At 67.5% G+C, this 56,137-nt stretch carries 52 protein-coding genes and 1 tRNA gene (1 of these 53 running past the window's edge); 26 read left to right on the plus strand and 27 right to left on the minus strand.

The annotated features are described in order from the left end of the window. The 4 genes from ACFQEY_RS12180 to ACFQEY_RS12195 form a co-directional block, all read right to left on the minus strand. A protein-coding gene (locus ACFQEY_RS12180; RefSeq protein ID WP_379768876.1) for an amidohydrolase crosses the window boundary here: on the minus strand, positions 1 to 8 show its beginning. 1,270 nt of this gene lie to the left of the window's left edge; 8 of the gene's 1,278 nt are visible here — the first part of the coding sequence; the start codon lies at positions 6 to 8; its stop codon lies beyond the left edge, outside the window. 112 nt (positions 9 to 120) lie between these two features. Continuing rightward, a complete protein-coding gene (locus ACFQEY_RS12185; protein WP_379768878.1) occupies positions 121 to 543 on the minus strand; it encodes a universal stress protein in 423 nt (140 codons plus the stop codon). 43 nt (positions 544 to 586) lie between these two features. Next, a complete protein-coding gene (locus ACFQEY_RS12190) occupies positions 587 to 733 on the minus strand; it encodes a hypothetical protein (protein ID WP_379768880.1) in 147 nt (48 codons plus the stop codon). After that, positions 726 to 2,489 carry a nitrite/sulfite reductase gene (locus ACFQEY_RS12195; protein ID WP_379768882.1) on the minus strand — a complete coding sequence of 588 codons (1,764 nt, stop codon included), beginning with the start codon at positions 2,487 to 2,489 and terminating at the stop codon, positions 726 to 728. The genes ACFQEY_RS12190 and ACFQEY_RS12195 overlap by 8 nt, the downstream gene beginning before the upstream one ends. A 695-nt stretch (positions 2,490 to 3,184) precedes the next feature. Here ACFQEY_RS12195 and nasA (ACFQEY_RS12200) point away from each other — a divergent pair. From nasA (ACFQEY_RS12200) to ACFQEY_RS12210, 3 genes are all read left to right on the plus strand, one after another. Beyond that, the gene (gene nasA / locus ACFQEY_RS12200; protein ID WP_379768884.1) at positions 3,185 to 5,299 is read left to right on the plus strand and encodes an assimilatory nitrate reductase NasA; all 2,115 of its coding nucleotides are present in this window, start codon (positions 3,185 to 3,187) and stop codon (positions 5,297 to 5,299) included. A 189-nt stretch (positions 5,300 to 5,488) separates the two neighbouring features. After that, positions 5,489 to 7,636 carry an assimilatory nitrate reductase NasA gene (gene nasA / locus ACFQEY_RS12205; RefSeq protein ID WP_379768886.1) on the plus strand — a complete coding sequence of 716 codons (2,148 nt, stop codon included), beginning with the start codon at positions 5,489 to 5,491 and terminating at the stop codon, positions 7,634 to 7,636. A 515-nt stretch (positions 7,637 to 8,151) separates the two neighbouring features. Then, positions 8,152 to 9,501 (plus strand): MFS transporter, encoded by a 1,350-nt coding sequence (locus ACFQEY_RS12210; RefSeq protein ID WP_379768888.1) that lies wholly within the window; start codon positions 8,152 to 8,154, stop codon positions 9,499 to 9,501. A 45-nt stretch (positions 9,502 to 9,546) separates the two neighbouring features. On the opposite strand, the gene ACFQEY_RS12215 is transcribed toward ACFQEY_RS12210, so the two are convergent. After that, the gene (locus tag ACFQEY_RS12215; RefSeq protein WP_379768890.1) at positions 9,547 to 9,879 is read right to left on the minus strand and encodes a 30S ribosomal protein S10; all 333 of its coding nucleotides are present in this window, start codon (positions 9,877 to 9,879) and stop codon (positions 9,547 to 9,549) included. 223 nt (positions 9,880 to 10,102) lie between these two features. On the opposite strand from ACFQEY_RS12215, the gene ACFQEY_RS12220 reads away from it, so the two are divergent. Both ACFQEY_RS12220 and ACFQEY_RS12225 read left to right on the plus strand, forming a co-directional pair. Beyond that, entirely contained in the window at positions 10,103 to 10,549 is a 447-nt protein-coding gene (locus ACFQEY_RS12220) for a bis(5'-nucleosyl)-tetraphosphatase (protein WP_379768892.1), read from the plus strand. A gap of 73 nt (positions 10,550 to 10,622) precedes the next feature. Continuing rightward, on the plus strand, positions 10,623 to 11,714 hold the full coding sequence (locus tag ACFQEY_RS12225; RefSeq protein WP_379768894.1) for a DUF5787 family protein: 1,092 nt from the start codon (positions 10,623 to 10,625) through the stop codon (positions 11,712 to 11,714). 9 nt (positions 11,715 to 11,723) lie between these two features. Here ACFQEY_RS12225 and ACFQEY_RS12230 read toward each other — a convergent pair whose 3' ends face one another. Beyond that, on the minus strand, positions 11,724 to 14,789 hold the full coding sequence (locus ACFQEY_RS12230) for an FAD-binding and (Fe-S)-binding domain-containing protein (RefSeq protein WP_379768896.1): 3,066 nt from the start codon (positions 14,787 to 14,789) through the stop codon (positions 11,724 to 11,726). Between the two features lie 177 nt (positions 14,790 to 14,966). On the opposite strand from ACFQEY_RS12230, the gene ACFQEY_RS12235 reads away from it, so the two are divergent. The 3 genes from ACFQEY_RS12235 (at position 14,967) to ACFQEY_RS12245 (ending at position 18,274) form a co-directional block, all read left to right on the plus strand. Then, positions 14,967 to 15,551 (plus strand): LUD domain-containing protein, encoded by a 585-nt coding sequence (locus ACFQEY_RS12235; RefSeq protein WP_379768898.1) that lies wholly within the window; start codon positions 14,967 to 14,969, stop codon positions 15,549 to 15,551. After that, a complete protein-coding gene (locus tag ACFQEY_RS12240) occupies positions 15,544 to 17,814 on the plus strand; it encodes an LUD domain-containing protein (protein ID WP_379768900.1) in 2,271 nt (756 codons plus the stop codon). Before ACFQEY_RS12235 ends, ACFQEY_RS12240 begins: the two co-directional genes overlap by 8 nt. A gap of 154 nt (positions 17,815 to 17,968) precedes the next feature. Further along, positions 17,969 to 18,274 (plus strand): PRC-barrel domain-containing protein, encoded by a 306-nt coding sequence (locus tag ACFQEY_RS12245; protein ID WP_379768902.1) that lies wholly within the window; start codon positions 17,969 to 17,971, stop codon positions 18,272 to 18,274. 56 nt (positions 18,275 to 18,330) lie between these two features. On the opposite strand, the gene ACFQEY_RS12250 is transcribed toward ACFQEY_RS12245, so the two are convergent. The 6 genes from ACFQEY_RS12250 to ACFQEY_RS12275 form a co-directional block, all read right to left on the minus strand. Beyond that, a complete protein-coding gene (locus ACFQEY_RS12250) occupies positions 18,331 to 18,657 on the minus strand; it encodes a hypothetical protein (protein ID WP_379768904.1) in 327 nt (108 codons plus the stop codon). 81 nt (positions 18,658 to 18,738) lie between these two features. After that, positions 18,739 to 19,155 (minus strand): MPN domain-containing protein, encoded by a 417-nt coding sequence (locus tag ACFQEY_RS12255; RefSeq protein WP_379768906.1) that lies wholly within the window; start codon positions 19,153 to 19,155, stop codon positions 18,739 to 18,741. Between the two features lie 24 nt (positions 19,156 to 19,179). Further along, a complete protein-coding gene (locus ACFQEY_RS12260; protein WP_379768908.1) occupies positions 19,180 to 19,878 on the minus strand; it encodes a hypothetical protein in 699 nt (232 codons plus the stop codon). Between the two features lie 127 nt (positions 19,879 to 20,005). After that, positions 20,006 to 20,554 (minus strand): DUF7109 family protein, encoded by a 549-nt coding sequence (locus ACFQEY_RS12265; RefSeq protein WP_379768910.1) that lies wholly within the window; start codon positions 20,552 to 20,554, stop codon positions 20,006 to 20,008. A 2-nt stretch (positions 20,555 to 20,556) separates the two neighbouring features. Continuing rightward, entirely contained in the window at positions 20,557 to 21,846 is a 1,290-nt protein-coding gene (locus tag ACFQEY_RS12270; protein ID WP_379768912.1) for a glycosyltransferase family protein, read from the minus strand. 143 nt (positions 21,847 to 21,989) lie between these two features. Further along, complete coding sequence (locus tag ACFQEY_RS12275; RefSeq protein ID WP_379768914.1) at positions 21,990 to 23,165, minus strand: MFS transporter; 1,176 nt, start codon at positions 23,163 to 23,165, stop codon at positions 21,990 to 21,992. 341 nt (positions 23,166 to 23,506) lie between these two features. Between ACFQEY_RS12275 and ACFQEY_RS12280 the strand changes: the two genes are divergently transcribed. After that, positions 23,507 to 23,677 (plus strand): HVO_0758 family zinc finger protein, encoded by a 171-nt coding sequence (locus tag ACFQEY_RS12280; protein WP_379768916.1) that lies wholly within the window; start codon positions 23,507 to 23,509, stop codon positions 23,675 to 23,677. A gap of 99 nt (positions 23,678 to 23,776) precedes the next feature. Here the strand turns inward: ACFQEY_RS12280 and ACFQEY_RS12285 are convergent, their stop codons facing one another. Further along, positions 23,777 to 24,889, minus strand: coding sequence for an aldo/keto reductase (locus ACFQEY_RS12285; protein ID WP_379768918.1), 1,113 nt, complete (start codon positions 24,887 to 24,889; stop codon positions 23,777 to 23,779). 178 nt (positions 24,890 to 25,067) lie between these two features. On the opposite strand from ACFQEY_RS12285, the gene dacZ reads away from it, so the two are divergent. From dacZ to ACFQEY_RS12315, 6 genes are all read left to right on the plus strand, one after another. After that, positions 25,068 to 25,877, plus strand: coding sequence for a diadenylate cyclase DacZ (dacZ, locus tag ACFQEY_RS12290; RefSeq protein ID WP_379768921.1), 810 nt, complete (start codon positions 25,068 to 25,070; stop codon positions 25,875 to 25,877). Between the two features lie 5 nt (positions 25,878 to 25,882). Then, positions 25,883 to 26,671: a mechanosensitive ion channel family protein gene (locus tag ACFQEY_RS12295; protein WP_379768923.1), complete on the plus strand. Its 789-nt coding sequence runs from the start codon at positions 25,883 to 25,885 to the stop codon at positions 26,669 to 26,671. A gap of 223 nt (positions 26,672 to 26,894) precedes the next feature. Beyond that, entirely contained in the window at positions 26,895 to 27,950 is a 1,056-nt protein-coding gene (locus ACFQEY_RS12300) for a PAS domain-containing sensor histidine kinase (protein ID WP_379768926.1), read from the plus strand. 94 nt (positions 27,951 to 28,044) lie between these two features. Further along, positions 28,045 to 28,704, plus strand: coding sequence for a GNAT family N-acetyltransferase (locus tag ACFQEY_RS12305; RefSeq protein WP_379768929.1), 660 nt, complete (start codon positions 28,045 to 28,047; stop codon positions 28,702 to 28,704). A 152-nt stretch (positions 28,705 to 28,856) separates the two neighbouring features. Then, positions 28,857 to 31,352 (plus strand): DEAD/DEAH box helicase, encoded by a 2,496-nt coding sequence (locus ACFQEY_RS12310; RefSeq protein ID WP_379768931.1) that lies wholly within the window; start codon positions 28,857 to 28,859, stop codon positions 31,350 to 31,352. Between the two features lie 69 nt (positions 31,353 to 31,421). Beyond that, positions 31,422 to 32,927 carry a cryptochrome/photolyase family protein gene (locus tag ACFQEY_RS12315; protein ID WP_379768934.1) on the plus strand — a complete coding sequence of 502 codons (1,506 nt, stop codon included), beginning with the start codon at positions 31,422 to 31,424 and terminating at the stop codon, positions 32,925 to 32,927. A 255-nt stretch (positions 32,928 to 33,182) separates the two neighbouring features. Here ACFQEY_RS12315 and mvaD read toward each other — a convergent pair whose 3' ends face one another. Beyond that, complete coding sequence (gene mvaD / locus ACFQEY_RS12320) at positions 33,183 to 34,181, minus strand: phosphomevalonate decarboxylase MvaD (RefSeq protein WP_379768938.1); 999 nt, start codon at positions 34,179 to 34,181, stop codon at positions 33,183 to 33,185. A 518-nt stretch (positions 34,182 to 34,699) separates the two neighbouring features. Continuing rightward, positions 34,700 to 34,978, minus strand: coding sequence for a hypothetical protein (locus ACFQEY_RS12325; RefSeq protein ID WP_379768940.1), 279 nt, complete (start codon positions 34,976 to 34,978; stop codon positions 34,700 to 34,702). 213 nt (positions 34,979 to 35,191) lie between these two features. On the opposite strand from ACFQEY_RS12325, the gene ACFQEY_RS12330 reads away from it, so the two are divergent. Next, positions 35,192 to 35,554, plus strand: a complete 363-nt coding sequence (locus ACFQEY_RS12330) for a 2Fe-2S iron-sulfur cluster-binding protein (RefSeq protein WP_379768942.1) — start codon at positions 35,192 to 35,194, stop codon at positions 35,552 to 35,554. A 90-nt stretch (positions 35,555 to 35,644) separates the two neighbouring features. On the opposite strand, the gene ACFQEY_RS12335 is transcribed toward ACFQEY_RS12330, so the two are convergent. Further along, complete coding sequence (locus ACFQEY_RS12335; RefSeq protein ID WP_379768945.1) at positions 35,645 to 36,697, minus strand: enolase-like domain-containing protein; 1,053 nt, start codon at positions 36,695 to 36,697, stop codon at positions 35,645 to 35,647. A gap of 53 nt (positions 36,698 to 36,750) precedes the next feature. After that, positions 36,751 to 37,506 carry a DUF1405 domain-containing protein gene (locus tag ACFQEY_RS12340; RefSeq protein WP_379769267.1) on the minus strand — a complete coding sequence of 252 codons (756 nt, stop codon included), beginning with the start codon at positions 37,504 to 37,506 and terminating at the stop codon, positions 36,751 to 36,753. Between the two features lie 134 nt (positions 37,507 to 37,640). On the opposite strand from ACFQEY_RS12340, the gene ACFQEY_RS12345 reads away from it, so the two are divergent. Next, positions 37,641 to 38,315: an FxsA family protein gene (locus ACFQEY_RS12345; protein ID WP_379768947.1), complete on the plus strand. Its 675-nt coding sequence runs from the start codon at positions 37,641 to 37,643 to the stop codon at positions 38,313 to 38,315. 160 nt (positions 38,316 to 38,475) lie between these two features. Further along, positions 38,476 to 38,549: transfer RNA gene (locus tag ACFQEY_RS12350), tRNA-Ile, on the plus strand. 133 nt (positions 38,550 to 38,682) lie between these two features. Here the strand turns inward: ACFQEY_RS12350 and ACFQEY_RS12355 are convergent. Beyond that, the gene (locus ACFQEY_RS12355) at positions 38,683 to 39,090 is read right to left on the minus strand and encodes a nuclear transport factor 2 family protein (RefSeq protein WP_379768949.1); all 408 of its coding nucleotides are present in this window, start codon (positions 39,088 to 39,090) and stop codon (positions 38,683 to 38,685) included. Between the two features lie 388 nt (positions 39,091 to 39,478). Between ACFQEY_RS12355 and ACFQEY_RS12360 the strand changes: the two genes are divergently transcribed. The 5 genes from ACFQEY_RS12360 (at position 39,479) to dhaM (ending at position 43,771) form a co-directional block, all read left to right on the plus strand. Next, positions 39,479 to 40,888, plus strand: a complete 1,410-nt coding sequence (locus ACFQEY_RS12360) for a hypothetical protein (protein WP_379768952.1) — start codon at positions 39,479 to 39,481, stop codon at positions 40,886 to 40,888. 185 nt (positions 40,889 to 41,073) lie between these two features. Further along, positions 41,074 to 41,496, plus strand: coding sequence for a hypothetical protein (locus tag ACFQEY_RS12365; protein WP_379768954.1), 423 nt, complete (start codon positions 41,074 to 41,076; stop codon positions 41,494 to 41,496). Between the two features lie 93 nt (positions 41,497 to 41,589). Then, positions 41,590 to 42,591, plus strand: a complete 1,002-nt coding sequence (gene dhaK, locus ACFQEY_RS12370) for a dihydroxyacetone kinase subunit DhaK (protein WP_379768956.1) — start codon at positions 41,590 to 41,592, stop codon at positions 42,589 to 42,591. Beyond that, positions 42,588 to 43,391 (plus strand): dihydroxyacetone kinase subunit DhaL, encoded by an 804-nt coding sequence (gene dhaL, locus ACFQEY_RS12375; protein WP_379768958.1) that lies wholly within the window; start codon positions 42,588 to 42,590, stop codon positions 43,389 to 43,391. The genes dhaK and dhaL overlap by 4 nt, the downstream gene beginning before the upstream one ends. Beyond that, positions 43,391 to 43,771: a dihydroxyacetone kinase phosphoryl donor subunit DhaM gene (gene dhaM, locus ACFQEY_RS12380; protein ID WP_379768960.1), complete on the plus strand. Its 381-nt coding sequence runs from the start codon at positions 43,391 to 43,393 to the stop codon at positions 43,769 to 43,771. Before dhaL ends, dhaM begins: the two co-directional genes overlap by 1 nt. An 857-nt stretch (positions 43,772 to 44,628) precedes the next feature. Here the strand turns inward: dhaM and ptsP are convergent. The 5 genes from ptsP to ACFQEY_RS12405 form a co-directional block, all read right to left on the minus strand. Then, positions 44,629 to 46,329: a phosphoenolpyruvate--protein phosphotransferase gene (ptsP, locus tag ACFQEY_RS12385; RefSeq protein ID WP_379768962.1), complete on the minus strand. Its 1,701-nt coding sequence runs from the start codon at positions 46,327 to 46,329 to the stop codon at positions 44,629 to 44,631. Then, on the minus strand, positions 46,326 to 46,718 hold the full coding sequence (locus ACFQEY_RS12390; protein ID WP_379768964.1) for an HPr family phosphocarrier protein: 393 nt from the start codon (positions 46,716 to 46,718) through the stop codon (positions 46,326 to 46,328). Before ACFQEY_RS12390 ends, ptsP begins: the two co-directional genes overlap by 4 nt. 49 nt (positions 46,719 to 46,767) lie before the next feature. Beyond that, positions 46,768 to 47,505: a selenium cofactor biosynthesis protein YqeC gene (yqeC, locus tag ACFQEY_RS12395; RefSeq protein ID WP_379768966.1), complete on the minus strand. Its 738-nt coding sequence runs from the start codon at positions 47,503 to 47,505 to the stop codon at positions 46,768 to 46,770. A 125-nt stretch (positions 47,506 to 47,630) separates the two neighbouring features. Further along, positions 47,631 to 48,833 carry a redox-regulated ATPase YchF gene (locus ACFQEY_RS12400; protein ID WP_379768968.1) on the minus strand — a complete coding sequence of 401 codons (1,203 nt, stop codon included), beginning with the start codon at positions 48,831 to 48,833 and terminating at the stop codon, positions 47,631 to 47,633. Between the two features lie 97 nt (positions 48,834 to 48,930). Next, positions 48,931 to 49,188: a DUF5789 family protein gene (locus ACFQEY_RS12405; protein ID WP_379768970.1), complete on the minus strand. Its 258-nt coding sequence runs from the start codon at positions 49,186 to 49,188 to the stop codon at positions 48,931 to 48,933. A gap of 127 nt (positions 49,189 to 49,315) precedes the next feature. Here ACFQEY_RS12405 and ACFQEY_RS12410 point away from each other — a divergent pair, with 127 nt between their 5' ends. After that, complete coding sequence (locus ACFQEY_RS12410) at positions 49,316 to 49,960, plus strand: universal stress protein (RefSeq protein ID WP_379768972.1); 645 nt, start codon at positions 49,316 to 49,318, stop codon at positions 49,958 to 49,960. Positions 49,961 to 50,029: 69 nt separating this feature from the next. Here the strand turns inward: ACFQEY_RS12410 and ACFQEY_RS12415 are convergent, their stop codons facing one another. After that, positions 50,030 to 51,073, minus strand: coding sequence for a biotin--[acetyl-CoA-carboxylase] ligase (locus ACFQEY_RS12415; protein ID WP_379768974.1), 1,044 nt, complete (start codon positions 51,071 to 51,073; stop codon positions 50,030 to 50,032). A gap of 267 nt (positions 51,074 to 51,340) precedes the next feature. Between ACFQEY_RS12415 and ACFQEY_RS12420 the strand changes: the two genes are divergently transcribed. Further along, positions 51,341 to 51,922 carry a hypothetical protein gene (locus tag ACFQEY_RS12420; protein WP_379768976.1) on the plus strand — a complete coding sequence of 194 codons (582 nt, stop codon included), beginning with the start codon at positions 51,341 to 51,343 and terminating at the stop codon, positions 51,920 to 51,922. Between the two features lie 122 nt (positions 51,923 to 52,044). On the opposite strand, the gene ACFQEY_RS12425 is transcribed toward ACFQEY_RS12420, so the two are convergent. Beyond that, complete coding sequence (locus tag ACFQEY_RS12425) at positions 52,045 to 52,989, minus strand: DMT family transporter (RefSeq protein ID WP_379768978.1); 945 nt, start codon at positions 52,987 to 52,989, stop codon at positions 52,045 to 52,047. A 183-nt stretch (positions 52,990 to 53,172) separates the two neighbouring features. Here ACFQEY_RS12425 and ACFQEY_RS12430 point away from each other — a divergent pair, with 183 nt between their 5' ends. Continuing rightward, positions 53,173 to 53,655 (plus strand): Lrp/AsnC family transcriptional regulator, encoded by a 483-nt coding sequence (locus ACFQEY_RS12430; RefSeq protein ID WP_379768980.1) that lies wholly within the window; start codon positions 53,173 to 53,175, stop codon positions 53,653 to 53,655. A 7-nt stretch (positions 53,656 to 53,662) separates the two neighbouring features. On the opposite strand, the gene ACFQEY_RS12435 is transcribed toward ACFQEY_RS12430, so the two are convergent. Both ACFQEY_RS12435 and ACFQEY_RS12440 read right to left on the minus strand, forming a co-directional pair. Further along, positions 53,663 to 54,022 carry a DUF8066 domain-containing protein gene (locus tag ACFQEY_RS12435; RefSeq protein ID WP_379768983.1) on the minus strand — a complete coding sequence of 120 codons (360 nt, stop codon included), beginning with the start codon at positions 54,020 to 54,022 and terminating at the stop codon, positions 53,663 to 53,665. Between the two features lie 78 nt (positions 54,023 to 54,100). Next, positions 54,101 to 56,032: an aldehyde ferredoxin oxidoreductase family protein gene (locus ACFQEY_RS12440; protein ID WP_379769269.1), complete on the minus strand. Its 1,932-nt coding sequence runs from the start codon at positions 56,030 to 56,032 to the stop codon at positions 54,101 to 54,103. Between the last annotated feature and the right edge of the window lie 105 nt (positions 56,033 to 56,137).

Consider the following 56,137-nt stretch of genomic DNA (forward strand, 5'->3'; position numbering starts at 1 on the left):
GTGTGCATACGTCCGGGTGGCGGCCGCTCGACTTAAAGGATCGAGTGAGGTCCGCGACCGGTGCCACCCCTCGGCACGCTCGGCTCGTCGATGGCATCCGCTCGACACCCCTCGCCTCGGTCACTCCGGCGTCCGGACGGTTAACACGGGAACGTCGGCGGTCCGGACGACCTTCTCGGTGACGCTGCCGAGCAGATACTTTTCTATCCCGCTGCGACCGCGAGTCCCCATGACGATCATGTCGGCGACCTCGTCCGCGTACGCCGTGATCTTCGTGAACGGATCACCCTCCTCGATCTGCGAGACGACCTCGATGGCCTCGTCTCGGAGTTCGCGTTCGAACTTCGCTACGATCGCCTCACCCTCGTCTCGGAGGGTTGCGACGTTTTTGCTACCCCCGGCACCCACTCCGGCATACGTGGTATTCACGACGTAGAGCGCGTGAATTCGCGCGTCGAACGCGCGGGCCTGGCTCACCGCGTGGGGAAATGTCTGCTTCGATGCCTCGCTACCGTCGGTCGGAAACAGGATCTCGTCGTACATGTCTGACGTTCGGAATCGTCGTCTCGCGTGGCAAACCGCGTCTCTACCACCCGAACAGCTCGGGAGCGACGTCTGCAGACGCGTGTTGTTCGTGATCGATAGCCGCAGGATCCCCGCGATCGTCGGTCGCCTCCGTCGGCGAGTCGGCGGTCATCTCCTTCGTCGGATCGGCGGTCGGCGGCTCAGTCATCCGACGACGCGACCCCCGGTTCGGCCGCCGTCGTCCCCTCCTCGGCGAACGGGTACCACGACTGCTTGGCGTCGGTGAGCGAAGCGTCGACGTAGTCCGTCTCCTCGGGCTCACAGAGTTCCGCCAGCGTCTCCTCGTCCGTCGCGTTCGCCCATTCGCGGAAGGTCTGTCCTGGCTCTCGGCGCTCCGTGAACCCCTCGATCAGATTCCGGATCGCCCCGGGAGTCTCGTCCGCGGGCACCCGCTGTCGGACGTAGTCGACGAAGGTGGGCTCCTCGCCCATGCCACCGCCGACGCCGATGTCGACCGCCTCGACCATCTCGCCGTCCTTGCGCGCTCGCATTCCGAGCAGGCCGATGTCGGCGGTGTTGGCGTGGCCGCAGTCGGCCGTACAGCCGGAAAAGTGGAGCTTGATCTGCTCGACGTCGTCCGGTAGATCGACGTTGTCGCGCAGCCAGCGGAGCAGCCGCGCGGTTCGCGCCTTGGTCTCGACGAGCGCCAGTGAGCAGAACTCGGTGCCGGTACACGCCATCGCGCCGCGGACGAACGGGTTCGGCTCGGGACGGTGCTTCGCGAGCAGCGGCTCCGCGAGCAGTTCGTCCACGCGGTCCGGCTTCACGTCGACGATGATCGGGTTCTGTCGGCGCGTGAGCCGGACTTCGCCGGAGCCGTACTCGTCCGCGAGGTTCGCGAGTTCGATGGCCTCCTCGGCCGGCAACCGTCCGACGGGGACGTTGAGCCCGACGTACCGTCGCCCGTCGCCCTGTTCGTGGACGCCGGTGTAGTCCTTCTTCCCGTCTCCGGGCGTCCGTCCGGCGTTGTACGTGTATCCGTCGCGGATGTCCTCTCCGGCGGTCCGCAGGTCGACGTCGACGTACTCCTCGGCGAGCAGATTGCGGATCCAGTCGGTGCCGTGCTCGTCGACGAAGAAGCGCGATCGGTTCTTCGCGCGGACCTGGCGGCCCCCGTGGTCGTGGTACAGTTCGACGAAGCCGCGGACGACCTCGTAGGCCTCGTTCGGCGTCACGAAGACGTCGAGTGGGCGGGCGACCCGCGGCTCCCGCCCACCGAGCCCACCGCCGACCCGGACGTTGAACCCCAGCGTCTCCTCGCCGCCGTCGACCTCCTTTCGAGCGGGTTCGAGCCCGATATCGTTGATCGCGTCTTGCGCGCCGCCCTCCGGCGTTCCGGAGATGCTGATGTTGAACTTCCGGGGCATGTTACAGAGGTCGTCGTCCCCGCGGATCTCCTCTTGGAACTGTTCGAGCAGCGGAAGCGTGTCGATCACCTCGTTGGCGTCCTTGCCGGCGACCGGACTGCCGGAGATGTTCCGCATCGTGTCCCCACCGGAGGACCGGGTGGTTACTCCGACCGACTCCAGCTTCTCCCAGATATCCGGGACGTCTTCGAGTTTGATCCAGTGAAGTTGGACGGATTGGCGAGTGGTCAGGTCGATCCAGCTGTCACCGAACTCGGGGTTCGACACCGGGCCCGACGCGTACTCGCGGGCGACCTCCGCGATCGCGCGGAGCTGGCCGGGTTTCAATATCCCGTTGGCGTTGGTCAGACGCATCATGAAGTAGCTCTCCTGTCCCGAGCGCTGGTGGAAGATTCCCCAGAACTTGAACCGGGTGAACCACGCGTCTCGCTCGTCTTCCGGGATCGACTCGAATCCCGTCTCCGCGAACTCCCGCAGCTTCTGCCGCACCTCGTCGCCGTACAGCTCAGATTTCCACGTTTCCTTTTTGTTGGCCATCACCGATCACCCCCATCGCCGATACTCAACCGTTCCGCACCTATACTGTTCGAACGGTGGCTCATTTCGGTTAGAAATTCATAGGATTGCATAAAATACTTCTGTTTTTATAAAATCACAAAATAAAGCTGATATCGAGGCGATCGGAAAGACGGCCGCCAGAGGCAGGTATATTTCAATATATTTGAAAAGAAATTATATATGCAGTACCGAATTCAGTCAGAAATTCACGAACGGAAGCACATGATCGATATTCGGTGATACTGGACAGCGGGTTCCTGCCGATTTACCCTCGCCCCGCTGCGACTCGTCTCCTCCGCGGTTCCGCCGCCGCGACCAGCCACCCCTGGGGCCCGGCACCGTCCTCGCCCAGTCTCTGCCGGGGACCGTCTCTCCGGACGCGACCAACCTCCACTGCATCCCGCTTCGCCAATCGCGCGGCGGCGGCCCGCGCGTATCGCATGCACATGTTTATTTATATATCTGCTACATAATTGAACATTCATATTCCAAAATGGGAAAAATGTACGTACCAAAATGGTTATACCGAAGATAAGTTATGTTGTATCCAGATCACAACTGATGCGAAACTACGTGTGCGGGCCGCCTATTTCGGACCGGTCACGGATCGGCACCGTCGGCAGATCGTTTGCTCGAACGAGGCGGAAGTCACCCTCAATGACGTGGAGGCGGCGATGAGCGAGTGGACGCCCACGACGTGTATGCGGTGTGCGGTCGGGTGCGGCCACCTCCAGCAAGGGTACACCAATAACTACGGACTCGACACGGTTCGAGGCGACGCGTCGCATCCGGTCAACCGCGGCCTCGCTTGCCAGCGCGGGATCAGGGAGACCGCCGATCCCGACGGGGAATGGCTGACGCGCCCTCTCATCAGGGAGGATGGTACCCTCGTCCCGACCAGCTGGGAGACGGCGATCGGGGCGGTCGTCTCGCGGGTCGAAGACGCCCTCGCCGAGACGCCGAACGGGGTCGCCGTATTGGGGAGCGGCCAGCAGACGAACGAGGCGGCGTACGCGCTGGGCAAGCTCGCCCGCGGCGGCTTCGGCACCCGGTACTACGACGCCAACACCACGCTGTGTATGGCGTCGGCCGTCACGGCCTACTACCAGGCGTTCGGGAGCGACGCGCCGCCGCCGACGTACGACGACATCCCGAACGCGCAGACCCACGTCGTCTGGGGCGCGAATCCCGCGGTGGCACACCCGGTGATGTACCGATGGATCGCCGACAGCGCGAGCGACGACGACAGCCGACTGATCGTCGTCGACCCCGTCGAGAGCGAGACCGTCGACGACGCCGACCGTCACGTACGGGTCGATCCCGGCACCGACCTCGCGTTCGCCAGGGCGGTGCTGGCGCAGGTGGTCGCTGACGACGACGTCGATCGCGAGTTCGTCGACGAGGCGACGACCGGGTTCGAGACGACGGTCGACTCGTTGCCGTCGGTTCGGGAGGCGGCCGAGACCGCCGGCGTTTCGATCGAAACCGTCGAATGCGTCGCCGCGGCTCTGACGGACTCGACGCTCGTGTACTGGGGAATGGGCGTCAATCAGAGCGTTCAGGGGACCGCGACCGCACGGGCGCTCATCGACTTGTGTCTCGCGACGGGGAACCTCCGACCCGGGAGCGGTCCCTTCTCGCTGACCGGCCAGGCGAACTCCATGGGGACCAGGGTCTGCTCGTCGAAGGGGACGTGGCCCGGCCAACGCGAATTCGCCGACCCCGACCACCGGCGGACCGTCGCCGACGCGTGGGGCGTTCCGCCGAGCCGCCTCCCGGACGATCCGGGACCGGGGCCGGTCGGCATCGTCGACGCCGTCGCGGACGGACCGCCCGAGGTGTGCTGGACGGTGGCGACGAACCCGGTCGCGGGGATGCCCGACGGCGATCGCGTTCGGGAGGCGCTCGACGACGCCTTCCTCGTCGCCCAGGATGCGTTCCGGACCGAGACCGTCGAGTTGGCCGACGTGGTGTTGCCGGCGGCGACGTGGGGCGAGTCCGAGGGGACCGTCACGAACATGGAACGGCGGGTCTCGCGAGTCCGCGCCGCGACGGGGACCTCTCCGAAGATCAAACAGGACCTCGACATCGTCGTCGCGATCGGTGCCGCGATCGACGGGAAGCTGTTCCCGCAGCCGACCGTCTCGCCGGAATCGGTGTTCGACGAACTGCGCCAGCTGACGGCGGGGACGCCGGCGGACCTATCCGGCCTCTCGTACGACCGGTTGGACGCGGAGCGCGCGGTGCGGTGGCCCGCGCCGTCGGCGGACGAAGAGGGAGGCTACCGGTACGTCGAGGGGGGCGAGTGGACGTTCCCCACGCCGTCGGGACGCGCGCGATTCTCGACGGGAAGGCATCGGGGCCTCGCCGAGCCGACCGACGACGAGTACCCGCTGACGCTGACGACCGGGCGACGGGCCGACGCGTACAACACCGGGGTTCGATCCCGCGGCGACCAGACCGACTCCCCCCCGATGGCGCGGATCCATCCGGAGACGACGCTGGAGCACATCGAGGCGTTCGATCGCGGGAAGACGGTCGTCTCGTCGCGACGCGGGTCGACGATGATCGCGGTCAACCCGGACGACGGCGTTCCGAAGGGGACGGTGTGGCTACCGATCCACCACCCGGACGTGAACGCGCTCACGCTCCCGGTCGTCGATCCCGAGTCCGACGAGCCGAACCTCAAACAGTGTGCGGTCGACGTCCGTGCCCCGGAACCGTCGAACCCCTTGGTGTACGACGGCCACCCCACTCCGGACGGAGACTTCGTCTCGACGGACGACTGATCCCGCGTTCCGGTTCGACCGCATCGGCGTGCCCACCAATCGTTCTCACGAACGTATCATACACGGTCGTTTATGCGAAAAAGAATTAAACCGGATGAGAAAGAACGAGAACGCAAGTCCGACCGAGAATAGCACACGAATGAATATAATTGTGATATTGATCAGGACAATTCGCCATCGTGATCGACAATGACTGATCGCAAGCCAACTACCTGTATGCGCTGTGCGGTCGGCTGTGGCTACCGACAGCGTGACGGCGACGGCGGACGGGGGATCGTCGACGTTCACGGGGACGATCGTCACCCGACGAACGGGGGAGAAACGTGCAGCCGCGGAGTACGGGAAACGGTGAATCCGAGCGGCGAACGAGTGACCGAACCGATGATCCGCCGCGGCGGAACGCTCCAACCGACCGACTGGGACACCGTTCTCGGGACGATCTCGGTGCGGATCGTCGAGGCGCTCAGGACGGGGAACGACAACGTCGCCGTGTTGGGGAGCGGACAGCAGACGAACGAGGCGGCGTACGCGCTGGGCAAGCTCGCCCGCGGCGGCTTCGGCACCCGGCACTACGACGCCAACACCACGCTGTGTATGGCTTCCGCGGTGCAGGCGTACACGCAGGCGTTCGGAAGCGACGCGCCGCCGCCGACGTACGAGGACGTGCCCGACGCCCGGACACACGTCGTCTGGGGCGCGAATCCGAAGATCGCCCATCCCGTGCTGTACCGGTGGATCGCCGACAGCGCGAGCAACGACGACAGCCGACTGATCGTCGTCGACCCCGTCGAGAGCGAGACGGCGGCGGACGCCGACCTCCACGTCCGACCGGAGCCGGGGACCGATCTCGCGTTGGCGCGAGCCGTGCTCGCACAGGTGGTCGACGCGGATGTCGTCGATCGGCAGTTCGTCAATCGGCACACAGACGGGTTCGGAGACATGGTCGGATCGCTTCCGGACATTGACGTCGCGGCCGAGACCGCCGGGGTACCCGTCGACCGCGTCTCCGAGTTGGCCGCGGCGTTCGACGCTCGGACCGTCGTGTACTGGGGGATGGGAGTCAATCAAAGCGTGCAGGGGACGGGAACCGCCCGGTCTCTGATCGACCTCTGTCTGGCCACCGGAAATCTGGGACCGGGTAGCGGTCCCTTCTCGCTGACCGGACAAGCGAACTCGATGGGGAATCGCGTCTGTGCCTCGAAGTCGTCGTGGCCGGGATACAGACCGTTCGACGACGTTGCTCACCGCAAGGCGATCGCGAGGGAATGGGCGGTACCGCTGAGTCGGCTCCCCGACTCGCCCGGTCCGGGGTTCGTTCGGATTATCGACGAACTGGCTCGGGACAACATCGATGTCTGCTGGACGGTGGCGACGAACCCGGTTGCGGGAATGCCGGACGCGAGCCACGTCAAAACCGCTCTCGAAGACACCTTCCTGATCGCCCAGGACGCGTTCCGCTCCGACACCGTCGAACTGGCCGACGTGGTGTTGCCGGCGGCGACGTGGGGCGAGTCCGAGGGAACGGTGATGAACATGGAGCGGCGCGTCTCACGAGTTACGGCGGCGCGAGACCCGCCGGAGGGGGTGCGACAGGACTTGGACATCATCGGCGCGGTCGCCGATCGCGTCGTTCCCGAACTGTTCGAATCCGCGCGACCGGATCCCGAACGACTGTTCGACGAAGTCAGCGCCCTGACGCGCGGCACGACGGCTGACTTCTCGGGTATCTCCTACGAGCGGCTGTCGGAAGAGCTGGCAGTCCGGTGGCCCGCCCCGGACGAGACGAGCGAAGGCGGGTACCGGTACCGAGGTCGTGGCGACGGGGAGGAGCCACTCGAAGACGTCGACGGCCCGTGGTCGTTCCACACCGAGACCGGCAGGGCGCAGTTCTCGAACGCGTCGCACGAAGGCGTGCCGGAGCCGATAAACGAGGAGTATCCGCTCACGCTCACTACCGGCCGCCGGCCGGACGTGTACAACACCGGCGTTCGGACACGAAGCGACGTCAGCGACGGCGGAAGCGCGACGGCAGCGCGGATGCACCCCGAGACGATCGTCGAGAGTCTGCGAGCGTTCGATCGGGGGCGAACGGTGATCGAGTCCCGTCGCTCCGCGGTCGCGGTAACCGTCGAACCTGACACCGACGTTCCGCCGGGGCTCGTCTGGCTGCCGATCCACAATCCGGCGGCCAACGAGCTCACCCTGTCGGCCGCGGATCCGGAGTCGGCCGAGCCGAACTTCAAGCAGTGTGCGGTCGCACTGAGCGCCCCGGACCGCGCCGGCGCTGACCACATCGGTGAACCGCGGCAGGCGAACGGAACCGGTTCCTACTCCTGAGTCGCCTCGGTCGACGGTAGCACCGATCGGAGACGGTGTCGCTGGCCCCTCTGAATCCCCCTCTGGAGTTCGTTCTTCGATCCACAGCGTAGAGCGTCTGGAAATCGAACGGGCCTAGCCATTCAATTCCGATTATATAATTTAAATAGATTCACGGAGGGGACGCCACGATGCCGTTTTTCTGATAATTCTTCGCAGAATTGCACCCTTTTTAATTCCGTTTTTTATTGATAGAATAATACTGCGGACAGACAGTTATTGAGATATCTACTATGTGTCCCGAGGAAACAACCGATGTGTCAACCGATCTGTTTATTAATAACCAATGTATGCTGTTGGTACGTGAGAAAACTCATGTACGACCAATTTTATTCGAGTCCATTGTGGGATCTCGGATCCGACGACGGTGGATTTCCGTCGAATCGTGCGCTCCGGTCGGAGCAACGGTCCGATCCGCGTGAAACGGCCAGCACCCGTCCCACGGTCGCCGGTCGTCCCGCGGGAGGTGCCTCGGCGTGAAACCGACCGACCTCTTGTACGGGAAATACCGGAACCTGTTGCTCGCAACCGCGATGTTCAACCTCGGGTTCGTCATCTGGTTCTCGTTCGCCCCGTTCACCGGCGGCATCGCCGAGGAGTTCGGGCTCTCCGTGGCGCAGCTCGGGATCGTCGCGAGCGCCGCCGTCGTCGCGGTTCCCCTCGGACGCATTCTCATCGGGCCACTGACCGACCGCTACGGCGCGAACGTCACGGGCGGCATCACGCTCGTCACGGTCGGAACGTTCGCGGTCGTCAGCGCGTTCTCACAGACGTACGAGGTGTTCACCGCCTCGCGAGTCGTCGCGTCGCTTTCGGGGATCACCTTCGTTATCGGGATCCAACACGTCGCGGAGTGGTTCGAAGACGAAAACCTCGGGACTGCCGAGGGGATCTTCGCCGGCGTGGGAAACGCCGGTGCCGGGCTCGGTGCCTACTTCACGCTCCCTCGCCTCTTCGGTGAGGCGTACGTCGATCCTATCTTCGGCCCGACGTTCCTCGCGACGTCGTCGAACTGGCGGGCGGCCTTCTTTTATACGGGAGTCCTCGCCGTTCTCCTCGGGGGCGTCTACTACGTCTTCGGCGACGCGGCGAAAAGCGAGGCGAAGCGTGAGGCGACGAAGGCCGGCGTCAGCTGGGACCAGTGGCGGTTCATCGCCACGCGCTACGGCGCGGTCGTCCTCTCGGCGGCGTACGTGATGTCCTTCGGGCTGGAGCTCGCGATGAACGGTTGGCTCGGGACCTACTACCGCGAGGCGTTCGGGCAGGGCGACGTCGTGATCGCGGCGACGTTCGCGGCGACGTTTTCAGTCGCTGCCGGACTCCTCAGACCGATCGGCGGCTACGTCAGCGACGTCCTCGCGCGGAACGAGCGTGACATCCTCCCCGTCTTCAGGGGCGAGTACCGTAACCAATGGACGTTCGCCACTCTCGCGTTCGTCGTGCTGTCGATGTTCGGAATGACTGCCGCCGGGTTGACGGGAAACATCTACGTCGCCGTCGTCGCCGGCTTCCTCGTCGGAACCGGCTGTGCGTTCTCCGAGGGCGCAATCTTCGCACAAGTGCCCGCGATGTTTCCCAACAACTCGGGGTCAGTCGCCGGGATTGTCGGCGGGATCGGGACGATCGGCGGCGTCGTCTATCCGCTCGCCTTTTCGGCCGCGTTCCTGCCGAACCTCCACGTCGGGTACGCCATCGTCGGGGCGTCGATGCTTCCGATCGTCGGACTCACGGCGTGGGTGTTCCAGCCGAGGGTCGCCGCACGCGCGAACGACGACGGCTGGCTGGTCTCCGGCGAGCGGATCGTCGCTGCCGGCGACGACGACTGAGCGAGGGCGCGCGGCTCCGTCGGGGTGACCTGAAACGATGGCAGGTCAGTCCCGCCGGTGTCCGAGCGGTTTCTTCTGGTCTACCTCGACCTCGACGTGGATCGAGTCGGGGAAGTCGCGAGCGACGACGCCGCGAGCGATGTCGTCTGCGCCGTGGATCTCCATCGAGCGCTTGTACACGTCGTAGGTCCACGGCGAAAACTCGTCGCCCGCGCGGAGATGCTTATAAAGCGGAACGCGGACGGTCTCCGCGGGCGTCGCGTGCGGGCCCTTACACTCCGCTCCCTTGCGTTCGAGCGTCTCCTTGAGCTCTTGAACGGTCTCGGCGAGCACGTCGCGGTCGCCGGACGCGAACGAGAGTTTCGTGACGAAGGTCATGCTGGGGGTCGTGCGTTCATGGTGGCCCGAGGGCTAAAAGCGCATCTACCGAAGCGAGCGGGATCCGCCGGTGCCGCTCCGTGTCTGATCCGGCGGTCGCCGTCGGATACACCGTTCGTCGGCGATCGAATACCGGCGCGCAGATCCGTCGATGACGGCTGAAACGGCCGGTACGGTTGCGAGTCCGACACCCTCTTTAGGGGTGCTTGCTTACCTGACGCTAATGACGGTCGAAGCGACCAGCGCTGGAGCCATCCTCTTCCGCGACACCCGCGGCGAACGGGAGTACTTGCTCCTGAAGAGCCGACCGGGGGACTGGGAGTTCCCCAAAGGCGGGGTCGAGGGGGACGAGGAGCTTCAGCAGACGGCGATCAGGGAGGTGTCGGAGGAAGCCGGAATCGAGGATTTCCGGCTGATCGACGGCTTCCGAAAGGAGTACGACTACGTGTTCGAGGCGAACGGCAACACCATCCACAAGACGGTCCACCTGTTCATCGCGCGCTCGTTCGAAGCGAGCGCCGAGATCTCGAACGAGCACCGCGACCTCCAGTGGCGCGATTACGACCAAGCGCTCAACACGATCACCCAAAACGGTCCCCGAGAGATCTTGGAAGACGCCCACGAGTACCTCGACGAACAGAAGGACGAGGAGAGCGGCGAGTACGTCTGAGCGGCCGGCGGACGCCGAGGCGGTCGCCGCCGTCCGCCGGTTCGTTTTTAAGCTATCCCCAACTATCTGGGCCGTGACTCCGGACGCCGAGTTCGGCTACGAACTCCTCGTCTGTCGGTACGCCGAGCTGACGTGGCACCCGAGCGACGGCTCGCGGCCGGCGATCGTCTCCAGACAGCTCGGCACCGCGGCGCGCCGCTGGGATACGGTCGTGATCGAGGTCGACCCCGAGGCGTTCGCGGCGCGGCGCGGCTTCGGCGATCGGACCATCGATTCGGATCTCCTCCACGTCGTGCGCCACGCGCCCGCCGACTGGGCGTGGTACCGCGACGCGCTCCCCCACCCCGGCTACCCGTGGCGGTACGTCCGGCAGGCGGTCCACCGAGCCGCCGGCCGCAGCTTGATCGAGAAACGCCGCCGGGACAATCGGATCCAGCTTCGCCGAAAGCGACCGTACCCTGACTGGGTGGAGCGTATCGTCGCGATCGAGAACAAGCCGGACCTCGACCGCTCCGCGGCCGACGCCCTCGCCGACCAGCTCGATCACGACGTCGAGACCGCGCTCGCCGACGAGGTCTGGCTCGCGACCGAAACGACCGGCGAGCGCGTCGAGCCCGCCCTCCTTCGGGAGATGCCGGTCGAGGCGGGGATCCTCGCGACCGATTTCTCCGCGGGCGTCGACGACGACGCGGCGGACGTCGCGTGGCACCCGAGCGACCTGTCACCTGGCCCGACCGACCGCGCCGGCGTCGGTGACGAGGACGCGGCCGACCGCGGCGGATCCGGCGGCCGCTCCACCTCCCGCGACGCCGAAACGGTGACCCGTCGGCTGGAGATCGCCGAACGCGCCTACGGCAAGGGCTGGCGCTCCTACGCCGACACGATGCGGCCGGACTGTCGCCACTTCGAACTCCGCCGCGAGGGGCGCGCCGTCGTTCCGCACTGCGCGGCGAAGGCGAAGGTCCCGACGGCGCGGGAGTGTTCGGGCTCCTGTCCGTCGTTCTCGCCCGAGCCCCCGCAGTGGCGGACGAAGGGGTGGCCGATCGAGGGCGGCCCCGGGAAGGGGCTCAGGAGAGTGCTCGATCGGCGGCGGACGCGAGAGCGGAATCGGGCCGGGGACGGCGAGCACGGGCGGGATCGGGCCGGGGACGCCGGATCCGAATAAGCTCGGACCCTACGCCAGCGCCGCGGCGAGCTTCTCGACCGGGTGAGGCGGCTCGGGAGCGTCGCCGTCGCGCTCCTTCAGTTGGGTCCGGCAGGACGCGCCGGGGGCGACGACCTCGTCGCCGTCGCTCTCGGCGACCTGGTCGAAGAGGATCCGCCCGATGGCCTTGCTCATGGAGTAGTGCTCGGCCTCGTAGCCGAACGAGCCGGCCATCCCGCAACACGTTGAGTCGAGCGGGTCGACGCCGTACCCCGCGCGCCGGAGCACGCCGACCGCGTGGTGGTCCTTCTTCGTCGCCTTCTGGTGGCAGTGGCCGTGGTAGGTGAGCGACTCGGTCGGCGCGTCCAGGTCGATCTCCTCGTCGAGCCGGTGGGCGTCGACGTACTCCATGACGCCGTAGGTGTTCGCCGAGACGCTCGCGACGTCCTCGTCGGGAACCGCGCTGGCGTCGCCGTCGAGGAGGTCGTGGTAGTCGGACTGGAGCATGACGGCGTCCGTCGGCTCGACGACGACCACGTCACAGCCGTCTGCGACGTCGGGCGCGAGCGTCTCGACCGCGTCCGCGGCGGCCGCCCGGGACTTCTCCAGCATCCCCTTCGAGTGGGGCGGGCGGCCGCTACCGTCGACGTCGGGGATCCGAACGTGGCAGTTCGCGGCCTCCAGCACGCGCACCGCGGCCTTGCCCGCGCCTGGGTTCGTGTAGGTCGTGTACACGTCCGGGAACAACAGCACGTCGCGGTCGGCTTCGTCGCGGGGGACCCCAGCGCCGCCCCGCGCCTCGAACCAGTCGGTCAGACTCTCCGAGCGGAAGGTGGGGAGGTCACGCTCGGCGGCGATTCCGAGGACCTTCTCCGCGACGAGGCCGGCACCGGGGAGCTTCCCGGGGAGGTTCGAGAGCGGCGCGAGCGTCGATCCGATCGGCGCGAGCGACTCGAAGTTCCCGAGCAGTCGGGTTCGGAGGTCGATCCCGTGTTCCTCGTGGTGGGCGTGCTCGACCTCGGCTTTGAGCTTCGCCATGTCGACGCCGCTCGGGCAGTCCTTCGTACAGCCCTTACAGCCGACACAGAGGTCCATCACCTCCGTGACGAACTCGTCCTCGGTCGGGTCATCCGGGATCTCACCGCTCATCGCGCCGCGGAGCATGTTCGCTCGTCCGCGGGTCGCCTGTATCTCCTCCTCGGAGGCGCGGTAGGTCGGACACATCACGCCGCCGGTGGTCTCCTGCGGGCCGCGGCAGCCGCCGCAGCCGTGACAGAGTTCGACCATTCCCTGCATCCCGTTGTCGATCGCCCACTCCATCGCGGGGTCGAAGCCGGCGTCGTACTCGTACTCCGAGTCGAACCGGAGGTTCTCGCTCATGTCGAAGTCGCCGCAGACGTTCCCCGGGTTGAGCAGCCAGTCCGGGTCGAAGGCGGTCTTGAGGTCGCGGAAGGCGTTCCAGAGGTCGTCCCCGTACAGCTTCCGATTCCACTGGGTCCGCGCGTGGCCGTCGCCGTGTTCGCCGGAGACGCTCCCGCCGAGTCTGACGACGGCGTCGGTGACGCGGTCCGCGATGTCGACCATCGCGTCGACCTCCTCGACGTTCTTCGTGTTGATCAGCGGCCGGATGTGGAGCACGCCCGGGCCGGCGTGCGCGTAAAACGTCGCAAAGGTGCCGTTGTCTTCCAATATCTCCTGGAACTCGCGGGTGTACTCGGGGAGGTGCTCCGGCGGGATCGCGCAGTCCTCGATGAAGGAGATGTGCTTCTCGTCGGTGGTGCGGGAAAGCAGGATCGGGAGCCCGGACTTGCGCATCTTCCAGAAGCGGTCGCGATCCTCGGGATCGTGCGCCTCCATCGCGTCGACGACGCGGCGCGGCTGGCTCGTGATGTCGGCGGCGCCGTCGCTCGGGTCGAACTCCGTCTCGGGACGGGTTCGCCCGCCCTCCTCGCCCGCCCGGTCCGCGACGAGGTCGGCGACCTTCTGTCGCCCCTCGTCGTCGCTCTCCGCGTAGAACTCGACCAAGAGGACGGAGTCGGTCCCGTCGGGAAGCAGCCCGACGACCTCCTCGAACTCCGGCGTCTCGGCGGCGAGCCCCAACAGGACGTCGTCCATCACCTCGACGGCCGCCGGGTCGTGTTCGAGGATCGGGGAGACGTCCTTCATCGCGTCGAGCAGGTCGTCGTAGGTAAGGAGGGCGACCGCCTTCGTTTCGGGGATTTCGACGAGCGAGACGGTCGCCTCGGTGACGGTCGCGAGCGTCCCTTCGCTGCCGGCCATCAGTCGCCCGAGGTTGACGACCCCCTCTTCGCCGTACTCGCCGCGGTAGTCCGCGAGCAGGCGATCGAGGTTGTACCCGGAGACGTTCCGTTTCATCTCCGGGAACCGCTCGTCGATCTCGTCGGCCTTCTCGTCGATGATCCGGACGACCTCCGCGTGGATCCGTGGAAGGAGGTCGTCGGCGTTCGAGTCGGCGGATTCGCGCAGGTCGTCGACGGCGACCTCGCCGAACGTCGCCACCGTCCCGTCCGCGAGCACGACCTCCAACTCCTCGACGTAGTGGTCCGTCTTCCCATACTTCAGCGAGTGCGAGCCGGTGGAGTTGTTGCCGATCGCGCCGCCGACCGCGGACTTGTCCCGCCACGCCGGGTCGGGCGCGAACTTCAGCCCGTGGGGTTCGACCGCGGCGTTGAGATCGCCGACGTACGCGCCGGCCTGCACCCGTGCAGTCGCCGCCTCTGGGTCTGTCGACCGCATCGAGTCCATCGATCCCGAGAGATCGAGGACGACCGCCTCGTTGACGGTCTGGCCCGCGAGCGACGTGCCGCCTCCGCGCGGGAGTACCGGAATTCCCTGCTCGTAGCAGTACTCGTGTACCGCGGCGACGTCCTCGGTCGACTCCGGGATCACGACGCCGATCGGCGTGACCTCGTACGCCGAGGCGTCGGTCGCGTACATCCGTTTGGAGTACTCGTCGAACCGCACGTCGCCGTCGACCCGGTCGTCTAGGGCCTCGACGAGCTCCGGACGCTCGATCTCGCCCCCGGTGTAATCGAAGTTCCCCCCGTCTCGCGGGTCCGGCGTGTTGGTTGCCATGCACATCTGTCACGGTCGAACGGTCAAAAACCTCTTGACGTCGGCGAGGATGCCGGCCACGCGCGAGCCGGTCGAGCCGCGGCACGCGCCGCCCGGAAGTGCGTCACGGATCGCCCCCGCGGGACCGTCACGAACGATCGGCACAACACACATATACGTCCCGTCGGATGGTCTCGTATGTCACTCGCCGACCGAACGACGTTCAAGCGTCGGCTCGATTCCCTCGGGGTCACCGTCAGCGAAGGGCCCGAGGACGCGTGTAGGGAGTTGGTGGACGACGCCGCGGGCGATCCCGCCGTCGGGATCGTCGACGGAGCGCTTCCAGACCGGATCGAGACGAACCCGACGACCGCCGAGTTGCGCGCGGCCCACACGGGCGTCACCGACGCGTCGCTGGGGGTGGCCGAGTACGGGAGCGTCGCGATCGAGGCCGACGCGGCCGGGACGGAGCCGATCGGGCTCTTCGTCGACCGCCACGTCGTGATCCTCCGCGAGCGCGACCTCGTCCCCGACGTGCCCGACGCGTTCGACTGGCTGGGTCCGCGAACCCGCGACGAGTCCGTCGACGTCGTGTTCGCGACCGGCCCGAGCGCCACCGCGGACATGGGCGGGCTCGTCCACGGCGCGCACGGTCCCAAGGAGGTCCACGTGGTATTGCTTCGGGAAGAAGGGCACAAGGAACAAGAAGGGGAGGAGGAGCAAGAAGGGGAGGAGGAGCAAGAAGGGGAGGAGGAACAAGAAGGGGAGGCGAGCGATGAGTAGCGACGTCTCGAAGGCAGATCGAATCCGCGAGCTGATGGCGACCGAGGGCGACGCGGTCGCCGAGAACACTCGCGGTTTCAACGCCGGACGGTACGAGTCGACGGGGCGGCTCGACGACTACGAGGACCTCAAAGGGGACGCCCGGAGCATAAAGGAGGACGCGATCGCCCGGCTCCCGGAGCTGATCGACGAGGTGACGGAGACAGTCGAGGCCAACGGCGGGACCGTCTACCTCGCGGATGACGCCGCGGACGCGAATCGGTACGTCACCCAGGTGGCCGCCGAGGAGCGCGACGCCGACAGGCTCGTCAAATCGAAGTCGATGACCTCCGAGGAGATCGAAGTGAACGAGGCGCTGGAGGCGGCCGGCGTCGAGGTCGTCGAGACCGACCTCGGCGAGTGGGTGCTCCAGGTGGCCGACGAGGCCCCCTCGCACATCGTCGCGCCGGCGATCCACAAGTCCCGTGAGGGGATCGCGGAGCTGTTCGCGGAGCGGTTCGACCTCGACGATCCGCCCGAGACCGCCGAGGAGCTGACGATGTTCGCCCGCGAGCGGCTCGGCGAACTGATCGAGGACGCCGACGTGGGGATGACCGGCGCGAATTTCATCTCGGCCGACTCGGGGACCGTGATGCTCGTCACGAGCGAGGGCAACGCCCGGAAGACGGTGACCGCCACGGACACGCACGTCGCGGTCGCGGGCGTCGAGAAGATAGTCCCGACCGTCGAGGACTTCGCGCCGTTCGTCGAGCTGATCGGTCGGTCGGGAACCGGACAGGACGTGACCTCCTACATCTCCACGCTGACTCCCCCCGTCGACTCGCCGGTACCGGACTTCCGAAACGACGACGAGACCCTCGCGGACGATCGAATCCACGACGACGAGGGTTCGGACGAGGCTGTCGACCGCGACTTCCACCTCGTCCTCATCGACAACGGCCGCATGGCGATGCGCGAGGACGAGGAGCTGAAAGAGACGCTGTACTGCATCCGGTGTTCCGCCTGCTCGAACGCCTGCGGAAACTTCCAGAGCGTCGGCGGCCACGCGTTCGGCGGCGAGACGTACTCCGGCGGCATCGCCACCGGTTGGGAGGCCGGCATCGAGGGGCTCGACGTCGCCGCCGAGTTCAACGATCTGTGCACCGGCTGCTCGCGCTGCGTCCCGGCGTGCCCGGTCGAGATCGACATCCCGTGGATAAACACGGTCGTCCGCGACCGGATCAATCGAGACGAGGTCGACCCCGGTCAGACCGACTGGGTGTTCGAGGAGCTGGTACCGGACGGGGAGCCCGCCGGGCTCGATCTGGGCACCCGGCTCGTCGGCAACTACGAGGCGCTCGCGAAGTGGGGGAGCCGGACCGCACCGATCGCGAACCGCCTCGCCGACGCCGGTCCGCTCCGAGCGATCGCCGAGCGCGTCGCCGGGATCGACCGCCGGCGCGAGCTCCCCGAGTTCGCGCACGAATCGCTCGTCGACTGGTTCGAGGCGCGCGGCGGTGCCGCGGTCCCGTCGGAGTCGGCGACCCGCGAAGTCGTGCTCTACCCCGACACGGCGACGAACTACGTCGACGTCGACCGCGGGAAGGCGGCCGTGCGCGCGCTGGAAGCGCTCGACGTCAGCGTCGAGATTCCGGACCTTCCCGGGAGCGGCCGGCCGCCGCTCTCACAAGGGATGGTCTCGACCGCGAGATCGTCTGCCGAGGACGTGTACGCCGGTCTCGCGACCCACGTCGACGCCGGTCGCGACGTGGTCGTCGTCGAGCCGAGCGACCTCGGAATGTTCCGCCGCGAGTACGAGCGGTTCCTCCCCGAATCCTCTTATCAGCGGCTCGCAGAGGCCAGCTACGACGTGATGGAGTATCTCTTCGGTCTGTTGGAGAACGGCGGCGATCCGGGGGTTCTGCGGACATCGACCGAGGGGGCCGGCCCCAGCACGTCGGGCACGTCGGGCGAGCGGATCGCGTACCATCCGCACTGTCAGGCCCGCACGATCGGCGTGGGTGAGCACGCCACCGCGGTGATGGAACGGCTCGGATACGACGTGCGCGTCTCCGACACCGAGTGTTGCGGGATGGCCGGATCGTTCGGCTACAAGGCGGACTACTACGAACTGAGCATGGACGTCGGCGAGCCGCTCCGCGAGCAGTTCGGCGACGCGGACCGGACCGTCGTCGCCGCCGGCACGTCCTGCACGGAGCAGCTCGACGCGCTGCTAGGCGATACCCCGATGCACCCAATCGAAGTGATCGCGCCACGAGAGTGAACCATCGGGGAGCCATCGAGGAGCCATCGGAGAACCGTCGGAGGCGGTGACGTATCGCGGCTCCCGTCTGAAGGGATGCCGGACTGCGGATCTCGTCTGACGGGCGTCGTTCGACAACGAACGCTTAATAGGCGCGCTCGTGACCGTATCGCATATGAACGCTGCTCCGCAGGAGATCACGTCACTCGTCGGCCGTGAGGTGTACTCGAACAATGGCGTTTTCGTCGGCGAGATTGAGGACGTTCGGCTCGATCTGGACGCGCAGGCCGTGACCGGCCTCGCGCTCGCCGAACTCAACCGCGAGCTGTTCGCCGGGCGCGTCGAGGGCAACACCGGCGTCATCGTCCCGTACCGTTGGGTCCGTGCCGTCGGCGACGTCGTGTTGGTCAACGACGTCATCGAGCGACTCGACACCGGGTCCGATGAGCCGGAGGCCGAGGCCGGGTCGCAGACGGCCTAACCGAGTCGCTCGCCGAGAGTGTGTAACGGGAGGGCAACCCGTCCCGCCGAGATTATTTAAAAGGGAAGCGCGTCCCGCAGGTTCGAGATGAACCCGCCGCCCTCCCGTCGCTTTCGGTCGAACACCGGATAAAGCGCATCGAGGAGCTCCGTCTCGTTCTCGAACTCGCGCTGCGGGATCTCGTCGAGTGCGGCCGATAGCGCCACCGTCCGCCCCTTGGCGTCGTACGGGATCTCGCGATCGTCGAGGGCGTCGAGAATCTCCTCGCCCGTCGCGGGGAACGACACGTTCGCCTCCTCGATCCGGGCGTCGAGCACGGCGATTCCGAACTCGATCGCCTCCGGTTCGGAGGATCCGCCGCCGCCGGGTGGGCGTGCTGCCATCGGCGAGTCCTACTCGCTCCGGAGGCTTCAAACCCATGTTCGTTCAGTCGCTCTTCGAGACCGGACGGCTCGGGGGATCGCTCACTCCGGAATCGACTCCTCGGGGGGTACTGCGTCGAGAACGACGAGTTCGATCCCGTCGCCTGCGCGGTCGAACGCCGCGACCGAATCGTCGTCGTACGGCGGGATCGCGACGAGCACGACCGCCGCGAGATCGTCGGTTCTCGACACGCCGAGGAACCCGCTCGGGTGCGAGAGGAACCGCGCTCCGCCGCGGCCCGGGGGCGTCCCGAGGTCGACGCCGAACACCGCGGTCACCGATCCGCCAACGCCCGCGGGCGTGAAGTGCGTCAACACGGGTGTCGCCGGATCCAGTCCCGTGTCGGTCTCGAACTCGCCGGCGGGCGTCGACGAGAGCCGAAGGGCGACCCCGTCAGGGTCGCGCTCGGCGGCGCGTTCGAGCAGGACCGTCAACAGGTCGCGAGTGACGTGGATCACGACGATCGAATACCGGTCATGGGCTCAGATACCGAGCGCGGAGCGCAGGGCCTTCGCGTACAGCCCCGGTGCCTTGCGGCGGGATCCCGATAGCGCGTCCTCGACGGCGATGGCCGCACGGTCGTGCACGCCGACGCCGTGGCCGACCAGCACGCGCTCCGGATTCAGCCCCGAGAGCGCACCGATCGGGGGCGTCAGTCGGAGCATCGGGTGGACCCCGAGGCGCTCGCGAGCGCCGCGGAAGTACGACGCGGAGCCGAGCGATTCGGGGACGATCAGAGTCTCGCCGTCGAAGAACCCCACCTCCTGCCACGGCGGCAGCGAGGAGACGCGGATCCGGAACGCCTCGAAGCCCGAGTCCGCCAGCCGAGAGCCAAAGCGCTCGACCGGCGCGTTCAGCTCGTCGGCGACCCCGGTCATCCACTCGGTGACGTGGACGGCCGCCTCGTGGCGGGTGGCGATCGCGGCGCTGTCGCGTCGGTGTCGATCGAACCCGACGACGACGCCCGCGACCGTGCCGAGCTCCGCGAGCAGGTCGTCAAGGCCGGGCGCGTCCACCGGATCGAACAGCCACACGTCGTCGGTTTCGCTTTCCGCGTTCGGGACCGCGATAGCGTGACTCGCCCGCTCCATCCCCTCCTGGGGGTACGCGATCCACCCGACACCTCCCTCGAACCGATCGATCTCGTGGAGGTCCGCTTCGCCGTCCGCTTTCAGTGGCATACCGATCGTTCGGCCCGGATCCCTTTCAACCCGTCTCCCGGATCGACGGCGGATCTCGTGACCGGCTGGCCCGGTGGGTCGGACTATCCGCGTCGCGACCGTTCGCGAGTCCAGCGCGCAACGGTCCTCATGAATCCAGAGCGTCGACGATCCGCTCGCGGATCCCGTCCGCGTCCACCGGTGCCCACGCCTCCACATCGTAGGTCACGTCCGCGAGGGTCTCTAACCGCGCGGCGTCCTCGGCTTCGATGGCCCGAGTCGCGTCCGTGGACAGCCGGTCGAGCACGGCGCTCGACAGGGCCTCGCGGTCCACGCCGCGCTCGGGAATGTCGAGGATGTGCGGGAGGTCGGCGGCGTCGTCGGGAAGCGACGGGAACGCCGCGGGACCGACCGCGAGCGCCAGGGCGTCGCCGTCGGTATCGCGCTCGTGGCCCGATTCGGGCGTCTCGCCCCCCTCCGAGAGCGCCTCCGGCGGCGCGGGCGCGAGCGCGTATTCCGCGACGGCGACGTCGATGGCGGCGGCGATGGCTTCCTCGTCGACTTCGGCGCGCTGTTTGAACGCGAGCTCCGAGAGCGCTCGCGACAGTTCGTCGCGGCTGAGCCAGTCGAACAGGTCGACGACCCCCGCGAGGTCGTCGCGGGCGGCGACGCTAGGCGTTTCGTCGTCGCTCGACATCCTCAGTCCTCCCCCGGCGCGGCGTCGGAACCGCGTCTCGTCGGGGGGTGGTGGCCGTTCGAGCGCAACCGCCCAGCGTCCCTCACTTCGGCTCCGCAGTGCTCCGCCGTCGCGTCGGCCACGTCTGCGCGGGCCGCCCCGGCGACCTCGCCGGGCGCGATCGGCGCGTCGCGCCACGCCGGCAACCGGGTGTCCGGTCCCGGTTCGCCGAGCGCGTCGGCGTACGTCTCCACTTGCGCGCGCTCGTCCTCGCGGTCGTACGAGAGCCCGTTGAACGCGGCGTCCGTCTCGTACCCGCGGACAAGCCCGGCGGCCGCTTCGCGGTAGCGCTCGGTGAGCGTTCCGTAGTCGACGTCGACGCCCGCGTTCTCGACCGCGCGGAGCGTCGCCGCGCCGACTGCCCGACTCATGTCCGCGAGCCCCGTGGGCCCGTCGACTGAGCGGTGGTCGTGCTCGTACCGGCCGAGGTCGACCTGCGCGCTGTTCGCGAAGCCGGCGTGTTTGAAGGCCTCGCCGAGCGTCCCAACCTCCAACCCCCACCCGCGCTGGACGCGGAGTCGAGAGACGAGGTCCGTCGTCGCCGCGAACTCCCCGGCGAGCGCGTAGCGGAACGAGTCGAGGAACTCCACGATTCCCGGGCCGCGACCGTCGACCGCGGATTTGCGTCCAGATTCGCCTCCCGGTTTGCTTCCGGGTTCGCTTCTGGATTCGCTCACGGCTCGGCGGCGCTCGGCGACGCCTCCGTCGGCGAGCGCGCGGACGAGCGGCCGGAAGAACAGCCGGAAGAGCCGCCCGTACAGCGAATCGTCCTCCACGCGGGCGTAATACCCCTTCGAGAAGGAGTGACCCCGGGACACGGGGAACAGCAGTCGGTTCACGAACGCCGGCGAGTACGTCTTCGTGTCGGCGTCGTGAACGACCACGAACTCCTCGTCGAAGGCGCGCCCGATCCCCAGCCACACGTCGCGGCCCTTCCCGCGATCCCCGTCGAGTCCGCGGTCCGCGAGGAGGTCGGCGAGGCGGGGGCCGTCACACCAGAGCGTCTCGACGTCGATGTCAAACCCGTCGAGCCACAGGACGAAGGGACCGACCCGTTCGGCGGGGGCGCGGAGGGGGACGATCACGCGTGCGGGGGCGACCGTTTCGAGCGCGCTCAGAACGCGTTCGGCCGCGAGCGTGCCGTACTCGCGCTCCGTCATCGGCACCACGACCGCCGCCCGGTCGGTGGGGGCGTCCGGCCGGTGGTCGGTCAACGCGTGCAGCGTCGTCACGCGCTCTTGAACGTACTCCATTACCGACGTACAGGTGCGGGACGCCCTAAATAGGTGCGATACCCGCGGCCCGTGCCGGTCCCAAACTTGACGGAGGAATCGAGGACGGTCCCGAACTTGACGGAGGAATCGAGGTCGGTCCCGAGAGCGACGGAGGAATCGGGTCAGACGGCTCCGGCCGCGCCGCCGGGCACGCGACCCAACCGCTCCAAGACCGCGTACCCGACGACCAGTGCGCCGAGCCCGGCGGCGAGCGCGAGGAAGACGGCGTCGTAGTCAGCGCCGGCCTCGACCGCCTCGCCGACGACCCAGGAGCCGGCCGCCTGCGTCGTCATCATCCCGGCGGAGAACACCGCGTACGCGGACGCACGGGACTCGTCCGGCAGCGACGCCAGCAGGTAGGTGTCGCCGGCGGGAAACAGCATGTGAATGGTGAAGCCGACGGCGACGCTCGCGGCCACGACGGCGGCGATCCCCGAGGCGGCAACGACGAGGACGACGCTCGCGACGAACGTCGACACGATTCCGAGCAGGTACGGGACGTGCGGGAGCCGGTCCGCGAGGTCGCCGGAGACGAGGAACGCGGGGACGCCCGCGGCGAAGATCACCGTCAGCAGGTTTCGGGCGGTCGCCGGCGCGATCCCTTTGTCGATCATGTACAGCTCGTAGAAGTTGAAGAGACCCTGCCAGACGAAGCTCGTGAGCCCCATCAGAACGACGCCCGCAAGGATCAGCTTCCACTCCGAGAGCGCGCCGCCGACGAAGTCGGTGTCGCTCGCGCCGGCGTCGGGGAGCTCCGAACGGCGGGCGAACGCGACGAAAACGACGGTGGAGGCGGCGGCGGCGAGTGCGAGCCCGTAAAAGGCGAGCCGCCAGTCGTACCAGAGTGCGACCGTGACGACCGGCGCGGCGGCGACCGCGGCGAGTTGGCTCGCCATCCCGTGAATGCCCATCATGCGACCGACGCGAGTGGGAAACAGCTCCGCGATGAGCGGGTTCGCGGCGACGAAGTACACGCCCGAGGCGCATCCGACGGCGAACGCGGCGATCATCAGCGTCGCCACGCCGGGTGCCAGCGCGACGCCGAGCGCGCCGACGGTCAGCATCGCGCCGGAGACGAGGACAACCACCTGGCGGGAAAAGCGGGTGAGCGCCCAGCCCGCCGGGAGCCGCGGCGCTGCCGAGCCGAGCCACGCGAGCGTGACGATGAGACCGGCGGTCCCCTCGCCGATCGAGAACTCGCCGATGAACTCCCCCACGAGCGGCGCGAACACGACGCGCGCGAAGTTGACGAGGAAGACGAGGGCACACAGCGATCCGAAGAGCCGGGTCCGTGACACGGGCGTCGTTAGGGGTACCGGGAGACAAGCGTTGCGAAAGCGGCGCGCGAAGTGTTGCGAACACGGTGCGACACTGGTGCGATCGCCCCGATCGACGCCGCGATCCACCTGACCCACCCGACTCGCGTCGATCCTGGCCGCCACCGCCGGTTCCGGCCGTCGGCGTCGGCCCTGTCCGCCAGCGTCGGTTCCGGTCGCCGGTGTCGATTCCGGCTTCCGGCGTCGATCCAGGCCGCCACCGTCGGTTCCGGTCGCCGGTGTCGATCCCGGCCTCCGACGTCCGTTCCGTCCGACTCGCGTCGTACGGGGTTTTTATACCCACCGACGACCAATCATCAAACATGAAATCGACGCGCAAGGGGCTCCGTGACGGCGACCTGTTCAAGGACACCTACGAGCGACTGAACTGCGCCGAGTGCGAACAGGTGTTGAAAAAGCGGAACGACCCCGACGAGGTGTTCTCCGTCCGCGTCTGTCCGGAGTGCGGCGAGACGTTCAAGGAGCTTCGCTGACCGCTCGATCCCGCTTCGGTATCGCCGTCGACGCCCTCCGCGCCTCGTTTCTGTTTTCGTTCTGGAATGTTTCGTGACTCACTCGAAGAGCTCGTCCTCTCACTCGAAGACGGCGTCGAACGCGGACGCGCCGAGCGGGTCGAACGTTCCGGCGGCGACGTTCTCGCGGACGTGCGCGGGGTCTGTCGATCCCACGAGCGACGAGGTGACGCCCGGCGCGCTCCGCGCGAAGTTGAGCGCCCGCTGGGCCGCGGTGTCGCCCGCGAGCGTCGCGTCGACGTCGGCCGGGATCGCGCCCTCGGCGGCGAGGTCTCCCTGCCCGATGCTCGCGCTCGTCACGACTGAGAGACCGGCTTCGTGGGCGAACTCCAGCGTCGAGATGGGCGGACCGTCCGGTGAGATCGCCGGTGCCCGCTGGTTCGCCCGCGTGAACGCGTCCGCCATGGCGACGTTGAAGGGGAGCTGGATCGCCTCGAATCCGTGGTCGTCGTCGGGACCGACTGCCTCGCCTGCGGCCTCGGCGCGCGCGTGGATCTCGGCGAGCGAGAGATAGGGGCCCTCGCCTTCGGCGACGCGGAAGGCGCGCCACGTCGCGACGCCGTAGCCCCCGACGTCGCCGGCCACGCGTCGGCGTTCGAGGACCCGAAAGGCGGCTTCGAGCGCGTCGTAAACCTCGTCTCGGGACCGCACCGAGAGCTGCGTCTCCGGGTTGTGGACGTAGTAGTAGTCGACCGAGTCTGTCCCGAGCCGGTCCAGGGAGCGATCGAGCGACCACTCCAAGTAGTCCGGAGCGATGTCGTGCGCGCCGTTCGCGAGGTCGGCGGGGTCGACGATTCCCGGCTCGACGAAGCGCTCGCGAACGTACGCGGATGGGTCGTCGGGGCGCTCGCCGTCGAACGGGAGGAATCCCCCCTTCGTCGCCACGACGATCGCGTCGCGATCGATCGGCGAGGCGCGGACCGCCTCGCCGACGACGCGCTCGGCGCGGCCGCACCGGTAGTTCGCCGCGGTGTCGACGTGGTTCACCCCGGACCGGAGCGCGAGGGCTATCGCCTTACGGGCGGCGTCGTCGACGGCGGCGGTCGGGTCACCGAGGTACGTTCCGATCCCGATGCTGGAGGCCACGCCGGGGCCGAAGCGTCGGAAGTAGGTCCGTCCGAAGGCGTCGCCGAACTCGTCGCGGTAGCCCCAGAGGGCCTCTCGGGTCGCCATGTTCGTTCGGTGACTCGTCCCCGGTGGATAAAAACAGCGCGCGAGCGCGTCGAGTATACTCCGCCGAGTATCGTCCGTCGAGTATACTCCGCCGAGTATCGTCCGTCGAGAATCCGCGTCGGACGTGCGTACGACGTCGACACAATGACTATACGTCGGCCGGGAGTTACGTCGGGTAATGGCGTCACTCACCGATCACCTGTCCGGCCTCGTCGAGGACGCCGACGCCGTGTTGCTGTTCTCGCCGACGAGCTCGTTCCACGACCGATTCGCCGACGACGACGCCGAGATTGTCGTCGTCGCCCCCGACAACGACGTCGACGCCGAGGTGTTCGTCGAGCTTCCCCTCCCGTTCGACAACGTCAAGGACCGCATTCGGTTCGGCATCGAGGGCGCGATGGACGCCGAGCTGGTCGCCGAGGGAGACGAGGTCGTCTGCATCGCCTCCGTCTTCGACGGCGGCTCCGACGCGGTGATCCGCGTCACCGTCGACGAGACGATTCACACCGGAATCTACGACCTGTTCGTCAACTCCCGGGCCGAACCGAGCGTCATCCGCGACGTCTTCGAAGTCGCGATCGAACTCGGGCAGAAGGGCCAGAAGGGCAAGCCCGTCGGCGCGCTCTTCGTCGTCGGCGACGCGGGAAAGGTGATGAACAAGTCCCGTCCGCTGTCGTACAACCCCTTCGAGAAGTCGCACGTCCACGTCGGGGATCCCATCGTGAACGTGATGTTGAAGGAGTTCTCCCGGCTCGACGGCGCGTTCGTCGTCTCCGACTCCGGGAAGATAGTCTCGGCGTACCGGTACCTCGAACCCGGCGCGGAGGGCGTCGACATCCCGAAGGGGCTCGGTGCGCGCCACATGGCAGGGGGAGCCATCACCCGGGACACGAACGCGACGGCGATCGTGCTCTCGGAGTCGGACGGGCTCGTGCGGGCGTTTAAGTCGGGAGAGCTCGTCTTGGAGATCGATCCGGAGGAGTACTGATACCGATGTCTTCGGTCACGAGCGCCCTCTCCGAGGTCGCCGCCACGGTGCCGAACCGGTTCTGGCTGGCCCTGTTCGTGCTGGTCGTGGGACTGATCGGTGCATACCTCGTCGGCGTGATCAATCGGCGGCTGTTGATCCGAGCCGGCGTCCCCGAGGTGATCGAGGGAACGGCCTTCGAGCGCACCGCCCGCGAGTTCGACACGTCGACGGTGGGGATCCTCGCCCAGCTGTCCAGCTACTTCATCCTCGCCGTCGCGGTCATCGTCGCACTCACCGTCGCCGACGTCAACTACTTGGAGCAGTTCTGGTCGGACGTCGCTTCCTTCCTCCCGCGTCTGTTCGTCGCCGTCGTCGTCCTCATCGTCGGAATCGTCGTCGGCGACAAGGCCGAGCTCCTCGTCGCCGAGCGACTCCGCGGGATCAAGCTCCCCGAGCTCGGCGTGTTACCGCCGCTCGTCAAGTACGGCGTCGTGTACGTCGCCGCGCTCATCGCGCTCGGACAGGTCGGCGTCCAGACGGTGGCGCTCGTCGTGCTGCTCGCGGCGTACGCGCTCGCAGTCGTGTTGTTCGCCGCGCTCGCCACGAAGGACCTCGTCGCGTCCGCCGCGGCCGGCGTCTTTCTCCTCCTGCGACAGCCGTACGGTATCGGCGACGAGGTGCGGGTCGCCGGCGAGCGGGGGATCGTCCAGGAGGTCGACCTGTTCGTCACCCGAATCGAGGCCGACGGCGAGGAACACGTGGTTCCGAACCACTCGGTGTTCCGCGACGGGATCGTGTTGATCCGGGAGTGAGTCGCCACCACGCGACGCCTCATCGAGTACGATATCCTCACCGGGCATGCTGTTCTCACCGCACACGGTGTCCACGCTGAGACCGATGTCCTCGCCGAGTCGGAACCGCTCCACATGTCGGTTGAGATTACTTACACACCGAATTAATTATATACATACTTCTGCTGCAGTCAACCGTTACCTGAACAGATACGCATATGGATTTATTTAAGTTATATCTTTCATGAGCGATTCCGCGGCGGTTAGGCTTCCGGAGGTATTCGACGATCTGTCGGTCGGCATCAACCTTCACGACCCGAAGGCGGGAGAGATACTCGATGTCAACCCCCGCCTAGAGGAGCTGTACGGCTACTCGGCAGCGGATCTCCGGACGATGGAGGTTGGAGACTACACCGCTCCCTCGACGCGGTTCTCACAAGAGGCTGCGCTCCGTTTGATACAGCGCGCGGCCGACGGCGAACGGCAGGCGTTCGACTGGCAGATCCAGCGGGCCAACGACGAGCTCCGCTGGGTGCGAATCCACCTGAGCCCGACCACGATCGACGGGCGAGCCTGCGTGATCTCTGAAGTCCGGGACGTCACCGAGTCGCGGGCGCGTGAGCGACGGTTGCGGCTGCTCAGCCGCGTCATTCGACACAATCTGCGGAATAAGACGAACGTGCTCATGGGCTACGCCGACCGGGTCAGACGGGCCGTCGAAGATGAAACGCTCGAACGCGAGATCCAGACGATCGTGAACATCACGACGGAAGTCGGGGGACTCAGCGACTCCGTCAAGCAGATCGAGGAGATCGCCGAGCCGGACGCGACGGAGCGCTCGCCGACCGAACTCGGAGCGGTGGTCCGGTCGCTCGTCGAGAAGGCGCGCGACGAGTTCCCGGCGGCCGATATTGCTGTCGACGTCCCCGGAGAGGTCTGGGTCGTCGCCGACGCCGGAGTCAGGTACGCGATCGACCACGCGCTCAGGAACGCCGTGGAGCACAACGACCGGGAGTCGCCGACAGTGAGGGTCTCCGTCGTCGACGACGAGGCGAACGGCCAAGGTGTGATCCGGGTCGCCGACGACGGGCCATCGATCCCGAGCACGGAAATCGAGGTGCTCCGAGAGGACGTCGAGACCAGCAGCACGTTCCACGGCACCGGCGTCGGCCTGTGGGTGATGCAGTGGTGCGTAGAGTCGCTCGGAGGCGAGCTATCTTTCGGGGAGAACGACCCGCGCGGGAACGTCGTCTCCGTTTCGCTGCCGAAGGCCGCCGAGCCGACGTCCGGCGTCGAGTAACGCCGCGACGCGCACCCCCCGTCTCCCTCTTCCCGTTCCCACGCAGCGGGAGCGGCGATCACGATATAACCCCGCGGAGAACCGAGCGATGCACATGAACCGCGACGCCACCGCCGCCTGCGAGGGATGGGACGGCAGCGAGTGCGAGGGGACGGTTCACTGCCCGCCGCGCTGTCCGCGCTTCGTGGACAAGCAGGGGGCTTGGTGGACGATCCGCCCCGCGGTACGCGAGGACGCTGCTGCCCTCGCGGAGATGTACGAGGGGTTCGGAACGGCGGACCGCGCACAGGGGCTCCCGCCGGTGACCCGGAGCCGCCGGGCGGAGTGGCTGGAGACGATGCTCGCCGACGGGAGCGACGTCGTCGCCGGGCGGAACGGCGAGCTGTTCGGCCACGCGATGTACACGCCGACCGATGCCGCCCGTCCCGGACTCGCCGTCTTCGTCCACCCCGAGATGCAGGGTCGCGGGGTGGGGACGGAGCTCTGTCGACACGTCATCGCCGACGCCGCGGCGGCGGGACGCGAGGGGCTCGAACTCCACGTCGAGAGCGGGAACCGGGTCGCGCGCAGCGTCTATCGGTCCGTGGGGTTCCGCCTCGCGGACCGCCGCGGTGACATTCGGATGGAACTCGACCTCGACGGTCCGATCGCGATCGAGTCCAGCTGGCCGCCGATCGTGCGCGAGGGGCCCGCCGAGCCGGCTGCGGTAAATCCGAGAGGCGACGGCCAACCTCCCGCGCCTGCTGACGACTGAGTCGGTCCCTTGCCGCCGGCCGTGTCGACCGCGACGGCCCCAGAGACCCACACCCACAGCGACCCACACCCGCAGCGACCCACACCCGCAGCGACCCACACCCGCAGCGACCACAACCGTTAGGCACGACCGTCCCTCACGGAACTGTAGCCGTGGAGGACGCCATCGAGTGGCTTCGGAGCCGACCGTTCTACGAGGGACAGATCGCGGAGCACCGACGTCTTCCCGCCCGCGAGCCCCGCTTCGCAGACGTTGACCTCGCGCCCCGGATGGCCGACGCGCTCTCGAAGGGCGGAGTCGACCGACTGTACGAACACCAAGCCGACGCGATCGAGGCGGTCCGCGGAGGCGACGACGTCGTGCTCGCCACCGAGACTGCGAGCGGAAAATCGTTGGCGTACACCGTTCCCGCCTTCGAAGCGGCGATGGATCGCGGTGGTCGAACGCTCTACATCGGGCCGCAGAACGCGCTGATCGCGGACCAGGAGGAATCCCTGTCGACGCTCGCTCACGGCCTCGGGTTCGGGAGCGGCGTCGCGGTCGAGTCGTACACCGGGCGACTCTCGCGACGCGAGAAGCGCGACGTGCGAGACCGCGAGCCGACCGTGTTGCTGTCGAATCCGGACATGCTACACTACGCGTTGTTACCGTACGCGGGGCGACTGTGGGACTGGTTCTTCTCGTCGCTGGAGTACGTCGTGGTCGACGAGGTCCACAGCTACCGCGGGGTGTTCGGCTCGCAGGTCGCGTTGACCATGCGTCGGCTCGCGCGCACCTGCGAGCGGTTCGGGTCGAACCCCCGGTTCGTCTGCTGTTCGGCGACGATCAACAACCCCGTCGAACACGTCGCGGCGGTGACGGGCCGCGACCCCGGCGGGATAACGCTCGTCGACGAGGACGCGTCGGGTCGCGGACCGCGCGACTGGGTGCTGTGGAATCCGCCGGAGTACGACGACGAATGGGCGGACCGCGGCAGCGGCCGGCGGAAGTCGAGCCACGCGGAGACCAAACGGCTCTTCTGTGACCTCGTGACCGACGGTGCGCAGACGCTGGCGTTCACGCGGGCGAGACAGACCGCAGAGCAGTACGCGACCGACAGCGCCAGCGACCTCCGCGATCGAGGGGAGCGCGACCTCGCCGGAGCGGTCGGCGCGTACCAGGCCGCGCTGACGGACGACCGCCGCCGAGAGATCGAGACGGACCTTCACTCCGGCGATCTGCGGGGCGTCTGGTCGACGAGCGCGCTGGAGCTCGGCGTCGACGTCGGCGGGTTGGACGCCGTGCTCCTCGACGGCTACCCGGGAACCCGGATGTCGGCGTACCAGCGCGCCGGGCGGGCCGGCCGTGGCGACGAACCCGCACTCGTTGTGATGGTCGGCGGCGAGGACCAGCTCGACCAGTACCTGATGCGGACCCCCGCGGACTTCTTCGAGGCCCCGCCGGAGGACGCGATCTGCGACCCCGAGAACGGCCGGCTGCTCCCGAGTCACGTCGCCTGCGCGGCCGACGAGAGCTGGCTCTCGCCCGCCGACGAGACGTTCTTCGGCGAGGCGTTTCCGGGCGTCGTCGCGGACCTGACGGACGAGGGCGTCCTCGACAGGCGGGAGGTCGCCGCAGGAACGCGATGGACCCACGGCGGGTCGTCGAGCCCGCAGCAGTCGGTGAGTCTGCGGACCGCCGGAGACCGCGAGATCGACCTCATCGACGTCTCGCGCAACGAAACGATTGCCACTCTCGGATTCGGTGACGCCCTCCGCGACGCGCACCCCGGCGCGATCTACCACCACCAGGGCCGCACCTACGAAGTGACGACCCTCGATCTCGATCGCGACGTGGCCGAACTGCAGTCGTCGTGGGCGGACTACTACACGCGGACGCTCTCTGAGAAGGACATCGTCGTGAACGAGGACCTCGGCGAGCGCAAACTCTCGGCTCGGCCGGACGTTCCCGTCAGGTTCGCGGACGTGACCGTCACGGAGCAGATCACTGGATTCGTCCGGAAAGACGCCGCGTCCGGCGAATCGCTCGGCGAGTCGACGCTGGACCTCCCGGAGACGACGCTGCGGACGAAGGCGCTGTACTTCCCGGTCCCGGGGGATATCGAGTCGGAGATGCGTGTGATCGGCGGTCGCATGGAAGATGGCGACGGTGCGAACAACGCGGAAGCCGCAAGCGACGCTAACACCGAATGCAACGCCGACACCGCATGCAACGTCGACACCGACGCCGCAAGCGACGCCGACTCCGCACGCAACGCCGACGACGAATCACCCGAGTCCCCGCCAAGCGGCGAGCACGCGTTCAACGGCGGGATTCACGCCGCCGAACACGGGATCATCTCGCTGTTCCCGTTTCACCTGCTTTGTGACCGCGCAGACGTGGGCGGCATCTCGACGCCCTATCACCCCCACACGGACTCACCGGCCGTATTCGTCTACGACGGCCACCCCGGTGGGGTTGGACTCGCGCGGCGGGGCCACGAGCGGGTCGAGGAGCTGTTCGCCCGCACCGCGCGGCTCATCGACGGCTGCGGGTGCGAGGGCGGCTGCCCGGCCTGCGTCCAGTCGCCCCACTGCGGCAACGCCAACGAGCCGCTTGCGAAGGCACCCGCGGTGTACCTGCTGAAAGCGCTGACTGCTGACGAGTAGTCGGAGTCCCGGGTCGTATCCACCGTCCGCCGCCGGTGGTTTCACGGTCGTCGCGGGCGATCCGATCCCATGGAACTGTTCTGGCACCGACGAGACCTCAGGATCGCGGACAACGTGGGGCTCGCGGCCGCCGCCGATCGGGGGAAGGCCGCGGGAGTCTTCGTCTTCGACCCGGACGTGCTCGACCACGCGAGCGACGTGCGGGTCCGGCGACTCCTCGACGGCCTCGCCGTACTGCGGGACGCGTACCGCGACCGCGAGAGCGACCTCCTCGTCGCGCGCGGCGACCCGGAATCCGTCCTCCCGTCACTCGCCGACGGCCTCGACGCCGACCGCGTCGTCTGGAACCGCGACTACACCGGACTTGCCCGCGAGCGCGACGCCGCGGTCCGTCGAGCCCTCGACAGCGCCGGAATCGCCCGCGAGGCGCACCACGACGCCGTCCTCCACGAGCCCGGTTCGATCCGAACCAACGCCGGTGACCCGTACTCGGTGTACACTTACTACTGGAGGAAGTGGACCGACCGCGAGACGGACCCGCCCGCGGCGACCCCCGATTCCGCGGATTTTCTCGACGCGGAGGCGCTGCGGGCGGCGGTCGGAGCCGAGGATGGGGCGTCGACCGACGCCCGCACAGACGGCGGCGTGGCGGCCGACCGCGTCGCCGTCGGCGACCTCCCCGCGCCGGGCGATCTGGGCTTTTCAGAGGCCGACGCCGAAGTCGGCCTCGCCGGAACCGAGGCGGCACGAGACCGGCTCGACGCGTTCCTCTCGGAGGCGGTGTTCGCGTACGGCAAGGATCGGGACTATCCCTCCCGCGAGGCGACTTCCCGCATGTCGGCCTTTTTGAAGTACGGCGAAATCGGCGTGCGCGAGGCCTACGAGGCGACCGAGCGCGCGATGGAGACGGCCGAGTCGAGCGACCGTCCCGAGGAGCACGTCGAGAGCATCGAGGAGTTCCAACAGCAGCTCGCGTGGCGGGAGTTCTACGCGCAGGTGCTCTATCACAATCCCGAGGTGGTGACGGCGAACTACAAGACGTACGAGGAGGGAATCGAGTGGCGCGACGATTCCGAGGAGATCGCTGCGTGGAAGCGCGGTGAGACGGGATACCCCATCGTCGACGCCGGGATGCGCCAGCTTCGCGAGGAGGCGTTCATGCACAACCGGGTGCGGATGATCGTCGCCTCATTCCTCACGAAGGACCTGCTCGCCGACTGGCGGCACGGCTACGAGCACTTCCGCGAGCGACTGGCGGACCACGACACCGCCAACGACAACGGCGGCTGGCAGTGGGCGGCCTCGACGGGGACCGACGCACAGCCCTACTTCCGGATCTTCAATCCGATGACGCAGGGGGAGCGGTACGACCCCGAGGCGGCGTACATAAAAGAGTATGTGCCGGAGATGCGAGGACTCGACGCCGACCTGATCCACGAGTGGCACGAGCTGTCGACCACGCAGCGCGCGAACGCGGCCCCCGAGTATCCCGCGCCGATCGTCGACCACTCCGAGCGCCGGGAGGAAGCACTCGAGATGTACAAGCGGGCGCGCGGCGAGGATCCGGAGGAATAAGCGGGAGATGTTGAGAGGTACGTCGTTGCTGTGACGGCGAACAGCTCCAAAGCCCCAGGCGCGAAGAGTTCGCGGTTTCACCGCTCGCAACGGAGGGCTCTCTTCGGTCGCCCTCGCTACTCGGGGGCCTTGTTGCGCGCTTCAGTCGTACGCTGCGCTCACTCCTTGCAGTGCTTACTGCGGCCGCCTTCGACCTCGCGGGCTCCTCGCGCCCTCCGGGCGCTCGGAGGCACGCCACTGCACCGCCGATTCTATTTAAAAGAGCGCTTCGCTCTCGTCGAGCAGGTGGGCCGGGCCGCCGACCTCCCAGACGTCGGTGTCGATCCCGATCTCGGCGATTCTGCTCTCGACCTCGGCGGCGTGGTCGGCGAGCGTGTTCACGTACACCGAGGCACCGGTGTCCGTCGAGAAGTAGACGGGGACGCCGTCCTCCCGGAGTTCGCGGACGGCGTTGAACACGGCGATCGTCTCGGGCTGCCAGTACACCCAGCCCGCGGGGCCGGTCATCGTGGTGGCGGTGAGAGAGAGCGAGTCGTGCTCGGCCGTCTCGAAGATCCGATCGAAGTCGCCGGCGCGGAGGGCGTCAGTCATCTCGACGAGCTGGTCCTGCACGTGGGCGGTCCGCGCTTGCATCATGTGGCTCGCTGCGGCCTCGCGGTGCGCCTCCTCCGTCTCTTTATAAGCGGGAACGTGCGCGGCGACGATGCGGAGGTCCTCCTCGGGGTCGAAGCCGTCGTCGCTCACGCCCACGTCGAGCCGGTAGGAGCGACAGTCCTCGTCGTTGAGACCCGCGTCGAGCCGGGAGTACGCGCCGGTGACCGCGCGCGCGGCCGAGGAGGATCCCCGGCGGGCGACCGTGGAGACCTCGGGTAGAGAGAAGTCGAGGCCGGCGGCCTCGACGAGGGCGAGCGCGGCGGCCGCGAACCCGGACGACGACGAGCCGAAGCCGATGTTCGACGGGAAGGAGTTCTCGCTCTCCAGCCGGACGGCGGCGTCGACGCCGGCCATATCCCGGACGTGATCGACGACCATGTCGATGCGTTCTGCGGCGCGCCCGCCCACCTCCTCGTCGCCGATGACGTAGACGTCCTCGCTGGCGTCGGGCTGCCACTCGACGGTGGTCGTCGTCGCGGTCGGCGCGGTACAGAGGCTGATGCTGTCGTGGTAGGGGAGCCGGAGCTGCTCGTCGCGCATCCCGTGGTACTTGACGAGCCCCTGGATCGGATGGGCTCGCGCGGTGGCCTTCTCGGTCATACCTCGGGAAGCGTCCGGCGGGGGATTAGTCGTTGCGATGGACGGGAGGGATCGTGTGGCGGGTGAGATAGATGAGGCGGTGAATCGTTCGAACCAGGTGCGGTGGCGTGTGCCGCCGAGCGCCCTGCGGGCGCGAGGCGCACGCGCGAGGGAGTCGGTCACTCGAAGCGAAGCCGAGAGTGACCGACGAGGCTGGGGAGGCGTGCGGTGCGGGTGCGAGGCGGTCCCGCGAGTGAAACGAGCGGGAGTCCGGAAGTCGCAGCGCCGAGCGGAGCGAGGCGACCAGGGCGAGACCGAAAGTCTCGCTTGCTCACGCGATGAAAACGCGTGACCGTCTTCCGGTAGTGCGGATGGGACTCAAAGGGGCAGCCAACGGCGAAGCCGCCGGCGACTGGGGGTTCGGATGTGTTCGCCACCGATCTGTGGTCAACCACTTATAAGCGAACAGTTGGAGCGTTGGACGTGTTCGCCCATGGCGTACCAATAGTGAATGGATCGCTGGTAGCGACGCACGACGATCAGTCCGAATCCCGAAGCAGCAAATAAATCACGACGACCAGCAACAGCACGTCCAGACCCGCGACCACCGTCAGCGGGGTGCCGAATCCCCACTGCCACGCCCACTCGCTGCCGCGGGCCGTGGCGTCCTTATAAACCCATCTACCAAGGGTCGCCCAGAGGACGAGAAGTACCACCAGTAGGTACACTTCGTCGTACGCGACTGTGGCACCCGCGAACCGGAACGTCGGTATCTGGGCGATGGAGGGCGTTGGAAGCATCGGTAGTGTGACAGTCATACATCAGGTATTAAAAACCGGCCCTGTTGAAATCCGATTCTTCAACTCGCCCTGAAGCCTGGAACTGTGACGCCGAGTGGCGGATTCACCGCCAACCCGGACGGGTTCGAGGCCGGGCTCATGGACAAGCCCTTCTCTCACCTCCTTCCGTCCCCGCGACGGCGACGCGATGGAGGGGAACCCTTTTTGATGGGGCGGGCGGTACTCCGCGCTATGACCGAGTACACCGTCGAGTTCGTCGGCACCGGCGAGACGATCGAGGTGGCCGACACGGAGACGATCCTCCAGCCCTGTATCGAGGAGGGGATCGCTCAGGAGTACTCCTGCCGCGTCGGGATGTGTCTCGCGTGCTCCGCCGAGATTGTCGAAGGCGAGGTGACCCAGCCGGCCGCCCGCGGACTCACCGACGAGGAGGCGGAGGAGTTCGCACTCACCTGCATGGCGCGGCCGCAGTCCGACCTCAAACTCGACCGCGGCAAGTACCCGCCGAGCATCGAGGACGACGCGGCGACGGCTGCGACCGGCGCGAGCGACGACGGCGACGGTGCAGATGGCGCGACGGCGGACGACGACTGAGCGAGTCTCTCCCGCCCCCACACCCGTCCGAATTCCTCACCCGACTCCAACCCGTAGTCGCCGTTACCCCCGCACCCGCCTCGTTACTCGTCAAAATTCCAATCCGACCGCGTCGCCGTCGCGATCGGGCGTCAGCGGGCTCGTCGGGTACGGCGGCGAGGCTTCGGGATCGTTGAACGGCCGTGGCGCGACGTCGTTCGGGGCGTCCGGATAAAAGAGGGACGCGAGCGTCTGGATCGCTGTCCGTCCGCTCGCCAGTTCGAACTGACCGCCGCCGTACAGCCGGATGCCGTTCTCCTGGCAGTACTGGATCGTCTCGAACAGCGATTCGAGGGTGCCAAACCGCGACGGTTTGACGTTACACCAGCCGGGCTCGACCGGCAGCGACCGCAGGCTCTCGACGCCGTCGATCGGGTAGTCGAAGGAGAGCCGGTCCGCTTGCGGCTCGGCGAGCGGTCTCGTCTCGGGCGTGAACGCGGCGTCCTCGACGATCGCCGACGGGAACGCCGCGAACACGTCGCGGTAAAGTTCGGGGTCGGCCTCGACGTCGACGTCGGTCCCTTCGTACCAGCCTTTTAAATCGAGAATTCGCACGGCCCCCGTCTCGCGCAGGGTCACGAACGCTTCCTCCGGCCAGTCCGGCGTCGGATCGAGTTTGAACTCCAAGTCCGCATCGAGCGCGAGCAGCTCCTCGACGCGGTCTGTCGTCGGGGGCTCTCCGAGACGCGTCGAGACGACGAACCGGACTGGAGCGGACTCGATGCCGAGCAGCCCGCCGAGCGACTCATCACGCTGTCGCAGCGCCAGGTCAAGCGCCGCGCTCTCGACCGCCCAGCGACGATACTTCCGGAAGGTTTCCTTCTCGGGGGGTTTCGCCGAGAATAGATCGATCCCGTCGAGATGCGTCGACAGCTCGGCTATCGTCCACTCGCCCTCCAGGTCGATCGGGTCGGTCCCGACGAGGGCGTCGTGGTCGGCGGTTTCGTAGGTCACGTCCTCGCCGCGACCGACGACGCCGTCGCCGGCGAGCCGAAACTCGGTGGTCGTCCGCTCGAACCCGCTCGTCGTCTCCCCGACATACCGCCGCCGCTCGATCGACTCGATCGTCACCGACAGATCGGCGATCCGCTCGTAGGCGCTCATGGGTGTCCGAACGTGCTCGTCGGACTTAAAAGAGGGACGCGGTCACTCGTCGGTCACCCGCCATCGTCGTCGGTCGTACCGTCGCCGGTCGCATTGTCGCCGGCCGCACCGTCGCTGACGACGTCGAGGCGGAGCGTCTCGGCGTGCGTTCCGAGCGTCCAGAACACCGGAATCACTGTGAGCGCGACCGCACCGGCCGCCGCGACCTGCAGCACGGTCGTCGTGAACCACGGGTCCGCGTCCGCGTACGGAAGCGACGTGTGCGTCACCTCACCGATCACGGGAACGAAGTAGTCCATCAGTAGGTCGACGGTGTACCACGCGGTCGCGACGGCGACGGCCTTGAGCGGAAAGTCCGTGATCCGGTGGAGCACGAACGCCTGCACGACCATCGCGAGGTGACTCACGAAGAGGAACGCGTACATCGCCGGTCCCGAGTTCGCGAGGAACTGCGGGTGAAAGACAGCGAGGACGTAGGGCGTCCACAGTCCGAGCTTGACGTTCCCGAAGAACGCGAGCGCGGCGAGGGTGTCGCTCGACCGTCCGAGCGCCCACGCGGCGAGCGCGAGCGCGATGAGGAGGGTCGCCGCGGGGCTGTCGGGAACAAACGGCCACATCTCAACGGGGACCTCCTGGAACTGGAATCGATAGTACCAGAAACCGAACGCGGTGCCGAGGAGGTTGATGGCGACGACGACCCAGACGAATCGGAAGGCGACGTTTTCGAGGAACTTCGGCAGCGGCGCGACCCACCGCGGCAGCGACTCGCGATCCGGTGGCTCGCGTCCGAGCGCGCCGACGATGTCCATACGCTCGGCTCGGACCGGTCGGTCAAAGCCGTGGCGGTCGCGGATCGATGCGTAGCGGTCGCGGATCGAGGCGAGGGTCACGCCGCACAGCCGCGACGAAAAGGGCTATGGGTCCCCGGCTGGAATCCCGTGGTATGCGCCCGCGAACGCTGCTCGCGCTGCTACTCGTCGTCCCCCTCGTGGACGCGCTGTTCCTGATCGTCGTCGCGACGCGTCTCGGCTGGCCGGTCACCGTCGCGCTGGTGGTATTGACCGCCGTGCTCGGGATGCTCCTCCTCCGGGCCGAGGGGCGCGCGACGCTCGCGCGGGTCCAACGGAAGCTGGCTCGCGGCGAGCCGCCGACCGACGAACTGCTCGACGGCGGTCTCCTGATCGCCGCCGGCGCGTTCCTGCTCACCCCGGGACTCGTCACCGACGCGGTCGGGTTCCTACTCGCGCTCCCGCTCTCGCGGGTCCCGATCCGGATGGCGCTCAAGAAGTACGTCGTGATCCCGTACCTCGACAGCGAGACGGACGGCTTCGCCACCGGAAACGTGTACATCGGCGGCTTCCCCGGCGACGGAAGCGGCGGTGGCGGTGGCAGCGGATTCACGATGAGCGGGGGGTTCTCCGGCGGGAATTTCCCCGGCGGCGATGTTTCCGACGACAATTTCCCCGGCGATGATCCGTCCGATTCCCCCGACGGAGCGGCCGGTAAAAGCGACACCGCTGATGCCGACGACAGCCGCTTCGACGACGCGAACCGCGCGGACGACGTCGTCGACGTCGATTTCACTGTCGAGGACGAGGAAGCCGACCGAACCGACTGACTGCTTATCGACCGAAGAGATATCACTCGGCGACCGCTCGGCGACCGAGAGCGTCCCCAGCGATGTCCGTTGGTATGTCTCCGAAACCGCGAGACGGCGGCCGACTCCCGAAAGGAAACCCTTAAAATCCTACCCGCGCAACGACTGAATGCGCTCATCTGGGCCAATAGCTCAGTCAGGTTGAGCGCTCGGCTGATAACCGGGAGGTCCACGGTTCAAATCCGTGTTGGCCCACGTTAATTCAATTCGGGAACCGCCCGAATGGATTGGTGGGCTGGGACTCCCCAGCCACCCAATTTCGTCGTTCTACCATTCCAGAAGAGTGGGTTCTATAACGTTAGGTACCGTTTCGCTGTCGGATCTGACCTCAGGCCCCGATGACGTCTCGCGAGTGGTACGTGTTCGTGTGCTGAACGAACCGAGTGATTTGCCCGTCCTCGATGTCGTAGACGTGCGCGAACGGATTTTCGAGGCTCTTGCCGGTCTCACGTCCCCGCCCTCGGGCAGTCCCGAGGACGACGACCGTGTCGCCGTCGCCGACGAAGCGATCTACCTCGAGATTGAGGTCTTCGTACTGCTCCATCACCGGAGTGAATACATTCTCGACGATAGCCTCGGGGCCACGGTGAGTGCCACTGTGCGGGAGGCCCTCGGGTTCGATCCACTCGATGTCGTCGGACATGATGGCCATGACGCTCTCGATGTCGGACTCGTTGAACGCGCGGTACCCGTCCCTAAGGAGTTCGACATTTCTGCTGGCAGTAGTTTGCGACATTAACATCACCAATAATCATGTATGACTCGGGCGGAGATAGAGGTTGTGTGAGCATTGCTAACCCGGCGATGTGGCACCGAACGCAACCGAGAACTGCTACGTGCTGCGCTCATCCTCAGTATTCAGCGTGATCCAAGTCGGAGCCTCGGGCCTCAAGGAGTGAACGCAGTGAGAGAGTAGGCTGGAGAGGAAATCATCACGGTGACAGTAAGAACCGTTAGCTCTACACACGAGAATAAAGGTTCGGCGTACCGCATCCGTTAAACTCGTTGTTCCCGATGAGCGAGGTGACGATCACACCGTCCTCACGGTCTGAGTCGGGTGCTGTCCTCCGATCCGGATACCGACCTACAGAAGTTTTTTACCATTCGTTACGAAACGTCCGATTATGGACCGGAGAGCCCTCCTCTCCGCGATCGGTTGTTCTCTCGTCGCAGTCTCCGGGTGCGTTGAGAACGACCTCGGCACGGAACCGACGACGAACGGAACCGACGACGAGACGACGAACGGAACCGACGACGAGACGACGAACGGAACCGACGACGAGGCGACCGCGGTGACCGACATCGAACTCCGGACCGTGGAGCACGTCGTCAACGCGTACGAGCCGTCGCCGAGTCGCGGGATCGATCCGGAGTTCGTCGTCCACGAAACGGAGATTCCGGCCGCACTGCGCGAGCCGCTCACCGGGGCGCGCGACGGCGGGTTCGAGACCGACGATCCCGACGACGCGCTGCTGGCCGCAGTGGACGAATTTCGCGCGTTCGACCGCGGCGAGCTGAAGCCGTACGTCGAACTCGACGGGACGCGCTACGTGTTCGATCCGATCCTTCCGACGTTCGTCGCGAAACTCGACGACGAGGAGGCCGACGAGTACGACGAAGACCGGGTTTTGCGAGAGGCGAGACAGCACGATGACCTCGATTCGGAGGCGATCGAGGGGTTCGTCCGCGCGTTGACGGCCTCCGGCACACACGTGCCACGGGACGAGTACCGCCGGTGTCTCCTTCCGGAGGCCGTCGCCCCCTTCCTCGACGAGTACGACTACCTGGAGGACCAGCGAGGGGTCTCCCGGATCGAGACGACCGTCGAGAACGAGGACCCACCGTACGCGATCACGGCGCGCGAGCTGACCGAGGAGGGCATGTGGGACCGGCCGGTGGTCGACGAGTCGGAACTCGATGACGAGGTGCGAGCGTTCTTCGAGCGCGCGCTGGCGTCGCCACACCGGCGGCCGGCGCTCCCGTCGCCGGCCCACAGACAGTACTTCATCAACGATGTGCCGGACGCCTACGACGATCTCGCCGCGGAGTACGACACGCCGCCGTACTACCGACTCGACGGTACGATCTACGCCATCATCGTCGGTGAGTCGCTGTACGACCGGCTTCCGGTGAGTGTGTCGATCGCGGCGGCCGACGGCGCGGAACTGGAGTTCGCGCTCGCGGTCTCGTCGGGGTCAGAGAACGCCGACGGCGACGTGGAGGGGCCGTACACGTTCACGAGCCGGGGAGCGCTGCCGAGCGCGCTCTGGGTGTTTCAGGACGGCGAACGACGGTCACTGGAGATCGCGGAGACTGACGGCATCGACGGCCCGCGACCGAACCGCAGCGACGGCGAGGCGCTGGAGACGGTCGAGGCCGGCGATGCGATCGCCGCGACGTACGCCGTCCCGGCGGATCTCCCTCCGGGCACGTACGTGAGCCGCGGGCTGTTCGGCGTCTCCTGGAGCGTTCCGGATCGGACGCCGGGCGAACGGGGGATGTACCCGTTCGAGCTGGCGCTCACGGTCGAGTGATCCCGCTCGTCGTCCGCAGCGGCCGGATCGGCGATCGGATCGGCGGGAGCGTCGACTTCGACGGGGACTGGATCTGCAACGTGATTAGCATCATTTCTTAAGGGATGAAGCGGCTTTCTCGCGCCGCGTGCGATCGGATCGAAATCAGGGATACACTGATGCGACCGTGGAGCGAACGCGCGGCCATGAGTCCGCTCCCCATCGCGGCCGCGGAGTCGGTCCGACCGCGAGTCCTCCTCGCCCCGCTGGGCGTCTGGCTGCTCATGGCGGTTCTCGCCGTCACGAACGGCGTATTTCGCGAGATCATAATCATCCCTCGGATCGGGGAGTACCCCGGCCACGTGGTGAGCACGGCGATGTTGGTCGCCGCGATCCTCGGCGTCTCGTTCGCGTTCTTCCGGTGGACGGCAACCGAGTACGCGCTCGCGGAGCTGGTCGCCGTGGGCGTCGGCTGGACCGTCCTCACCGTCGGATTCGAGTTCCTCGTCGGCCACGTGGAGGGCACGCCCGTGTCGGTGACCCTCGGTCAGTACAACGTGTTCGCGGGGCAAGCGTGGATCGCCGTGCCGCTGGCCCTGCTTATCGCCCCGCTGCTGTTCGGACGCTAGACGCTCTCGCCCCGGATCCGGCGGCTTCGACCCGAATCGCGACCCGTCGGCCCACTATCTTTAATGTATCAGGGAGTGTCATTTACGTTGATTATGAAGAAGCTGATCAACGATCCGGATGACGTCGTCGACGAAATGCTCGAGGGGATGGTCGCGGCGTATCCGGACCGGCTGCGTCGGCTCCCCGACACGCAGGTGTTGGTGCGCGGCGACGTCCCGGTCGGCGGGAAAGTCGCGCTCGTGACGGGCGGGGGCAGCGGCCACGAGCCGACGCACGCGGGCTACATCGGCGACGGGATGCTCGACGGGGCGGCCGCGGGTGGCGTGTTCTCCTCGCCGACCGCCGACGAGTTCGAGGCGCTCATCGACGCCTGCGACGCCGGCGACGGCGTCCTCGCGATCATCAAAAACTACGAGGGCGACGTGATGAACTTCGAGACCGCCATCGAGCTCGCCGAGATGGAGGGCGTCGAAGTCGATAGCGTCGTGGTCGACGACGACGTGGCCGTCGAGGACTCACTGTACACCTCCGGCCGTCGCGGCGTCTGCGGGACGATCCTCGTCCACAAGGCCGCCGGCGCGAAGGCCGCCGAGGGCTACGACCTGTCGGAGGTCACGCGCGTCGCCCAGAAGGTGATCGACAACGTGGGCACGATGGGCACCGCGCTCACCTCGTGTGTCACCCCCGAGAAGGGCGAACCCACCTTCGATCTGGGCGACGACGAGATCGAACTGGGGATCGGGATCCACGGGGAGCCCGGCACTGAGCGGACGGAGACGATGAGCGCCGACGCGGTGACGGACAAACTGACCGAGGCCGTTCTCGACGACCTCGATCTCGATTCCGGACAGGAGATCCTCACGATCGTCAACGGGATGGGCGGCACTCCGCAGATGGAGCTGTTCGTCGTCAACCGACGGCTCCAGGAGCTGCTCGGCGAGCACGGCCTGGAGACGTGGGACGCGTGGGTCGGCGACTACATGACCTCGCTGGACATGGCGGGCGCGTCGATCACCGTCTGCGCCGTCGACGACGAACTGAAAGAGCTGCTCGGCGCGCCGGCCGACACCCCCGCGCTCACCCAGACACAATGAGCGGGGACGAACTGAATGAAAACGGCACCCCCGTCGTCGCGGCCGCCGAGGCGGTCGCCGAACGCATCGAGCGCGAGCGGGACTACCTGACCGAGCTGGACTCCGCCATCGGCGACGCGGACCACGGCGGCAACATGGCTCGCGGGTGGGCCGCCGCGGCCGAGGCCGCCCGCGACCTCGACGATCCCGACCCGGAGACCGTCGGGAAAACCGTCGGAAAGACGCTCATGGCCGAAGTCGGCGGTGCGTCGGGTCCGCTCTTCGGCGGTTCGCTCGTGTTCGCGAGCGCGGAGCTCTCCGACGGAGTCACTGCCGAGAGCGCCGTCGCGTTCGCCGAGACCTACCTCGAAAAGGTCGTGGACCGCGGCGACGCCTCGGTCGGCGATCAGACGATGGTCGACGCGCTGACGCCCGCGGTCCACACGTTCAAGAAGTCGATCGAGACGGACGGCCTCCCGCCGCTCGAAGCGCTCGCGAAGGCGGTCGACGCCGCCGACCGCGGCGTCGCGTTCACCGTCCCCATCCGCGCCCGCAAGGGTCGCGCCTCCTACCTCGGCTGGCGGTCGGTCGGCCACCAAGACCCCGGCGCGACGAGCGCGCTGTACATCCTCGAAGAGCTGCTGTCAGTCGCCGCCGACCGCCTCGACGCCGAGATCCCCGACGTCGACGCGACCTCGCCCACGATACCGGACGACGCTGAGACGGAAGCGGGAGCAGGAGGAGAAGGCGGGGAGGCAGAAACGGGAGGAGGAGAACCGGGAGCGGAGGACGCGACCGCACCCGACCCGGAGACCGACTGATGGTCGGACTCGTCGTGGTCTCCCACAGCGAGCGAGCGGCCGAGGGGATAGTCGAGATCGCGGCCGAGATGGCGGGCGACACCGCGATCGAGGCCGTCGGCGGCGACGGTAGCGGAGGGATCGGCACCGTCCCCGACGCTATCGGAGATGCCATCGAGGCCGCGGCCGACGGCGACGGCGTCGTCGTCCTCGTCGACCTCGGCAGCGCCGTGATGAACGCCGACGTCGCCATCGAACTGAGCGACGTCAAGGCGGTCATCGCGGACGCGCCGGTGCTCGAGGGCACCGTCAACGCCGCCGTCGCGGCCACCGACCCGTCGGCCACGCTCGATTCGGTCCGCGAACAGGCCGAAGCCGCCCGGGACATCGAGAAATTGTAATAGTCGGTTCTCGGTCAACTCCGCTTCTTCAGACACAATCGTATCCGAGACAGTGAGGCGCTGAACGGTACCTCTCGATCGATAGCGGGAGTGGGGATTGCAGACCGCCGACGACGACGTGGAATTTAAAGGTGGAACTGAGGGAGCGACGGTTGCGTATAAATGACCGATGCGGTTGGCGCGCCTCCGAGCGCCCGGAGGGCGCGAGGAGCCCGCGAGGTCGCCGGACTACGTCCGGCTGCCAGAGAATCTCCGATTCTCGCTGGACGCCGTGAGCGCTCGAAGAGCGCGAGCGGCGAGGCTGGGGAGGGGTGAGGTGCTGTGCGGAGCAGTGCGGGGTGGGACTCAAAGGGGCAGTCGCCGGCGCTCCGCGCCGGCTGCCAGAGGTGCTCCGCACCTCGCTGTCGCGAGGACGAAGCACGCTGCAGCAAGCACCGCAGCGAAGGAGCATCAGCGACTGAGCGAGGAGCGCAGCAAAGCGCGCGAGTAGCGAGGGCGACCGCAGGGAGCCCTCGTAGCGAGCGGTGAAACCGCGAGCTCGTCGCGACTGGGGCTTTGGAGATGTTCACTGCGCTGTCAACGATTTATAGGCGAGCCGCTGGGGCGTTGGAAGTGTTCACCGCGCTGTCGCCAATCATTTATAAGCATTCTACGCCACACACTGAGCGATTCACCGCGCCGTCAACGATCTATAAACAGCCGTCAGCAACACCACTCACTCACTTATAAACACTCACCCCAACCGCGTGCAATACCCACTCCCGTACTCGCTCGCTGCCATTTCTGTAGTGACCGCAAGTCGGGCAGAATACCTCACCCACTGAGGACTTAAACAGAATCTAACGGTCGAAAGCCGGCTACGCGCCGAGCAGGTCCCGAACTTCGGCCCGCGTCTCGCACGCGAGCGCCTCCGCGGCGAGGTCGCTCGCCGCTTCCGTTTCGATTTCCCTCACGCGCTGTTTCACCGCCGGGACGGTCACCGCGCTCATGCTCAGCTCGTCGAGCCCGAGCCCGATGAGCAGTTCAGTGAGCGCGGGGTCGCCGGCCATCTCGCCACACATCCCGACCCAGGCGTCGGTCCCGCTCGCGGCCGAGGTCGTGCGGTCGATTGCGCGCAACACCGCGGGATGCAGCGGGTCGTGGTAGTCGGCGACCGCGTCGTTCTCGCGGTCGGCGGCCATCACGTACTGGGTCAGGTCGTTCGTGCCGATGCTGAGGAAGTCGAGTCGGTCGGCAAGGGCGTCCGCCGTGAAGGCCGCGGCCGGGGTCTCGACCATCGCGCCCAGCTCCGGCACCGCGTGGTCGACGCCCTGGTCTTCGAGGTCGGCCGCGACCGATTCGACGACCTCGAGGGCAGCCTCCGCCTCCTCGATCCGCGAGATCATCGGGAACATGACGGCGAGCTCGCCGCCGTCCTCGCGGGCCTCCGCGTGGCCCGCCGCGCGCAACAGCGCCCGGAGCTGCGTCTCGAACAGCCCGGCGTGGTCGCCGAGCGACAGCCGGATCCCGCGGCTCCCGAGGAACGGGTTCGTCTCGGCCGGCAGATCGAGGTACGGGACCGGTTTGTCTCCGCCGATGTCGACGGTCCTGACGATGACGCGGTCCTCCGGAAACGCCGCGAGCGCCGCCGTGATAGTCTCGTACTGCTCGTCTTCGCCGGGGGGCGACTCGCGGTCGTAAAAGAGGAACTCCGTCCGGAACAGCCCGATTCCGTCCGCGCCGCGCTCGGCCGCCGGACCGAGCTCCGCCTCGCCGCCGACGTTCGCGGCGACTTCGATCGCTCGGCCGCCGGCGGTCGACACGCGCTCGGTCACGACGGAGGCCCCCTCCCCGTCGATCGCCGCCAGCCGTGCCGCGTCGGGATCGACGACCAACCGCCCGCCCTCGCCGTCGACGAGGACCTCGGCACCGTCCTCGACCTCCCGGAGCAATTCCCCCACGCCGACGACCGCCGGTATCGACAGCGATCGCGCGATGATAGCCGCGTGGGCGGTCCGTCCGCCGGTGACGGTGGCGATGCCGGCGACCGCGTCGGGATCGAGCTCCGCGGTGTTGCTCGGGGTGAGCCGCTCGGCCAACAGGACGGTGCCGTCGGGGAGGTTGCCGAGATCGACGGATCGCACGTCGAGCAGGACGCGCAACAACCTGTCGCGGACATCTCGCAGGTCGTCCGCCCGCTCGGCCATCCGGCCGTCCATCGCCTCGAACTGCGCTATCGCCTCCTCGAACCGGTCGTCGACGGCGCGTTCCGCCGGCGTCCCCACCTCGATGGCGGCTTCGACGTCCTCGACGAGCGCCGGGTCGTCGAGGAACTGCTCGTGGGCGTCGAACACCGCAGCCTCCTCCTCGCCGACGCGCTCGGCCGCCCGGTCGCGCGCGTCTCGGATCGCCGCTCGGGCCGCATCGCGGGCGGCCGCGAACCGCGACCGCTCGGCCTCGGGGTCGACCGCGGACGGGTCCGATCGGTCGGGAAGCACCAGGTCGGCTTCCGGCCGGTACCAACGTACCGTGCCGACTCCGGAGAGGGGCGTGCTCCCGACACCGGAAAGGTCCCTCACTCCGTCTCACCGCCGTCGTCGTCGCCGTCGTCGCTATCGTCCTCGCTGTCACCGTCACCGTCGCTGTCGCCGTTTTCCTCGTCGATCGCACTCGTGAGCAGGTCACAGACCGCGTCCAGCGCGTCCTCCGCCTCGGTTCCCTCGGCGACGACGCGAACCGACTCCCCGTGGCCGACGTTCAGTCCGCTCACCGAGAGCATGCTGTCGGCGCGGACCAATCCGTCGTCGCCGCCATCGCCATCGTTGGCGTCACCGCCCTCGCCGTCGTCGCCGTCGCCCGCCCGTCCGATCGACACCGTCGCGTCGAACCCGTTCACCGTCTGCACCAGCTTCGACGCCGGCCGCGCGTGCAGGCCCGCCTCCGGCACCACCGTCACGATACGTTCCATGGGGTCAGTTGGACCGCGAGCGCCCTTATACTCACGCCACGCCGCCTATTTACCTCACCACGTCGACGACCTCGTCTTCGATCATCTGCGCGAGGACGACTCGCGAGACGTCCGCGTGCTCGTGAACGACCGAGGCGACCTCTCGTGCCGCGGCCTCGTCACCCTCGTCGTCGACTGCGTTCACGAGCGGGATCGCCGTCGCGTCCGCCGGGATCCTTTTCAAACCGCCCCGCTCGTGTGCCAGCACGCGACCGACCAGTTCGGGGGTGATCTCGTCGCCGATCGCGGCGTCGGTGATCGCGGCCACCCGCTCCGGTCGGTGGACCGTCTCCGCCGACAGCGACTCGCCGATCGCACCGACGCTCGCCACCGGAACCACTGTGTCCGCGGTCTCCGGGATCTGGGGCTCCCGCTCGTTTGGTGCCTTGAGACGGCGGGTCCGCGCGCCGTCGGCCTTCACGAGGACCGGGCCGTCGTGTGCGCGGGCGAGTTCGTCGACCGTCGCCGGGTCGTACCCGCGGTACCGGTCGTCGCGCTCGCGTTCGCGGATCAGTCCGAGGGGGAACGCGGTCGTCGACTCGCCGCCGTCATCAAGCGCCGCCACGGGGTCGTCGGTCGCGCGCACCGCGACGACTTCGCGGTCGAATATCGGGATCCGGACCGTCGCCGTCACCACCGCGCGATCCAAACGCGACGCGAGCGCGTACAGCGTGGTCTTCTTCCCGCCCGCGCCGACGAGACAGATCGTTCCCTCCGCGGCGTCGAGTGCGTCGACGACGTCGTCCATATCCGAACGGATCGGGGCGCAGCGGCGAAAGCGCGTCGGATCGGAACGGCTCGGGAAGCGATCGATTCGTCCGCTCCCGACGAGGGAACGATGTCACGGAAGACGCTGACGGCGACTGAATCGGGTTAGGGCGCGGCCTGTTTCGTCGAGATCAGTTCGATCACGTCGCGATGGGCGAGTTCGTGGTCCGTTCCGACCTGACGGCCGCTCCGGCAGTCGGTGCCGTGGAGGAGTCCCTCGCCGATGTCCGAGTGGATGTGGAACGCGAAGTCCTCGGTGGTGGACCCCTCGGGAAGGATGAAGCAATCGCGGAAGACTCCCTTCTCGTCTTTCGATCCGTTCGCGGAACCGGGGAAGACGGCGATGCAGCCGAGCACGTCGAAGACGGCCGATTCGAGGGCACCCTGGACGCCCGTGCCGTCGTACTCGGCGACGAACTCGCCGATCCGATCGAGGCCGGCCCCCTGCTCTCCGGAGACGTCGCCGACGACTTCGAAGTCGCTCTCGCCCGGCGTGTAGTCGACAACGCCGGCGTCGTCCGCGTTCTTCAGGGCCTTCTCGGCGTGGGCGCTCGCGGGGACGAACGAGAGGTGCTCGTAGTCGGGGTCGCTCGTGATCTCCCCCCAGTTCGCCTGCGCCTCGGGCGTGTCCATCTTGTTGGCGGCGACGACCATCGGCTTCGTGCGCTTGCGGATCTCCTTGGCGAGCTCCGCTCTGTCGTCGTCGTCCCACGTCTCGGGGTCGAGTTCGAGCCCCTCGGCGAGGATGACCCGTTTCATCCGGTCCTTGTCGATGCCGAACGCGGACATCTGCTCCGCGAGCTCCTCCTCGATGGCGGCCGCTGCGCCGTGGTAGCGCGTCTCGAATTTTTCGAGTCCCTTCTCTAACACGTCGAGGTACCACTCGTCCAGTTCCTCCTCCAAGAAGTCGATGTCCTCGCGGGGGTCGTGCCCCTCGGTGGCCTCGCCCTCGATGTCGGTCTTCCCGGAGAAGTCGACGACGTGGATCAGCACGTCGGTCTCGTTGAGGTCGGTGAGGAACTGGTTGCCGAGCCCGCGTCCCTCGTGGGCACCCGGAACGAGCCCGGCGACGTCGACGAGCTTCACCGGGACGAAGCGGGTCCCGTCGCGGCAGACGCCGACGCTCGGCGTACAGGTCTCGTCGAACTCGGGGGCGGCGCAGTCGACGCGGACGTACGCCTCGCCGACGGTCGGGTCGATCGTGGTGAACGGGTACGCCCCCTCGGGCACGTCGTTCATCGTCGCGGCGTTGAAGAACGTCGACTTCCCCACGGAGGGCTTGCCGACGAGGCCGATCCGATAGCTCATTCCCGCACTGCGCGACCCGCGGTAAAAAGCGATGCGAGACGCGCCGTGGCGTGGGGACGGGTGACGTGGGGGTGCGACGAAAGCGCGGTCCGTCGGGTCAGGCGTCGCCGTCTGACTGTCCCGGCTCTCCGAGCGCCTCGATCGGAAGGACGTTCTGGAGCGCGGTGTAGGCGTCCTCGGCGCTCTCGAATCGTGCTTGATCGATGTCGGCGACGAGATCGCCGAGGTCGGCGTCGCCGTCGGCGAACAGCACGGTCGTCCCCGCGAACGACGCGACGAGGTCGTCGCGTTCGGACGGGTAAGAATGGCTCCGAAGCTCGTCTTCGACTCGCGAGAGATGTATTTCGTCGCTCATACGCGTATATTGGTGTGTACTGGCTTAAACGCGCGGCTCGGAGTGCCAGCGGCGACCGCTCGTATCAAAGAACCGGCAAAATCCGCAAAGAGTTATATGCCGTCGAAAACGTGTTTTATGTGATCATATGACATTGTACAGTCGGATCCTGGTTCCGACCGACGGGTCCGCAGAGGGGAAGCGGGCTGTCGCGCACGCGCTCGACCTAGCGTCGGTACACGGTGCGGACGTACACGCGCTGTACGTGATCGACACCGCGAGCTACGCGGGGATGCCGATGGAGAGTTCGTGGGAGGGTGTCGGCGACCTCCTCCGCAGCGACGCGAAGAAGGCGGTCGGGGCGGTCGAGGACATCGCCACGGAGGCGGGCGTCGACGTCGAGACCGCGGTCGTCGAAGGGTCGCCGAGCCGCGAGATCATCCGGTACGCAGAGGGGAACGAGTGCGACCTCGTCGTGATGGGAACGCACGGACGGGGCGGGATCGACCGGCTCCTGCTCGGGAGCGTCGCCGAGAAGGTCGTTCGCGGTGCCGAGGTTCCCGTGCTGACGGTCCGACTCGACGGCTCGGTTCCGGAGGGAGTAGCCGTCGACTCGGTGGAAGCGACGGAGTCGGACGCGGAAGCCGAGTCCGTTGCGGACGCGGAAGCCGAGTCCGTTGCGGACGCGGAGGCCGAGTCCGTTGCGGACGACGAGAACGCGGGCGACGCGTCGATTTCTGAGGACGCCGCGGCCGCGGACGACGGCGAGACGGAGGCCGCCGGACGGAGCTGAACGCGTCTCGTCCCAAGCCGTACCCGGCTAGATCGTAGCTGTACCGGACATCTTCGACGGCCGCTCGCCTCAGTCGCCGGCGTCGCGGAGGTGTTCGCAGTCGCCCGCGTGGACGCGCCGACGACCCTCCGCAGTGTCGATCACGAGTGCGCCCGGCGACTCGACATCCACGGCAGTTCCCGTGATCGGCCCGTTCGCGGTGTCGACGCGGACGCGCCGGCCGAGCGTGCTCGCCCGCTCGCGCCACGCCGGGAGGACGCGGTCCATGCGGTCGGCAGCTCCCGCGAGCGTCCAGTACCGTTCGAGCAGCGTCGCCGCGAACCGCCGTCTGTCGATCTCGGTGCCGAGCTCCGCGACGAGCGAGGTCGCGCCCGCGGGAAGCGCCTCGGGCTCGACGTTGGCGTTGACGCCGACTCCGACGACGAGCCACGACACCCTGTCGGCTTCGCCCTCCATCTCGGTGAGGATCCCGGCGAGCTTGCGACCGCCTCGGCCCGAGGGGTCGTCTGAAGCCCCGTCGCGTTCGTTCCTCTCTCCGCCGCTCCCACTCCCGTCTCCGTCACTCCCACTCCCGTCTCCACCGCTCCGATCTCCTCCCGCGAGCACGTCGTTCGGCCACTTGATGTGCGCGTCGACGCCCGCCTCGCGACAGGCGTCCACCGTCGCGACCGCCGCGGCGAGGGTGAAAAGCGGCGCGCGGGACGGTGGTACGTCGGGCCGGGTCGCGAGCGAGAGCCAGACTCCGCCGCCGGGCGCGACCCACTCTCGATCCAGCCGCCCCCGGCCGCTGGTCTGTTCGTCGGCGACGATCGCGACGTTCCCCTCGCCCTCGCCGGCCAGTTCGCGGGCGCGGTCGTTCGTCGACGGAATCCGTTCGCGGTACTCGATCTCGTAGGGCGCGTCGAGCCCGAACTCGATACCGGGCGCAGAGTACCCCGGATCCGACGGCGCGACGTAGCCGTTCGGCGTCGATTCGATCGCGAATCCCGCCTCGCGGAGGGATTCGACCGCCTTCCAGACGGCCGCCCGCGAGACGTCGAGGTCCTCGGCGAGTGCCGGCCCGGAGACCGGTCCGTTCCCCAGGGCGTCGAGCAGCGCGCGGCGCGTGTCCATGTCCGACAGATCGACGGGGGAACCGAAAGCCGTTCCGGGACCGTCACGCGCCCCGAGGACACCTCGTTTCCGGTGAAACGACGAACGGTAGCGTGCGACAGGGATCCGCCGACTGCGCGTCGGCAGCACGGGGCAGCGGTCGACGTTGGCGCGTCAGCAGCGCGGGGCAGCGGTCGACGTTGGCGCGTCAGTAGCGCGAGGCAGGCGACCGCTGACGGAACGCCTCGTGGGCACAAGACACAAGGTCTCACGGGCGAACCGTCAGGTATGCAACCCTCCAAGGAGCGGGAGGCGTCGGACGGGGATCCGATGGACGATCTCGACGACCTCCTCGACGACGACCTCGCCGGCGGAGGGACCGAGTCGCCCGGGGCGGACGCGACGAGCGAAACGGCCGTCAGCCGCGGCGACCGCGGCGTCGACGGCGACGCCGACGGCGGTGGCGACGGCGCTCGAATCGGGATGAGCGGCCGGTGGTTCTCGGTGAAGTCCTTCGCGGTCGCGCTCGCCGGCGTCGGCCTCGGCGTCTTCGCCGGCGGGGCGATCCCGCTGATCGGCGGCACGATCGGCTCCGTCGGTGGCGTGTTCCTCGCGGCGTTTTTCCTCGGACTGGTGTTCTCGTCGCGCAGGTACGTCGAGACGGGACTCGCGGGTGCCGCGGCGGGCGCTGGCACCGCCGTGACGAGCGTCCTCGGGGTCGGATTCCTCCCGATCGGAATAGACTACCTCCAGCAGTGGGGGGGCTCGCTGTTGGCCGTGGGCGGCGGGGTCGGACTCGCGGTGGCGCTGCTCGGCTACTACTTCGGACGCGACCTGCGGGCGGGGCTGACCGGAGATGTCACGGGGTGACGGTCGTCGCGGAGTGGCGGAGTTCGGTTCGCGGAGTGGCGGAGTTCGGTTCGCGGAGTGGCGGACCTCGCCGGGTGCTGGATCTCGCGGAGTGACGGTCCCGGCACGCGGAAAAGAGGCGGCTACCGCGTCAGCCGTTGGACGTCGACGCGGCCGACGTACGCGGCGATCTGGTGTCGTTCGAGGACGACGAACCCGGCGAGGATTGCGACGAAGCCGAGGATCGCCTCCGCCTCGATCAGGCTGCCGAACAGGACCCAGCTCCCGGCCGCGGCGACCACGGGTTCGGCGTACCCGACAAGGTGGAGCTGGGCGGGGCCGACCGCGTCGAGCAGCGCGAAGTAGATCAGGAACGCGACGACTCCGGAGAGCAGGGTGAGGTACGCCAGCGACGCCATCGAGGTCCGGTTCCAAACGATCGCCGAGGGGGACTCGCCGAGCAGCGCCGCTCCGACGAACAGCAGGCCAGCGCCAGACACCATCGCCCATCCCTGAAGCGCGGCGATAGGGAGGTCGGTGCGGAGCGGGCGGAGCAGCACCGCCCCCAGCGAGAACATGACCGCGCCGGCGAACGCGAGCGCGACCCCGAGCAGGACCGAGCTACCGAGTCCAGCCCCCATCGGGTCGGCGATCACGACGACGCCGAGGATCCCGAGTGCGAAGCCGCCGATCTCGACGGGGCCGAGCCGCTCGCTCGGGAGGAGCACCGCCGCGAACGTGGCGGTCAACACCGGTGACAGGCTCACGATCACGGCCGCGACCGCGCCGGAGACGTACAGCTCACCGACGTACAGCAGGCCGTGATAGGCGGCGATGACGAACGTGCCGGCGACCGCGACGCCGAGCCACTCGTCGCGACCGCGCGGAACCCACCGGCCGGAGGCGAGGACGGCGAACGCCAGCACCACCGCGCCGGCGACGGCGTACCTGACGCCGGCGAAAAGCAGCGGGGGGAAGTAGTGGAGTCCGGCCTCGATGGCGACGAACGACGTGCCCCACAGCGTGGCGAGCACGACGAACGCACCGACGATCGATTCTGGAGCGGAGAGGAGAGTTCGCAGTTCCATTGGATGTACATTCGAAATGAGTGACGATAGTTAAACTATACTCTCGAAGATCGCATATTTTGGGATGAACAATCACACATACGAATTCGATGCAATTTCCTCCCGGAAGTGGGATGCACTCTTGGACGTCCCTCCAAGTATGTCGAGCGACATATACAACAATTCCGCACGCGAAACGGGTGTATGGACGAGCGCGACGTGCGGCTGGTGAAGGCGATCTCAGACCTCGGCACGGGGAGTCCGGAGCGGCTCCACGAGGAGACGCAGATCCCGGTGTCGACGATCCACTACCGACTGAACAACCTCCGTGAGGACGGCGTGATCGAGAACGACCTGTACGACCTCGACCACGAGGCGCTCGGACTCGGCGTCACCGTCATCGTCGAGGTACTCGCCGACTACGAGGGCCCCTACGAGGCGTTCGCCGACGAACTGCTCGCTGTGGAGGGCGTGACCGAGGCGTTCTTCACGATGGGCGAGACCGATTTCGTCGTCCTCGCGCGGCTCTCCTCGTCGGACACCGTCGAGCGACTTATCAGCGACTTCGAGGCGATCCCCGAGGTCGAGCGAACCAACTCGACGTTCACGATCGCCACGCTGCGCGACGAGCCGCGCGCGCCGGCGACCTACGAGCTTGAGACGCTGATCGAGGAGCTGACGGAGTGAGACCGACTCACCGATCGCGTTCCGCGACCCGCTCCGACGAGTCTCGAATAGTCGTGGAGTCAGAGCCGGAACTGGAGCCGGAACCGGATCTGGAAACGGGGCCGGAACTGGATCCGGAGCGCTCCTCGACCTCGCGTTCGCGAACCGCGGCGATCCGCTGGGCCGCGTCGGCGAGCGAGTCGAGAACGGCGAGACTACGGTACGTGAGGTACAATCCGACGGTGAGACCGACTCCGACGATCGCGCCGAGGACGAGTTGTGCGACGATCACGACGGAGTAGACGAAGCCGAGAACGGCAACGCCAGCGACGGCCGCCCCGACCGGGGATCGAAGGGCTTCGGAGGGAGAAAGCGGGTCGTGCGCCATGCGCGGTATTAGCGACGCGGTATACTTAAAAATGAGCGGGCCGGGCGGTCGGGACGCGAACGCAGACCGCGGCCGTCCTCAGTCGTCGGCCGGGGCCGCGGAGTCGCCGGTGGAGACGCCGGTACCGGGGCCGATGTCGATGCCGAGCGCCTCGAGCTTCTCGTCGGGCACGACGCCGTCGACCCAGTCGCGAGTCTCGTAGTACTCGGCTTTCATCTCGTCGAGCTCGACCAGTTCGCCCTCGCTGGCACCCGTGCCGGGGATGGCGTCCGGATGACCCTCGACGAAGCGGTTCGGCAGCGTGTCGTCCGCGCCGTCGAAGCCGGCGAGGTTGTTGAAGTAGCGTTCGAGGTTGTACACACGCTCGCCGGCCTCGAACAGCTCGTCCTCGCTGACGTCACGGCCGGTCATGCCGTTGTACTGGAGCACGTACTCCTCTATCCCCTCCGCGAACGCGCTGAACTTGCAGATGTCGAAGGAGTCCGAGACGGCGTGGAGGTCCTGGAACGTCGCGGTGAGTTCCCCTTTGCCCTCCCACTCGTACGGATCGACCTTTTCCGGGATACCGAGGATCTCGGCGGCCGGCGTGTACCCGCGCAGGTGACAGGCCCCGCGGTTTGAGGTGGCGTACGCGATCCCCATCCCCTTCATGCAGCGGGGGTCGTAGGCGGCCATCGTCTGGCCCTTGACCGAGAGCTTGTTGCCGTGGGCGTCCTTCGCGTCGGCGACGCGCTCGGGGCCCTCCGCGAGCAGGTCGCCGAGGTCCGAGGAGCGGGTGCCGATCTCGTCGAGGAGGTCGATCATCGTCTCGGAGTCGCCCCAGTCGAGGTGACCGACGCCCTCGAGTTTGCCCTGCTCGCTCATCTCCATCGCCATCGCCATCATGTTGCCCGCCTCGATCGTGTCGATGCCGAGGTCGTTACAGCGGTCGAGCATGACGGCGATCTCGTCGCGGTCGGAGTGACCGGAGTTCGGACCGAGCGCCCACGCGGACTCGTACTCGTACGATTCCATGCGGACGTTCAGGTCCTCACCCTTGTGCGTGACGTTGACCTCGACCTCCTTTTTACACGCCACCGGACAGGAGTGACACGTCGGCTCGTCGACGAGGATGTTCTCGCGGACGTTCTCGCCGGAGACGCGCTCGGCCTGGACGTCGACGCCGTCGGCCTCGCTGTACGCCTCCGTGGAGGTGTGTTGCGCGTTCTTCGTCGGGAGGCCGTCCATCTCCTCGGTCGCGTTCATCAGGACGTTCGTCCCGTACATCGAGAGTCCGCCCTCGTTGGGCGCGGTGACGTCGGACTCGCGGATGACCTCCATCGCCTGCTGGTAGCCCTCCTGGAACGTCTCGGGGGCCGCGGGCTTCGGCATGTCGGTGCCGCTGCGGACGACGACCGCCTTGACGTTCTTCGAGCCCATCACGGCACCCGTGCCGCCGCGGCCCGAGGCGCGGTCGTCCTCGTTCATCACGCAGGCGAATCGCACGCCGTTCTCGCCGCCCTCACCGATCGTCATCACGGAGAGGTTCTTGCCGACCGAACCGTCGACTTCCTCGCCGAGGGCGTCGATCGTGTCGTGGACGCCCCGGCCCCAGAGGTGGGAGGCGTCCCGCACCTCAACCTCGCCGTCCTCGACGAGGAGGTAGACCGGGTCGTCGCTCGCGCCGTCAAGCAGGATCCCGTCGAGTCCGGCCCACTTGAGCCGCGCTCCGGACCAACCGCCGTGGTGCGAGTCGGTGACCGTGCCCGTGAGCGGGGACTTCGTCACCAGGGCGATGCGGCCGCTCATCACGGTCTGGGTTCCGGTGAGGGGCCCCGTCATGAACGCCAGCCGGTTGTCGGGGCCCATCGGGTCGACGTCCGGGCCGGCGTCGAAGACGTACTTGACGCCGAGTCCGCGCGCGCCGATGTATTTTTTCGCGTCTTCGTCGTCGATCCCGCGGTACTCGACCGCCCCGTCTCCGAGATCGACCTGTGCAACTCGGTCCCTGTAGCCGCCCATTTCGGTCATGTAATGTTCTACCATTATATTAGGCCCGTATCGTGTTAGGTGTTGATTCGCAAATGTAACCGGAACCTATTACGACACCCGTTCGTCTCTCGACTCCACTCGCCC

This window comes from Halorubrum trueperi (genome assembly GCF_042662525.1).
Taxonomy (GTDB): Archaea; Halobacteriota; Halobacteria; order Halobacteriales; family Haloferacaceae; genus Halorubrum; species Halorubrum trueperi.

Excerpts from the sequence above, each read along its gene's own strand:
- ACFQEY_RS12185 (WP_379768878.1), bottom strand. The coding sequence starts at position 543 with ATGTACGACGAGATCCTGTTTCCGACCGACGGTAGCGAGGCATCGAAG.
- ACFQEY_RS12190 (WP_379768880.1), bottom strand. The coding sequence starts at position 733 with ATGACTGAGCCGCCGACCGCCGATCCGACGAAGGAGATGACCGCCGAC.
- ACFQEY_RS12195 (WP_379768882.1), bottom strand. The coding sequence starts at position 2,489 with ATGGCCAACAAAAAGGAAACGTGGAAATCTGAGCTGTACGGCGACGAG.
- nasA (WP_379768884.1), top strand. The coding sequence starts at position 3,185 with ATGAGCGAGTGGACGCCCACGACGTGTATGCGGTGTGCGGTCGGGTGC.
- nasA (WP_379768886.1), top strand. The coding sequence starts at position 5,489 with ATGACTGATCGCAAGCCAACTACCTGTATGCGCTGTGCGGTCGGCTGT.
- ACFQEY_RS12215 (WP_379768890.1), bottom strand. The coding sequence starts at position 9,879 with ATGACCTTCGTCACGAAACTCTCGTTCGCGTCCGGCGACCGCGACGTG.
- ACFQEY_RS12220 (WP_379768892.1), top strand. The coding sequence starts at position 10,103 with ATGACGGTCGAAGCGACCAGCGCTGGAGCCATCCTCTTCCGCGACACC.
- ACFQEY_RS12230 (WP_379768896.1), bottom strand. The coding sequence starts at position 14,789 with ATGGCAACCAACACGCCGGACCCGCGAGACGGGGGGAACTTCGATTAC.
- ACFQEY_RS12235 (WP_379768898.1), top strand. The coding sequence starts at position 14,967 with ATGTCACTCGCCGACCGAACGACGTTCAAGCGTCGGCTCGATTCCCTC.
- ACFQEY_RS12240 (WP_379768900.1), top strand. The coding sequence starts at position 15,544 with ATGAGTAGCGACGTCTCGAAGGCAGATCGAATCCGCGAGCTGATGGCG.
- ACFQEY_RS12245 (WP_379768902.1), top strand. The coding sequence starts at position 17,969 with ATGAACGCTGCTCCGCAGGAGATCACGTCACTCGTCGGCCGTGAGGTG.
- ACFQEY_RS12250 (WP_379768904.1), bottom strand. The coding sequence starts at position 18,657 with ATGGCAGCACGCCCACCCGGCGGCGGCGGATCCTCCGAACCGGAGGCG.
- ACFQEY_RS12260 (WP_379768908.1), bottom strand. The coding sequence starts at position 19,878 with ATGCCACTGAAAGCGGACGGCGAAGCGGACCTCCACGAGATCGATCGG.
- ACFQEY_RS12265 (WP_379768910.1), bottom strand. The coding sequence starts at position 20,554 with ATGTCGAGCGACGACGAAACGCCTAGCGTCGCCGCCCGCGACGACCTC.
- ACFQEY_RS12270 (WP_379768912.1), bottom strand. The coding sequence starts at position 21,846 with ATGGAGTACGTTCAAGAGCGCGTGACGACGCTGCACGCGTTGACCGAC.
- ACFQEY_RS12280 (WP_379768916.1), top strand. The coding sequence starts at position 23,507 with ATGAAATCGACGCGCAAGGGGCTCCGTGACGGCGACCTGTTCAAGGAC.
- ACFQEY_RS12285 (WP_379768918.1), bottom strand. The coding sequence starts at position 24,889 with ATGGCGACCCGAGAGGCCCTCTGGGGCTACCGCGACGAGTTCGGCGAC.
- dacZ (WP_379768921.1), top strand. The coding sequence starts at position 25,068 with ATGGCGTCACTCACCGATCACCTGTCCGGCCTCGTCGAGGACGCCGAC.
- ACFQEY_RS12295 (WP_379768923.1), top strand. The coding sequence starts at position 25,883 with ATGTCTTCGGTCACGAGCGCCCTCTCCGAGGTCGCCGCCACGGTGCCG.
- ACFQEY_RS12300 (WP_379768926.1), top strand. The coding sequence starts at position 26,895 with ATGAGCGATTCCGCGGCGGTTAGGCTTCCGGAGGTATTCGACGATCTG.
- ACFQEY_RS12305 (WP_379768929.1), top strand. The coding sequence starts at position 28,045 with ATGAACCGCGACGCCACCGCCGCCTGCGAGGGATGGGACGGCAGCGAG.
- ACFQEY_RS12315 (WP_379768934.1), top strand. The coding sequence starts at position 31,422 with ATGGAACTGTTCTGGCACCGACGAGACCTCAGGATCGCGGACAACGTG.
- mvaD (WP_379768938.1), bottom strand. The coding sequence starts at position 34,181 with ATGACCGAGAAGGCCACCGCGCGAGCCCATCCGATCCAGGGGCTCGTC.
- ACFQEY_RS12325 (WP_379768940.1), bottom strand. The coding sequence starts at position 34,978 with ATGACTGTCACACTACCGATGCTTCCAACGCCCTCCATCGCCCAGATA.
- ACFQEY_RS12330 (WP_379768942.1), top strand. The coding sequence starts at position 35,192 with ATGACCGAGTACACCGTCGAGTTCGTCGGCACCGGCGAGACGATCGAG.
- ACFQEY_RS12335 (WP_379768945.1), bottom strand. The coding sequence starts at position 36,697 with ATGAGCGCCTACGAGCGGATCGCCGATCTGTCGGTGACGATCGAGTCG.
- ACFQEY_RS12340 (WP_379769267.1), bottom strand. The coding sequence starts at position 37,506 with ATGGACATCGTCGGCGCGCTCGGACGCGAGCCACCGGATCGCGAGTCG.
- ACFQEY_RS12345 (WP_379768947.1), top strand. The coding sequence starts at position 37,641 with ATGCGCCCGCGAACGCTGCTCGCGCTGCTACTCGTCGTCCCCCTCGTG.
- ACFQEY_RS12355 (WP_379768949.1), bottom strand. The coding sequence starts at position 39,090 with ATGTCGCAAACTACTGCCAGCAGAAATGTCGAACTCCTTAGGGACGGG.
- ACFQEY_RS12360 (WP_379768952.1), top strand. The coding sequence starts at position 39,479 with ATGGACCGGAGAGCCCTCCTCTCCGCGATCGGTTGTTCTCTCGTCGCA.
- ACFQEY_RS12365 (WP_379768954.1), top strand. The coding sequence starts at position 41,074 with ATGAGTCCGCTCCCCATCGCGGCCGCGGAGTCGGTCCGACCGCGAGTC.
- dhaK (WP_379768956.1), top strand. The coding sequence starts at position 41,590 with ATGAAGAAGCTGATCAACGATCCGGATGACGTCGTCGACGAAATGCTC.
- dhaL (WP_379768958.1), top strand. The coding sequence starts at position 42,588 with ATGAGCGGGGACGAACTGAATGAAAACGGCACCCCCGTCGTCGCGGCC.
- dhaM (WP_379768960.1), top strand. The coding sequence starts at position 43,391 with ATGGTCGGACTCGTCGTGGTCTCCCACAGCGAGCGAGCGGCCGAGGGG.
- ACFQEY_RS12390 (WP_379768964.1), bottom strand. The coding sequence starts at position 46,718 with ATGGAACGTATCGTGACGGTGGTGCCGGAGGCGGGCCTGCACGCGCGG.
- yqeC (WP_379768966.1), bottom strand. The coding sequence starts at position 47,505 with ATGGACGACGTCGTCGACGCACTCGACGCCGCGGAGGGAACGATCTGT.
- ACFQEY_RS12400 (WP_379768968.1), bottom strand. The coding sequence starts at position 48,833 with ATGAGCTATCGGATCGGCCTCGTCGGCAAGCCCTCCGTGGGGAAGTCG.
- ACFQEY_RS12405 (WP_379768970.1), bottom strand. The coding sequence starts at position 49,188 with ATGAGCGACGAAATACATCTCTCGCGAGTCGAAGACGAGCTTCGGAGC.
- ACFQEY_RS12410 (WP_379768972.1), top strand. The coding sequence starts at position 49,316 with ATGACATTGTACAGTCGGATCCTGGTTCCGACCGACGGGTCCGCAGAG.
- ACFQEY_RS12415 (WP_379768974.1), bottom strand. The coding sequence starts at position 51,073 with ATGGACACGCGCCGCGCGCTGCTCGACGCCCTGGGGAACGGACCGGTC.
- ACFQEY_RS12420 (WP_379768976.1), top strand. The coding sequence starts at position 51,341 with ATGCAACCCTCCAAGGAGCGGGAGGCGTCGGACGGGGATCCGATGGAC.
- ACFQEY_RS12425 (WP_379768978.1), bottom strand. The coding sequence starts at position 52,989 with ATGGAACTGCGAACTCTCCTCTCCGCTCCAGAATCGATCGTCGGTGCG.
- ACFQEY_RS12430 (WP_379768980.1), top strand. The coding sequence starts at position 53,173 with ATGGACGAGCGCGACGTGCGGCTGGTGAAGGCGATCTCAGACCTCGGC.
- ACFQEY_RS12435 (WP_379768983.1), bottom strand. The coding sequence starts at position 54,022 with ATGGCGCACGACCCGCTTTCTCCCTCCGAAGCCCTTCGATCCCCGGTC.
- ACFQEY_RS12440 (WP_379769269.1), bottom strand. The coding sequence starts at position 56,032 with ATGACCGAAATGGGCGGCTACAGGGACCGAGTTGCACAGGTCGATCTC.